Below are 52,064 nucleotides of genomic sequence, written 5' to 3'. Positions count from 1 at the left end.
ACAAAATATCGAGATTATCTTCAGAATATCGCTGCTTGAAAAAGTTAACAACGCTCTTATCGTTGATAAAGAAAAGAGGGTGAATCGCGTATTACGACACACCCTCATTGGATTTTATTTATCAAAGGGGAAAAATAATCTGGTCCTGAATTGTGATGCATATAATAATTACGATAATTTTTCGGAAGGAATTAAAGGTGGTAATGTAGATGGATTTGGTGGACATCCTGCGAGTATATCAGATACGGGTAATGTTTTTCGAGGATGTCGGGCTTGGTGGAATAGTGATGATGGATTTGACTTGATTAATGCTAGTGCTCCAATAACAATAGATCGTTGTTGGTCGTTCTATAATGGATATCAACCACAAACTAAGAAGCCTGCAGGAGACGGAACAGGCTTTAAAGCAGGTGGATATGGAATGGGTGATCGTCCAAAAGCCCCAAAGATTATTCCAGAACATGTTGTCAGTAATTGTTTGGCTTGTGATAATAGAAATAAGGGATTTTATGCAAACCATCATTTGGGAGGAATATTGTGGTATAATAATACAGGTTATAAGAATCCTTCCAATTTTTGTATGTTGAATCGTAAAAATATTGCAGAAAAGGTTGATGTATTGGGTTATAATCATGTACTTTTGGGAAATGTATCTTTCATGCCTAAAAGGCTCGGGGCTGATATTGTTGATATAGATAAATCAAAGTGTATAGTAAGGGATAATTCCTTTTATTCTGATAATTGTATTCTGACGAAAGAGGATTTTGAAAGTTTAGATGAAAGTTTATTGATGAGTCCAAGGAAAGTTGATGGGAAGTTGCCTGAAATAACATTCTTGCGTCCGGTTAAGTCATCTTGGTTGTATTCTAGTAGACTGGGTTATACTCATACCGTCAATAGGATAAGATGAAAATTTTAGTATTTTGTGATTTGTTTAATGTAATAAAATGCGATTTTTAAGATGAAAAAGTTATTGTTTTTGATATTGATTTTATGTTTAGTTTCATTTGGGGCTTGCTTGAGTGAAGATGAAAGCAGATGGTCTGATTATTTAGGAGTTTATGTAACAGTGGTAGGTGATGATATACGAGGCTATCAATTCTATACAGATTTTGATGCTATTTTGGAACCTTCGACTGAGAGTCTAAAAAACTTAGAATGGGTAAAACAGGCACGTCGTGTTGTTATTGGTTTTGATTTGGAGGGTGAACAAACAGATTTGGAATCAGGTAAAACTTATCCTGTCATTTTGAAATCAGCTCAACAAATACCAACGTTTATTGTTTCCGTAGATACTTTAAGTGATGAATATCAAAGAAATGGATTGGACTCTATTGCATTGAAAAATGAATCCATTCGTTCGATTGATGATTCTAAAGGTGCATTTTATATGAAAAATGGTTATTTGAATCTAGTTGCTACTTTTGATTATTCGCCTACACAACCTACATATTTTCTGCTCTATTATGATGGAGAAAAGGACATAGACGTCGTTAATAAGCGTTTGTCGATGAATTTATATTTTAATAATAGTGTAGATCAGGCGTACCATACGATTTCTTCTTTTATAAGTCTTGAGGCTCCAGAATCGGTTTATTCAAAATATTTGAATGCTGGGATGAATATGAGTGACTCGATAGAGCTTTGTTTGAATGTTAATGCTGCAACAGGCCCTAAACAAATGAGTTGTAAGTTGGCATTAAAAGATCTGCTATTACCATAATGATATTTGTTTGCATTGGCGTTGAGTATTTCCCCTGTTAAGTTTTGAGAGGAATACATCTTTAATTGCTAGTTGAGGATAGGTATATTACCCGTTAGTGGAGTGGCTTGGACAAACATTTCTGCTGGCGGGTTTTATTGATTATACGAGAGAGAAAAATAGTTGAGAATAATATTATTCTGCCTATGAGAGCGTTTATTCTGTGGAGTTATTTAATATTTGTACATGTGTTTGTATTGTCAGCGCAGCAAACATCGCAGTTTGGAGATTTGGGTAATGGAATGTTTAGGAATCCGGTAATTCCTTCTGACTATAGTGATCCTGATATTATTAGGGTTGGTGAGGATTATTATGGCATTGCTTCCACTTTTTGTTTCTCTCCTGGAATGATTGTGATACATTCGAAGGATTTGGTACATTGGGAAATAATAAATCATGTTGTAGATGATATTTCTTTTTTGAATCCGGAATTGGATTGGACACAGATGAAAGGCTATTACAATGGTGTGTGGGCCGGTTCGTTACGTTATCATGACGGGATGTTTTATTGTCATTTCGCGACTCCGCGTGGAGGATGGTTTGTAGCTACTACTTCGGATATTCGTGGAAAGTGGGAGGTAAAAGCTATGAGAGATTGTAACGGGAGAGAATTGCGTGGTCGGGGGTGGGATGATCTCTGTCCATTATGGGATGGGGATGGACATGCATACATTATAGCTAGCAATTTTGGTAAATATTGGTTTCCGCATATTTATAAGATGAGTTCAGATGGTACTCAATTGTTGGACGGTATGATTGATGATAATTGTGATGTAACTAAGAATATCGAAATCATTGGAGGATACGTTGTGAAACCCTATCGTACGGCTGAGGCGAACAAGCTATATAAGTGGAATGGGATGTATTATATTTATTTTAGTGAGGTACGAGAAATTCATGGTAATAAAGTACGTGTGCCTGTTATGCGTCGTTCAAAGAGCATTTATGGTCCTTATGAAGAACTGTTGTTGATGCATTCTCAAGGCAAGCTGGTAGATAAAGAACCGAATCAGGGAGCAATTGTTGATACGGAAGACGGAAAATGGTTTTTTGTGACTCATCATGGTACTGGAGATTTTGATGGACGTGTATTGAGTGTAGTTCCTGTTTGCTGGAAGGAGGGGGGCCTCATATTGGGCAGGATATAGATCATGATGGGGTGGGAGAGATGGTTGGGGAACTGCCGAAGCCGATAAGCAGAGAGGCTGGTGAATTTATTCAGACTTCGGACGACTTTAATGGGGACCGTTTGGGGCATCAATGGGAGTTCAACCATCAACCCAGACAGGAAAAATGGTCGTTATCGGAGCGGAAGGGGTACTTGCGCTTGTATGCTTTTGCTCAATTGCGTGAAGGAGACTTCTTTTCTACGGGAAATATTGTGTCACAGCGTTATATTCGTTGGGGAAAAGGTGAGACAGTTGCTAAATTGAACATCAATAAGATGGATAACGGTCAGGAGGCTGGTCTTGTGCATTTTAATGGTGGTAAAGATTACGCATATCTGGCTGTCGTCAAAGTAAACGGTCGGTTATCTTTGGTTTATAGGAGTAAGAATAGCAAGGGGGCTGAGCAAGTGCTGCCGCTTACTTTTTTGCCTGGTGGACAGCGTTCATTGTGGCTGAAAACGGAGATCGATTTTTCGGGAAGGGCTGTCTTTTATTGGAGTCTTAATGGGTACAAGTACCACGCGTGTGACGCAGTCTTCCAGCTGAAATGGGGCAATTATAGAGGAAGTCGTATAGGACTGTTCACTTATAATAATCTCCAGGAAAATGGATATATAGATGTAGATTATATGACGTACTGTGAAAAGAATGACTGAGAAGGTGAAGTGCTGATAGTGGGAAAATATCGATAACCATGAATAAATATTGATTATGAATTTAAGAAAAAGCTTGTTTATTGTTTGTGTAGGGCTTATGATTTCTGGCCAGTTATTGGCCAAGGTGACTTTGCCCAATGTGTTGACTTCGAACATGGTGTTACAACAAAAAGAACGGGTAGCCATTTGGGGAAAGGCTTATCCAGGCGAACGGGTTACTGTGGAGTTCGCGGGGCAGAGTCGAAGTTGTATAGCTACATCGGATAGTACATGGCAAGTGTGGCTGAAGCCTATGAACGCTTCGTTCGAAAAAAGAGATTTGATTGTGCGTGGAGAGGAAAATGAAATTCGATTGGGCAACGTGCTGGTTGGTGAAGTGTGGCTTTGTGGCGGACAGTCCAACATGGAATATCCGATGGACCGGACGTTGAAACGTTATGCTGCGCCCGCCCGTGGCGAAGATTTGGCCGAAAAAGAATGGAAAAATCCGAATGCTGAAGGCTTGCGACTGTTTTGGGTAGAGAAGAAATATGGTTTACCGGATTGTCAGACTAAAGGATGGCTGGAGGCTGAAAGTGCAGCGATTGCTCCTTTCTCGGCAGCAGCTTATTTTTTCGGAAAGACGTTGCAAGAGGCTTTGCAAGTACCCGTCGGGATCATTGCTTCTTCTTGGGGAGGAAGTCGGATTGAGAACTGGATACCGGAAGACGTCTATAAGCAAGCACCTTTCTATGCCAAGGAACAGATGCAGCATCCGACAGTAAAGCGTAAGATTGCGTTATATTATGATACGATGATTCGCTCGTTGGCTCCTTACACGCTAAAAGGATTCACATGGTATCAGGGAGAATCGGATGCCATGGCTCATGATTCATTGTATGTGGAAAAGTTTGAAACGCTTTTGAATGTCTGGCGGACGATTTTCAAAGATAAGACACTGTCGATGTACTACGTGCAGATTGCTCCTTATTTGTATTCCAATCGCCAGTGGGACGATTATAAACATGATGCCTGCCTGAAAGCCTGGTTTGCTGACTTGCAGACGAACTGTATGAGCCTGGAACATACGGGACAGGTTATCGTGACGGATTTAGTGGATCATTTGAAGGACATTCATCCGTCTTATAAATGGGAAGTCGGTCGTCGTCTAGCGCTTTGGGCGTTGGCTAAGGATTATAATAAGAAGGTGGTTTGCTGTGGTCCCCAACTGAAACGCGCCTATTTGAAGAAAAAGCAGGTGATACTGACGTTCCGTACGGAAGGAAGCAGGCTGACAGCTGGGGTACGTGATAAGGACAATAATGCTTTCAAGGCTGTTAACGATAAGCTGACTTGGTTTGAAGTGGCAGGCAGCGATGGCGTATTCCGTCCTGTAGAGGCTGTTATTGAAGATGGAAAAGTGGTGCTGGACGTAGCAGATATTAAGAATCCTTCGAAAGTGAGATTCGGATGGAATGAACAGGCAATGCCTAATCTGTTTAACGAGGAGGGGCTTCCTGCAACGCCCTTTTGCGTGGAGCTGTAAGGCGGAGAAGTAAAAATACATGAATATGTACGAATGTCTATTCCGTGTTTTCGGATAATGTGACATTTTTGCAACAAAAACAGGATTGTATGGGAAATAAAGTTTTGAAAGGCTTGGCTATGGCCGCCGCGGTCATCTTTGCGGCGGGGGCGAGCGCACAAGCGCTCCACCCCGAACGTGTCTATCTGTCGGGCACGGGCATCGACGACACACGGACGTGGGATTTTTATTGCACGCATGGACAGAACAGCGGCAAGTGGAAAAAAATAGAAGTGCCTTGCAACTGGGAGTTGCAGGGATTTGGAAACTATACGTACGGACGCTGGTACACCGTGCCCGGCGAGAAACCGAGCGACGAGGTGGGCATGTACCGCCACCGGTTCGATGTCCCCAAGGCGTGGAGCGGACAGCGGGTGAAGATTTTCTTCGACGGCGTGATGACTGACGTGGAGGTGCGCGTCAACGGCGAGCTGGCCGGCGAGATGCACCAAGGCGGCTTTTACCGCTTCGACTACGACATCACCGACCTGCTGAAGTTCGGACGGAAGAACACGCTGGAAGTGAAGGTGGCCAAAGAGTCGGCCAACAAGTCCGTCAACGCCGCCGAGCGGAAGGCCGACTGGTGGCTCTACGGCGGCATCTATCGTCCCGTGTGGTTGGAAGTGCTGCCGCAGGTGCACGTCGGACACTTCACGCTGAATGCCGACGCCGAAGGGCGGCTGAACGTGGCGCTCGAGATGGAGGGTGACGCCAGCGGCTACGAACTGGTGGCCAGCCTGACTGCGCTGAAGGACGGCCGCGTGATGACCGACCTATCGGGACGGACGGAGGTATCCCACGTCATCGGGAACGGCGAACGCGAGCAGCTGTTCACCTCGCAATGGGGCAGCGTCCGCCTGTGGGACACGGAGAACCCCAACCTGTACGTGGCCAAGCTGCAACTGAAAGACCGCGAGGACCGGGTGGTGCAGACGCGTGAATTCCGCGTGGGCTTCCGCACCATCGAGTTCTTCCCGCAGGACGGACTGTACCTGAACGGCGTGAAGCTGGTGGTGAAGGGCATCAACCGCCACTCGTTCTCGGTGGATGGCGGGCGCGCCACGAGCGCGGCCATGAGCCGTCAGGACGCCATGCTCATCAAGGAGATGAACATGAATGCCGTCCGTTCGCACTATCCGCCCGACGAACATTTCCTCGACATGTGCGACTCGCTGGGCCTGGTCTATTTGGACGAGTTGGCCGGATGGCAGGATGCTTACGACTCGGAGGTAGGCTCCAAGCTGGTGCGCGAGATGATGCGCCGCGACGTCAACCATCCCTGTATCATCCTCTGGTGCAACGGCAACGAGGGTGGATGGAACTACGACACCGACCCGCTGTTCGCACGCTACGACAAGTTGCAGAAGCGCCACGTCATCCATCCCTGGGCCGACTTCGACGACCTGGACACGCACCACTATCCGGCCTACCTGACGGGTGTGGCCCGCTTCACGAACGGCTACAAGGTGTTCATGCCCACGGAGTTCATGCACGCCATGTACGACCAGGGCGGAGGCGCCGGCCTGCGCGACTTCTGGGACCGCTGGCTGACGAACCCCATGTTTGCCGGCGGATTTGTCTGGGTCTTCTGTGACGAGGCGCCGAAGCGATCGGACAAGGGCGGCATCCTCGACTCGGACAAATCGAACGCCCCCGACGGCGTGGTAGGCCCGCGCCGCGAGAAGGAGGGCAGCTACTATGCCATCCGCGCGCAGTGGTCGCCCATCCAGTTGAAGCCGCTGCTCATCACTTCGCATTTCGACGGCAGTTTCCTGCTGACCAATGAATATACCTACACCAACCTGAAGGACTGCCGCATGGACTGGCGTGTCCTGAAGTGCGACACGCCCTTGCAGAGGACTGTCGCCGCTGCTCCCGTGGCCCTGGCCGAAGGCGAGGTGACTCTGCCTGCCATCGCTCCGGGCGAGACGGGTACGGCGCGTTTCGACCTGCCAGCCAACTTTGCCGACGGCGATGTGCTCGAGCTGGAAGCCTTCGACAAGGAGGGCCGCAGCATCTGCACCTGGAGCTATCCCATCCGCCTGGCCGCACGGTACTTCGCGCACAAGATGGAGCGGACGCCGATGACCCTCCAGGCCCTACCGCGGGCCGAAGCCGTCAGGGAAGGCGGCAGCTACGTCCTGCGCAGCGCCGACGTCAGCGTGGCGTTCGATGCCTCGACTGGCCTGCTCAGCCGCGTGACGGCGGGTGGACGCGAGATTCCCTTCAAGGACGGTCCCGTGGCCGTGGGCATGAAGATGCGCTACGAGCCTGCGCTCAGCTACCTTCGCAACGGTGAAGACGGCGCCGTGTTCTGCGCCAAGTACAAGGGCGCGGCCGACTCCATCGTCTGGCGCCTGACCGACAACGGCCTGCTCTACATGGACGCCATCCTGCTGAACCGCGCTTCCGGCGGAGGCGGCTTCGACGACGCTTTCATGGACACCGAGGTCTACAACCTGGGCCTGACCTTCTCCTATCCCGAAGCGGCCTGCACGGGCATGCGCTGGATGGGCCGCGGCCCCTACCGCGTGTGGAAGAACCGCATTGCGGGCACCCGGTACGGCATCTGGCAGAAGGACTACAACAACACGATCACCGGCGAGAGCTACGAAAACCTGATTTATCCTGAGTTCAAGGGCTACCACGGCCACCTGTTCTGGGCCACGATGGAGAGCGACGAGGCACCGTTCACCGTCTACTCGCGCAACGACGGCATCTTCTACCGCGTCTTCACGCCCGAAGAGCCTGCCGGCCGCGTCAAGCAGACCATGCCGAGCTTCCCCGAGGGCGACCTTTCCTTCCTACTCGACATTCCCGCCATCGCTTCGTTCAAGCCCATCAAGCAGCAGGGACCGAACAGCCAGCCGGGCAACATCCGCATCAAGAAAGGCGACGAAGGTCTGCACATCGACCTGATGTTCGACTTCCGGCAGCCGAGATAGCGGCCTGCCGAGGCGGTCGATACCGTAAATTCCATCTGCGCAGCCCTGTCCACCACGGTGGATGGGGCTGTGACGTATGTTTTCATGCTGTCCACCACGGTGGAAGTGTCATTGCAGACTGCAATGCTACGTCCACCAACTTCGACGGCCTGCTGAGGACTGTTGGCGGCCCTCCGAAGCGCTTCGCCCGCGTGCCGCGCCCCGTAAATTGGCCATTTTCGTCCTTCCGTGAACGATATACTATGGGAAACGGATGAATTTCTATTCCCGCCGCCGGAAATTTGGGCTAATTTTGTCCTGTCACAATCAAACTAAAACATTCAAAACCATGAAAAGACTCTTCCTATCCGCCGCATTGTGCGCCCTGCTGGGCGGCACGGCTTCGGCCCAGTTCGGCAACTGCACCCCGTCCGAAAAGACAACCTACGTGGACGCGCAGACGGGCCGTACGATTACTGTATTGACGGACACCCTCCAGAACGACCGCTTCCTCTACCAGACCGATCCGATGTGGACGTCCGACGGGAAGTACCTCATATTCCGCTCTTCCACCCGCGCCGGCGACCCCGAGCAGCAGACCACGACGTCCGACGGCAAGACGCGCCGCTGGACGCCCACGCAGATGTTCTTCATCGAAGTGGCCACCGGCCGCATCATCCAGGCCACCGAGGGCACCGACCTGGGCGGCGTCTACTTGGCCCGCAAGTCCAACCGCATGTTCATCAGCCGCAGCCGCGACGGGCAGTGGACGCTCTCCGTCATGGACCTCGACCGCTTCTTCGCCGACGTCAATCGCGGCAAGGTAGGTCGTCCGACTGATTACGAGCGTACGATCGGTACCTTCCCAAAAGAAATGGGTCGTCCCGGCGGCTTCGCCGTGGACTGCAACGACGACTTCGCCTACATCACCGTCGAGCGCGACGGCACGCCCGAAGAACTGGAGCGCATGAAGCAGAACGCCTTCCGTCCCGAGGGCAACCAGCCCATCAAGATACAGCCCACGCTGTGTGGTATCCGTAAGATGAATCTCGAAACGGGCCGCGTGGAGAAGGTCATCGACACCGAGTTCAAGGTGGGCCACATCCAGGCCAGCCGCTTCACGCCCGGCGAAATCGTCTTCTGTAACGAAACTGGTGGCGATGCCCACCAGCGCATGTGGTTCTGCACCGCCGACGGCCGCGTGTTCAAGCCCCTGTACCGCGAGACGGCGCTCGACTGGGTGACGCACGAGACGTTCGCCTCCCGCGACTATGTTTATTTCAACATCCTGGGCTTCCAGCCCCGCCTCCGTAAGCAGGCCAGCGGCATCCTGCGCATCAACCTGCGCACGGACGACGTCGAGCTGCTGGGCCAGGTGGAAATGGAGAAAGACCGTCAGGCCATCGACGGCCAGCTCGTTGGCCGCGGCTTCTGGCACTGCAACGCTAGCCGCGACGATCGTTGGGTGGCAGGTGATACCTTCGGCGGCAACGTCTGGCTGATAGACGTCCGTACGGGCGAACGCCACTGGCTTGTGTCCGACACGAAGATGCGTCCCGACCACGCCCATCCCAGCTTCAGCCCCGACGGCACGAAGGTGCTCTTCCAGTCGGGCCACTTCACGAACGGCAAGCGCCTGAACCTGATGATGGTGGACGTGCCAGTTGACAATTTGGATAAATAATCGTATAAAACCTGATACACTATGTATAGATTGTTTGGAATCTTTCTGATTGGTTTGTTCGGATGCTTGCTCCCCGCCGTGGGACAAGACGTCCGCGGTAAGTATAATTTCAATGCCGAATGGCTGCTCCATGTGGGCGACGACCCTCAGGCCCGCGAAGTCCGGTTTGACGACCAGGGCTGGAAACAGGTCACCCTGCCCCGTCCCTTCAATGAAGACGAGGCTTTCCGGCTCAGCATCGAGCAGCTGACCGACACCGTCGTGTGGTATCGCAAGCACTTCCGCCTGCCTGTCGATTCGCGGGGGAAGAAGGTCTTTGTCGAGTTCGAAGGCGTGCGCCAGGGAGCCGACTTCTACGTCAACGGCCACTACCTCGGCCTGCACGAGAACGGTGCGATGGCGGTCGGTTTCGACCTGACCCCCTATATCCGCTACGGAGGCGACAACGTGATGGCCGTCCGCGTGGACAACAACTGGAATTACCGGGAGCGCGCCACTAATACGAAGTACCAGTGGAGTGACCGCAATTTCAATGCCAACTACGGCGGCATTCCGAAGAACGTCTGGCTGCACGTCACGGACAAGCTCTATCAGACGCTACCTCTCTATAGCAACCTGAAGACCACCGGTGTTTATATCTATGCCGAAGACATCCGCGTGAAGTCGCGCAAGGCAGTCATCCATGCCGAGTCTGAGGTGCGGAACGAGTATGGTCGGGCGAAGGAAGTGAGCTACCGTGCGGAGCTGATCGACTGCGACGGCCGCCTGCTGAAGACGTTCGAGAGTGCTTCCGTCGTCGTGAAGCCCGGCGAGCAGACCGTCCTGAAGGCGTCGTCCGAGGTAGACGGTCTCCACTTCTGGAGCTGGGGCTACGGCTATTTGTACGTGGTGAAGACCAGCCTCTGGGTGGATGGCGAGAAAGTGGACGAAGTCAGTACACGGACAGGTTTCCGCAAGACCCGCTTCGGTAAAGGAATGATCTGGTTGAATGATCGCGTCATTCAGGTGAAAGGTTTTGCCCAGCGCACCAGCAACGAATGGCCGGGCGTGGGCATGAGCGTTCCGGCTTGGTTGAGCGACTATAGTAACGGCTTGATGGTGGAAGGCAACGCCAATCTGGTGCGCTGGATGCACATCACGCCCTGGAAGCAGGACATCGAGTCGTGCGACCGCGTGGGCCTGATGCAGGCCATGCCTGCCGGCGATGCGGAGAAAGACCGCCAGGGCCGCCAGTGGGAACAACGTGTCGAGTTGATGCGCGATGCCATTATTTACAATCGTAACAATCCGAGCATCATTTTCTATGAATGCGGCAACGAGTCCATCAGTCGTGAGCACATGCTGGAGATGAAAGCCCTGCGTGATCAGTATGATCCTCACGGAGGGCGTGCCATCGGCTCGCGTGAGATGCTGGACATCCGCGAGGCAGAGTATGGCGGCGAGATGCTCTACATCAACAAGAGCAGCCATCATCCGATGTGGGCGATGGAATATTGCCGTGACGAAGGCTTGCGTAAGTATTGGGACGAATATTCCTATCCCTATCATAAGAACGGAGCCGGGAACGATTCGTTCCGTTCTGCCATGACTAATACGGTGCAGAAGAAGGTTGATGCCCGTGCCTACAACCACAATCAGGACTCGTTTACCATCGAAAATATCATCCGCTGGTTCGATTATTGGCGGGAGCGTCCGGGTACGGGCGATCGTGTCAGCTCCGGCGGTGTCAAGATTATTTTTTCGGATACCAATACGCACTATCGCGGTGTGGAGAACTATCGCCGTAGCGGCGTGACCGATCCGATGCGTATACCGAAAGATCCTTTCTTTGCTCATCAGGTGATGTGGGACGGCTGGGTGGACATCGAAAATCCGCGTATCCATATCGTCGGCCATTGGAATTACAACGATACGGTAGTAAAACCTGTATACGTCGTTTCGAATACGGAACAAGTGGAACTGTTCCTGAACGGGAAATCATTGGGACGTGGTGAGCAAAAGTATCGTTTCCTCTATACATTCGATCGTGTTGCGTTCGAACCGGGTAAGCTCGAAGCTGTGGGGTATGATGAGAATGGCAAAGAATGCTGCCGTGCCCAGCTGCAGACTGCTGGCCGACCGGAGCAAATCAAGCTGAGTGTCATTCAAAACCCGAAAGGTTGGAAGGCCGATGGTGCTGATATGGTGCTCTTGCAGGTGGAAGTGACCGATAAGGACGGTTTGCGTTGCCCCTTGGCCAACAATAAGATCCATTTCGAGCTGGAAGGTCCGGCCGAGTGGCGTGGCGGTATCGCACAAGGCCCCGATAACTATATCTTATCTAAAGACCTGCCGGTCGAATGTGGCATCAATCGTGCTTTGATTCGCTCGCTTGTGCAGGCCGGCACCGTCCGCATAAAGGCTGTGGCCGACGGATTGAAACCCGCCGAAATCCAACTGACAACCCTGCCGGTTGAGGTGGAACAGGGCCTGAGCCGCTACATCCCCGGCGATGAGCTGGAGGGAAGGCTGACGCGTGGGGAGACTCCGCTTACTCCTTCTTATGTCGTGACAAAGGTAGATGCGGGCATCCTCTCGGCTACGGCAGGAGCCAATGCAGACAAGGCTGGTAATAGTTTTGATGACAATGAGTTAAGCGAATGGTCGAACGACGGCCGTTTGCAGACGGCTTGGATCACTTATCGTCTGGAACGTGCGGCACGCATCGACGAAATCTGTATGAAGCTGACAGGTTGGCGCATGCGTAGTTATCCGTTGGAAATCTATGCTGGCAAGGAATTAATATGGAGTGGTGAGACAGAGAAAAGTTTGGGATACGTACACCTTAATGTGAAGCCTGTGTTGACCGATGAAATAACCATTCGTTTGAAAGGAGCCAGCAAGGAAGGAGACGAGTTTGGCCAGATCGTAGAAGTGGCAGCTCCTGCCGCTGGTGAATTGGATCTGTTCAAGGCGAAAAATGGTGACAAGACCAACCATGAATTGCGTATTGTGGAGATTGAATTTAAAGAAAATTTGCGACAGTAAATATGGCTTCTTTAAAGGTTCTCATTGCATGCGTCTGTAGTCTCTTAGGATGCTTCCTTCCCTTGTTTTTGTGTGCTCAACCATATCTGGGTGAACATCTGTCCAGAGGTTTGGTCGGAATACCTTCAGAGCAAGGAATGTATTTAAGTTGGAGGATGCTTTATGAAGACGAAAAAGACATCGCTTTCGATGTGTATCGGCAAAGTAATGGTGGAAATGAAATCAAGTTGAATCAGACACCGATCCAGAAAACAACCGATTTTCTGGATCGGGAAGTGGATTGGAGTGCAGACAATCGTTGGTCTTTGCGCCTGAATGGACGTGAAGTGGCATCTTGGTCCCATTCCAAAAATCAACCTCGGCAACCTTATTTATCTGTACCTATTGATCGGCCTGAAGCAAACGAAGTGGCTGGGACGTCTTATAGCTATATGGCTAACGATGCCAGTGTGGGCGATTTGGACGGTGATGGAGAATATGAAATCGTTTTGAAATGGAATCCGTCGAACGCCAAGAATCCTCCACAACGTGGATTTGCCGGTAACACATATCTTGACGCATATAAATTGAGTGGAAAAAGATTGTGGCGTATAGACCTTGGCCCTAATATTCGTTCAGGTGCTGCGACAACGAACTTCCTGGTATTCGATTTTGATGGAGATGGAAAAACGGAACTTTGTTGCAAGACGGCTGATGGCACGGTAGATGGAGAAGGACGTATCTTGGGCGATGCCGATGCAGACTGGCGTACGTGGGATAAACAATCTCCTACTTACGGAAAAATTGTGGATGGGCCTGAATATCTGACCATGTTCGATGGAATGACCGGTCGTGCGATCGATACTCAGGAATATATACCGACCCGTTATCCGTTGGATGGCTGGGGTGGTGTCGGAGGTAACTGTGGAAATGATAATACAGGTGGTCGTTCTGATCGCTTCTCAGCTTGTGTGGCGTTATTGGATGGTAAGACGCCTTCTCCAGTTATGATTAGAGGATGGTATGGACGGACAGTTGTCGTAGCATGGATCTTTGAAAAAGGAGTATTGCGTCCTCTTTGGACTTTTGATAGTGCTTTGCCTGGGCTTGAAGGTTATTCTGGTATGGCAAATCATGGAGTGAGTGTTGCCGATTTTGATCATGATGGATGTGATGAGATTTGTGTGGGAGCGATGACTGTTGACCATAACGGAAAAGGGCTTTATACTACAGGCTTACGACATGGAGATGCATTACATGTAGGGAAATTGATACCCTCCAGGAACGGATTACAGGTGTTTGGCATACATGAGAATGAAGGGAAGCATGCAATTGCACAGAAAACGCCTGCGGTAGCTATGTTTGATGGTGCTACAGGTGAGATTATCTGGCAAGATGGTTTTGGAAGGGATGCAGGTAGAGGAGTTGCAGCAGATATAGATCCTAGATATGAAGGAGCGGAATGCTGGTGTAATGTCGGCGGATTGCGTAGAGGTGATACGGGAGAAATAATAACTCCCAAGAAACCTTCATCCTGTAATTTTACAGTTTATTGGGATGCTGATCCACAAGTGGAATTGCTGGATCATATCTCAATTAGTAAATGGAACTGGGAAACGGAAACTACAGATCTGTTATTGAAGGCTGAGGGGGTTGTTTCGAATAATGGAACCAAAGGTAATCCCTGCTTGTCAGGAGATATTTTAGGAGATTGGAGGGAAGAAGTGATTTGGGCTTCGGAGGGTCAAAATGAATTGAGAATTTATGTAACGACTATACCGGCTGTTGATAGACGTATAACATTGATGAATGATCGTCAATATCGTTTGAGTATTGCTTGGCAGAATGTAGCTTACAATCAGCCACCTCATACAAGCTATTGATTCAGATAGTGTGGACAAAAAGACATGGATATGGATAAATTTCTATTTAGGGATTTGAGTCGTGTCGCTATCTTTGTGAACAAATAAATAATGTCAAATAATGAATAAGAATAACGCTTTTATAGGTTTGTGTTTAGGTCTTTCAATGGCTTTTCAGGTTCATGCTCAAAAGCCCGTGGCTGCTCCAATGAAGGACGTAAACCAAGTGATAGATAATACACTTGATAGTTTGAACAAAGCGCGTACAGCGCGTCCTGTTCCTGGCTCCAGTCGTAAAGGAAATAATCCCGTGTTGTTTTTGGTTGGGAACAGCACGATGCGTACAGGCACCCTGGGTAACGGCAATAACGGACAATGGGGATGGGGATATTTTGCTCATGAGTATTTTGATGAGAACCGTATAACGGTGGAAAATCATGCTTTGGGTGGCACCAGTAGTCGTACGTTCTACAACCGCCTTTGGCCGGAAGTTTTGGAAGGTGTTCGCAAGGGAGATTGGGTGATTATTGAGTTGGGACATAATGATAATGGTCCGTACGATAGTGGTCGTGCCCGTGCTTCTATTCCAGGAATCGGTAAAGATTCATTGGTCGTGACTATTAAAGAAATAGGGGTAAAAGAAACGGTATATACGTATGGAGAATATATGCGTCGATTTATTCGTGATGTGAAAAAACGTGGAGCTCATCCTATATTGATGTCACTTACCCCTCGTAATGCTTGGGAAGATGCTGACAGTACTATTGTGACTCGTGTCAATGAGACTTTTGGCTTGTGGGCAAAACAAGTTGCTAAAAAGGAACATGTTCCTTTTATTGATCTCAATGAAATTACGGCACGCAAATTTGAGACATTCGGAAAAGAAAAGGTGAAATGTATGTTCTATCTGGATAGAATTCACACCAGTGAGTTTGGTGCTCGTGTGAATGCCGCTTCTGCTGCCGAAGGTATCCGTAATTATAAAAAATTGGCCTTGGCTAAGTATCTGAAACCTATAGAAAAGGATACAGTTACAGGTGCTACGCGTAAGAAAGGATGTCCAGTGCTCTTTACCATTGGTGATAGTACGGTACGTAATGAAGACAAAGGTGACGGCATGTGGGGTTGGGGAAGTGTGATAGCAGAGTTTATGGACACAACTCGTATATCAGTGGAAAACCATGCCATGGCTGGACGTAGTGCCCGGACATATTTGGATGAAGGACGTTGGGATAAAGTGTACAATGCACTTCAGCCGGGTGATTTTGTATTGATACAGTTCGGACACAATGATGCAGGTGATATTAATATTGGCAAAGCGCGAGCAGAATTGCCAGGAGCAGGCGATGAAAGCAAGGTGTTTCTAATGGAAGCGACTGGCAAGTATAAGGTCATTTATACTTTTGGTTGGTATTTGCGTAAGTTTATTATGGATGTTAAGGAGAAGGGGGCTTATCCTATAGTGTTGAGTCACACGCCTCGAAACAAATGGGATAATGGCCAGATCGAACGTAATACCAATTCATTTGGCGCATGGACTCGTCAGGCTGCTGAGAAAGCCGGTGCTTGGTTTATTGACTTAAATAAAATTACGGCAGATAAGTTGCAAGATATGGGTTTCAATGAAGGATTGCGTGTTGTTGGGGAGTATTTTAAACGTGATCATACCCATACTTCTTTGAAGGGGGCCCGATTGAATGCTCAAAGTATTGTAGACGGGGTGAAACAAACAGATTGTCCGTTGAAGAATTATATAAAATAATTGTATAACTCCTTTAGTCATAATTCGCATGAGAAACATTTGGATATTCTTTTTATTATTAACAGTTGCGTTAGAAGTAAAAGCGCAAAATGTTTCAGGACTGAATAAAAAAGAATTTTCGAAATATTGGAAGATAGAATCTGAATCGCCTGATTATAGCGTGGCGTTCCGTGGTGATACAGCTGAGATTGTTGCACCTAAGGGGCTCACCTTATGGCGTAAAGAAAAGATGAGTGGAAAGGTTGCCATCGAATATGATGCCTGTGTTGTTGTTGAGAATGAAGGGGATCGCTTGAGCGATTTAAACTGTTTTTGGATGGCATCAGATCCAAAATATCCAAATGACTTGTGGAAGCGTGCGAAATGGCGTAGTGGAATCTTTTTGAATTGTTACTCTTTACAACTTTATTATTTAGGATATGGTGGAAACCACAACTCGACAACCCGATTCCGTCGTTATGATGGGAATGAAGCTGGTGTGGCAGATGCCAAAGCTCGTCCTGCAATTCTAAAGGAGTATAAAGATAAGGAGCATTTGTTGGAAGCCAACCATTGGTATCATATCAAGATAACAAACGAGAACAATAGGGTTAGTTATTATATAGATGGGAAGCGCCTGGTGGATTTTAGGGATGCAAATCCGTTGACAGAAGGCTGGTTTGGATTCCGAACCACCTTGTCGCGTACTCGTATTACCAACTTCCGATACACATGTGAACCTTTACAAGGGAGTGAGGTTGCATTGCATTGGATTGGTGGTGAACCGGCTCAAACTAAAACGGTAAGTTTTGGCGTGCCTTTTGATGAAGGATATGTGCAGTCTGGTACTAGTTGGCAATTGTTGTCGGGTAAAGGAAATAAGGAAATTGAGATTGATACGTGGCCGTTGGCATATTGGCCAGATGGTTCAGTAAAATGGTTGGGAGTTGCGGGTGTTGTGCCAGCTTCAGCAGGTAAGCTTACCCTTTCCAAAATGGAAGGTAAAAGAAAAGGGAAAAAATCTGTTGAACAAAATCGAATACAGGTTAATGAAACCACTCAAGATATTCGAATAGAGACAGGTGTGCTTTCAGCCTATATTCCTCGAAAAGGGGAATGCTTGATCGATAGTTTGGTCTATAGAGGAATAAAAGTTGGTTCTTCAGGCCGTTTGGTTTGTATTACACAGAGTAAACCCGTATTGGAAACAACATCTCAAATTGCTTTTGTCAACTATGTCAGTGAGGTGAAGTCGGTTTCCGTTGAGCGTGCAGGGAATGTACGTGCGGTAGTCAAGCTTGAAGGAATGCATAGGAGCAAGGATGGACGCGAATGGTTGCCATTTGTGGTTCGTCTTTATTTTTATGCTGGAAGTGAACAAGTCAAGATGGTACATAGTATAGTGTTCGATGGGGATGAGAAGAAAGATTTCATTCGTGCTTTGGGAGTACGTTTTACAGTTCCTATGCGCGAAGCTCTTTACAACAGGCATGTTGCTTTTTCTTGTGCTGATGGAGGCGTTTGGAGTGAACCGATTCAACCTTTGGTAGGACGTAGGGTGTTGTCGCTTTCGAAGGATAAAAATAAGAATGTCCCTCTTTTGCAACAACAACAGATGGAAGGTAAACGCATACCTGAATATGATAAGTTTGATTCCTATAACCAAAATTTGATAGATAATTGGGCCTCATGGGATGGATATCGTCTTTCTCAATTGACAGCAGATGCTTTTTCCATTCGTAAAAGGGCCAATAGCGATAATCCATGGATTGGAACTTTTTCTGGGACACGTAGTAACGGTTATGCTTTTTTAGGGGATGTAAGTGGAGGTTTGGGACTTTGTTTGCATGATTTCTGGCAATCCTATCCTTCTTCCATTGAAGTTGCAGGCGCAAAAACAGAAGAGGCAACCATTACGGCATGGCTTTGGAGTCCCGATAGTGAACCGATGGATTTGCGACATTATGATAATATCGCTCATGACTTGAATGCTAGTTATGAGGATGTTCAGGAGGGATTGAGTACCCCTTATGGTATTGCTAGAACTACGACGCTTACTTTACTTCCTCAAGGTGGATACACAGGAAAAGCAGATTTTGCACGTGCTGCTGAACAGTTTTCAAGTCCAGGGGTATTGATGCCTGTTCCTGAATATTTGCATGCTCGCAGGGCTTTTGGCGTATGGAGTTTGCCTGATAGAACTACAGATTTTCGTGCAAAAATAGAAGATCGGTTAGCCTCTTATGTAGAATTCTATAAGAAAGCTATAGAACAAAATAAATGGTATGGATTTTGGAATTATGGAGATGTGATGCATGCTTACGACCCTGTTCGTCATACTTGGCGATATGATATTGGAGGTTTTGCCTGGGATAATACAGAGCTTGCTTCTAATATGTGGTTGTGGTATAATTTCTTGCGTACAGGGCGAGCTGATCTTTGGCAAATGGCGGAAGCAATGACTCGTCATACTGCTGAGGTAGATGTTTATCATATTGGACCGAATGCGGGGCTGGGTAGTCGCCATAATGTAAGTCATTGGGGATGTGGCGCGAAGGAAGCACGTATTAGTCAGGCTGTATGGAACCGCTTTTATTATTATCTCACTACAGACGAACGTTGTGGTGATCTGATGGCAGAGGTAAAGGATGCAGAACAGAAATTATACACTCTCGATCCGATGCGTTTGGCACAACCGCGTGAACAGTATCCTTGTACAGCATCAGCACGTTTGCGTATAGGGCCCGATTGGTTGGCTTACGCTGGTAATTGGATGACAGAATGGGAACGTACGGGTAATGAAGCTTATCGCGATAAGATTATAGCTGGAATGAAGAGTATAGCCGCATTACCAAGCCGAGCTTTTACCGGTCCCTTGGCTTTAGGATTTGATCCAGCTACAGGGATTATAACTAGTGAATGCGATCCTAAACTACAAACGACCAACCACTTGATGACAATTATGGGCGGTTTTGAGGTGATGAATGAAATGTTACAAATGATTGATTTACCTGAATGGACAGAAACTTGGTTGGATTTGGCTGCTAATTATAAACAGAAGTCATGGGAGCTTCGTCATAATCGTTTTCGGATTTCTCGTCTTCATGCATACGCTGCTTATTATTTGCGCGATATACAGAAAGCAAAAGAAGCTTGGGATGATTTATGTGCCGATGTTCCTTCTGTAGAGAAAGATGGACTTAATGTAGAAACTATCTTGCCTCCTTATGTTCCTTCCAGGTTGGATGAATGCAAATATATTAGTACAAATGATGCTGCGACATGGAGTTTGGATGCAATATATATGCAGGAAGTAATACCTTGGAGTGAATGAAAATTCGAATCTCTTTGTCTGTATAATGCTTGGATAAAATGTTGAAGGATTTGAAATTATTCATGGCCTTTGTCTTGACGATACTTGTTGGCAATTTGTCTGCCAATCAGGATTTTGTTGTCAACTCTCAAAAGATATTGAAAATATCTTGTCTGGAAACAGAAGCCCCAGTTGTACATACTGCTTTGCAAATATTGACACATGACTGGCAAGACGTTTTTGGTGTGAAGCCTCAAATGTGTCTTTTTGATGGTGATCTTATAGTGGGAACATGGGAAAGTTCTTTAATCCGACAGACTGGTATTGATGTTAGTATGCTTCGAGGGAAGCATGAGGCTTTCTTGCTGACAGTTTCCCCGAAAGGTCGTTTAATCATTGCTGGTAGCGATAAGCGTGGTACTGCTTATGGTATTATGGAATTGTCACGACTAATAGGTGTTTCGCCGTGGGAATGGTGGGCGGATGTAATCCCTGAACCAAGAAAAGAGTTTGCCTTGCCTGCATCTTATAAGGATTTACAAGAACCCTCGGTTGAATTTCGTGGTATTTTCATCAATGATGAAGATTGGGGGCTTACTCCTTGGAGTGGGTTGACTTATGAACCAACTCCTGTAAAAGGACAAATAGGACCTAAAACACATGCACGCATCTTTGAATTGCTGCTCCGTCTACGTGCCAATACATTTTGGCCTGCCATGCATGAATGTTCTGTACCTTTTTATTTTACAAAAGGTAATAAAGAAATTGCAGATAAATATGGCATTTACATTGGAACTTCCCATTGCGAACCGATGATGCGGAATACGAATGGCGAATGGAAACGAGATGGAATAGGTGAATATGACTATGTGAATAATAGCGAGCATGTACGGGCTTTTTGGGAGGAACGTGTCAAAGAGGTGGCTGGCTATGACAATCTCTATACATTGGGTATGAGGGGTGTGCATGACGGAGCCATGAAGGGTGCAAAGACTGTTAATGAACAGAAGCAAGTACTTGAACGGGTATTAAAGGACCAGCGTAGCTTGCTAGCTAGTTATGTCGATAAAACCGTGGCTAATATTCCTCAGGTTTTTATACCATATAAAGAAGTTCTAGACGTATATAATGCAGGGTTAGAGGTTCCAGATGATGTGACCTTGATGTGGTGTGATGATAATTATGGTTATATTCGTCATTTTCCGACAGTAGCGGAAAAGGCTCGGAAGGGTGGTAACGGGATTTATTATCATATTTCTTATTGGGGACGCCCTCATGACTATCTTTGGCTTTGCACGGTTCAGCCAGGCTTGATTTATCAGCAAATGACTCAAGCTTATGAGCGAGGCATTCGTAAAATGTGGGTGTTAAATGTTGGGGATATCAAGCCGGGTGAATATCAGATAGAGTTGTTTTTAGATATGGCTTGGGATATTGGTGAAGTGAAGAAACAGGGCGTTACTAAGCATTTGCATCGTTTTTTAGAAAGAGAGTTTGGGCAATCTGTTGCTACGCAAACGCTTCCAGTCTTGCTTGAACATTATCGATTAGCCTATATACGTAAGCCAGAGTTTATGGGAGCGACTCGTACTGAGGAAAAGGATCCTAAATATAAGGTTATAACCGATTTGCCTTGGAGTGAAACTTATATTCGAGAACGAATATTAGCTTATCAGCAGCTTTCAGATCGGGTAGAAAAAATCTCATCTGAAGTCGCAGAAAGTCGGAAAGATGCGTTCTTTCAATTGATAAAATATCCTGTGCAGGCAGCTTCTCAGATGAATTTTAAGTTGTTGGGAGCCCAGCTGGCCAGACATGGAAAAGGAGATTGGAGTAGGAGTGATATGGCTTATGATAGCATCGTATCTTTGACCCAATTATATAATACAGGTAAGTGGAATCATATAATGGATTGCTCTCCTCGCCGTTTACCTGTTTTTGATCGTGTACAGCCTTCTTCGTCTATAGAGAATATGTTGGAAGAGTCTGAAATCCTTTTCCAATGGAATGGTACTGACTGTATTGAAAATCATCCAGTGATATGTGAAGGAATCGGTTACGAAGGAAAAGCCGTTTCTTTGGACCAAGGACAACAACTGTCTTTTGATTTTGAATATCAATCAGCCGATTCTTTAGTTTTCGAAGTATGTTTGCTCCCAAATCATCCGGTAGAGGGTGAGAAGCTTCGTTTTGAACTTTCTTTGGATGGAGGTGAAGGGATTGTTTGTAGTTATCAGACAAAAGGGCGGAGTGAAGAATGGAAGATGAATGTTTTGCGTAATCAGGCTATTCGTCGTGTTGTACTGAAGCCGCAAGCAACGGTGAATCATCGGTTGAAGTTCAAAGCTTTGGATGAAGGTGTTGTATTGGATCAGATAAAGGTATTTACAAACTGATAGCAAACAGATAAATATAAAATAAATGGGACAAATTAAGAATTTATTGAGTGCAGTAGTTGCTTTTAGTCTGGTAACTTCTTTGTATGCACAACCTCATTATGATTATTCCAAACTGCAACATGAAGATTTGGGAAGAGGTGTTGTAGCTATTCGTGAAAGCGAGAATGCAGTCTGCCTTTCTTGGCGTTATCTTTCATCTGATCCGATCCAGACAACTTTTAATGTCTATAGGAATGGCAAGAAAATTGCAGAAGTTCCAAGTAACGTAGGAACTTTTTATAAGGATCTCTATGCAGGGAATGAAAAGATAGTTTATACTGTAAAGGCTGTAGTCGACGGGAAAGAACAACAGAATAAATGTGAATCTTATACTTTGCCAGCTGATGCTCCTATGGGATATTTGCAGATTCCGTTAGATAAGCCAGCTGATGGAGTAACACCTGCAGGCGATACATTTACGTATAGTGCAAATGATGCTTCTATAGGTGATGTTGATGGAGACGGACAGTATGAAATCATTTTGAAATGGGATCCTTCCAATGCACATGATAATTCTCATGATGGTTATACAGGAAATGTACTTGTAGATTGTTATCGTTTGACTGGTGAGAAATTGTGGCGCATTGATTTGGGGCGTAATATCCGTGCGGGTGCTCACTATACTCAATTCATGGTGTTTGACTTCGATAATGATGGTAAAGCCGAAATCGTGATGAAAACGGCAGATGGAACGGTCGATGGTAAAGGACAGGTGATCGGTAAAGCTGATGCTGATTATCGGGAAGCTGGAATTGCTAATGATAAAGGACGTACCCGTAGCCTTCAGGGGCGAATTATGAAGGGTAGTGAATATTTGACGGTTTTTAGTGGGTTGACAGGAGAAGCGTTGAAAACTATTGATTATGTGCCTGCTCGTGGCAATATTCAGGATTGGGGAGATAATTATGCAAACCGTTGTGACCGTTTTTTAGCTTGTGTGGCATATCTGGATGGAATTCATCCAAGTGTGGTAATGTGCCGTGGATATTATACGAGGACAGTTTTAGCTGCTTTTGACTGGGATGGAAAAGAGCTGACTCAACGCTGGGTATTTGATAGTAATAATCCTGGTGGAGAGGGATATGCCGGCCAAGGGAATCATAACTTGCGTGTAGGCGACGTGGATGGTGATGGATGTGATGAGATTGTATACGGATCTTGTGCAATAGACAATGACGGAAAGGGACTTTATACGACAGGTATGGGACATGGCGATGCTATGCATATGACATGTTTTTCTCCTGATATGCAAGGACTTCAAGTATGGGATTGTCATGAAAATAAAAAAGATGGTTCAAGTTTTCGTGATGCAGCTACAGGAAAAGTACTGTTTCAAGTAAAAAGCACAAAAGATGTTGGTCGTTGTATGGCTGCAGATATTGATCCGCGTAATCTGGGGTTGGAGATGTGGTCTTTAGATTCGCATGGGCTGCGTAATGTGCAAGGAGAAGCATTAGGAACGACTCCAAAATCAATGCCTGTTAATATGGCTGTATGGTGGGATGGTGACTTGCTTCGTGAACTGTTGGATAAAAATGCAGTGTTAAAATATGATTGGAAAGAGGGTATATGTAAACCTTTAATTAATTTCGAAGGGGCAGCATTTAATAACGGTACCAAATCCAATCCTTGTTTACAAGGTGATTTGATTGGTGATTGGCGTGAAGAGGTGTTGGTACGTGAGGTGGATAGCAAAGCATTGCGTTTGTATGTGACAACCATCCCTACGCAATATCGTTTCCATTCCTTTTTGGAAGATCCTATTTATCGTATCAGCATTGCAACACAAAATGTTGCCTATAATCAGCCTACACAACCTGGTTTCTATTTTGGTGCAGATTTGAAGAAAGGCGTGTTTAGAGGATATAAATTTAAGTAAAAAGATTATTATATTATCTATTGTTAATACCATTAAGACATGAATCTGAAAACATTAAGTATGATGGGTGCCTTGTTGTTCATGGCAGGGTTAGGAACCCATGCACAGAAAAAAAATGTAGTGAACGACTCGAATACCCCATTACATCTGTTGCAACCGGAGTATAAAGTGCCTTATGGCGAGTTGTCTGTGAAAGACATAAAGTCTGATATGGATCGTATCTTGCATTATTTGGAGGCTAACACCCCAGCACGTGTAGTGGACAAAAAGTCTGGAAAGGTAATAACCGACTATAACAAACTGAATGTAAACTCTCAATTAGAACGAGGTGCCTTCCGTTTGGCTAGCTACGAATGGGGAGTAACTTATTCGGCAATGCTTACTGCAGCCGAAACTACCGGCGATCAGGCTTATTCTGATTACGTAAAAGACCGTTTTACGTTTCTAGCCGAAGTGGCGCCTCATTTCCGTCGTGTACTTGAGAAGGAAGGCGATGTCGATCCTCAAATGAAACAGATTTTAACTCCTCATGCTTTGGATGATGCCGGAGCTGTGTGTGCGGCTATGATCAAAGCTATGCAGAAAGATCCTTCGTTGAAGTTGAATGGATTGATAGAAAACTATATGGATTTTATCTTAAATAAAGAATATCGGTTAGCTGATGGAACGTTTGCACGAACTCGCCCTCAACATAACACGTTATGGCTTGATGACATGTTTATGGGTATTCCACCAGTAGCTTATTATTCCTATGTGGCTGCTGAGAAAAAGGAAAATTATATGGCTGAAGCTTTGCGTCAGATTTTTCAATTTGCAGAGCGCATGTGGGTGCCTGAAAAAAAACTCTTCCGTCATGGATGGGTGGAAGGTATGCAGGATCATCCTGCTTTCCATTGGGGACGTGCTAACGGTTGGGCGTTGCTGACAATGTGTGAAGTGCTTGATGTGTTGCCCGAGGATTATCCTCAGCGTGACAAGTTGCTGGAACTTTTCCGTGCCCATGTTCGTGGATTGGCAGCATGTCAGAGTGGGGAAGGTTTTTGGCATCAGTTGCTCGACCGCAATGACTCTTACCTTGAGACGTCGGCTACGGCCATTTACGTATATTGCTTTGCACATGCCATCAACAAGGGATGGATTGATGCAATGGCCTATGGCCCTGTAGCCCAGCTCGGTTGGCATGCCGTATCTACTCAAATCAATGAAGAGGGACAGGTTGACGGAACTTGTGTCGGTACGGGTATGGCTTTTGATCCAGCATTCTATTATTACCGTCCAGTAAATGTGTATGCAGCTCATGGTTATGGCCCTGTAATATGGGCTGGTGCCGAAATGATTAAAATGCTTGGTGAACAACATCCAAAGATGAACGACAGTGCCGTGCAATATTATCGGACAGAACAAAAAACAAATGAGCCTATTTTTCATGTAACCGATGGAGGAAAATAATGGTAATTCTATATTGAAAAGGAGGATTTTTATGAAACGTGAAGCTTTTAAGATGTTCTTGAAACCGGGTTTCGAGAAAGAGTATGAGAAAAGACATGCGGCAATTTGGCCTGAGTTGAAAAAAATGCTTTCTGACGGTGGTGTTTATGATTATTCTATCTATTGGGATAAAGATACGAATATCCTGTTTGCTTGCCAGAAAACAAAGGGGGAAGAATCGTCTCAGGATATGGGCGCCAATCCGATTGTCCAGAAATGGTGGGACTATATGGCTGATATTATGGAAGTCAACCCTGATAATTCTCCTGTCACGATTCCTTTGCCTGAAGTGTTCCACATGGATTGATCCTGTGACACATTGTAAAAATAGTACATCAGTTTTTTTCTGATGTACTATTTTTTTGTACATTTGTTCGCTATGGAACATATGATTTGGGTATGAGAAAACTATTTTTACTGCTTGTATCTGTATTATTCAGCCTGTATGTCGCGGCTGATGTTGAAATACGTTCGGAACATCTGACAACGAGTAATGGAATTTCTAATAATTCTGTTCGTTGTATGTATCAAGACAGCAAAGGATTTATTTGGATGGGAACTCTGAACGGATTGAGCCGATATGACGGCAATTCTTTTGTGACTTACCGGCCGAGCCAGAAAGGAGGAATTGCGCTGGGAGATCATCGTATCCGTGATTTGGTAGAAGATAAGAATGGTTTTTTGTGGATAGCAACTTCGGCAGAGGTATATAGCTGCTATGACTTGCAAAGGGAATGTTTTGTAGACTTTACAGGGTGTGGTGAATATCGGGAACTCTATAGCGACAAAATTATAGACCGTAATGGGAATGTTTGGCTTTGGTTGAATGGAAATGGATGTCGGAAAGTAACTTATGCGGACGGGCAATTTTCCTCAATCGTCTTCAAGACAGAAAAGAATAATTTGCCTTCCAACAGGGTGACGTACGTATATGAGGATTTACAAGGAGGTGTCTGGATTGGTACAGATAACGGGGTGGTTCAAGTTATTGGAGATCGCACTGTTTTGGTTGTTCCTTCACATCGGGCTTCTAAGATTATTTCTGATGGAGGAAATTTGTTTTTTTTGTCAGCGGATGGCCGTTTTGTCGTAAAGAAAAGGGAGGAGGAATGCAAGTATGTAGCTCGTCTGCAAGAAAGCGGAATTCGTATCGATGAGGACCTGCGCATTCAGGACGATTGGGTGATATTTACCAACAAGGGGTGTTATGTGTTCAACTTAAAAACGTTTGAACTCAGAAAGAGTACGCTGCTGGATGTACAGAATGGACAGGTACAGAAAGATAATCGTGGAAATTATTGGGTGTTCAATCATACAGGAAAGGTTTGGTATCTTGATACAAAGACTCGTGCAGTCAAGTCTTTTCAGCTTATTCCTTCCGATAGGGTTAATTATATAGACGAAGAACGTTATCATGTAGTCTGGGATTCACGAGATCTGATTTGGATATCTACGTACGGAAACGGATTGTTTGTTTATGATCCTACTCATGATGTATTGCAGCATTTTACTGCTGATATGAGCGGATTCAGTCATGTCGCGTCTAATTATCTTCTTTATCTTATAGAGGATCGTACTGGAGGGATCTGGGTAAGTACTGAATATGCGGGTGTTTCTCATTTGTTGGTGCTGAATGAGGGAGCTGACAGGGTCTTTCCGGAAAAAGGGGCATGGGACGGTCGTGCTAATACAGTAAAGATGATTAATCGTATGGCAGGCGGAAGCATTTGGTTGGGCACACGCCAGGGTGGGTTGTATGTGTACGACCAATCATCGCGAACATTGGAAAAGCGTGGCTTTTATGATTCGAACGTTTATGCTGTGGCCGAAGGGCCCGATGGTAGTCTTTGGCTGGGGACGCGTGGAAATGGTCTTTCTGTAGATGGAAAATGGTATAGAAACACTTCGGAAGATGCATTTTCGCTAGGCAGTAACAGTATTTTTGCTATGTTGCGTGACAAGAAGGATCGTATGTGGGTTGGTACCTTTGGTGGCGGATTGAATTTGGCTGTTCCTGACGAGGCCGGAGATGGATATCATTTCCGTCGTTTCTTTACCGATACGTATTCGCAAAGACAGATACGCGTTATTTGTGAAGAACCCAATGGCTATTTATGGGTCGGTTCGAGTGCGGGAATCTTTATTTTTCATCCAGACTCTCTTCTACAAGATCCTCAGAATTATGTAGCCTATAATATAGACAACGGTGCTTTGCGAAGTAACGAAATCAAGTGTATGTTGCGCGACAGTAAAGGGCGTATGTGGTTGGGCACATCGGGTAAGGGTTTTAGTATGTGCCGTCCTGAGGGAAATTATAAAGACTTGGACTTCGTCCATTTCGACGTGAGCGATGGGCTGGTAAACAGCATGGTACAGTCGATTGTAGAGGACCGGAACGGAAAGTTGTGGATTGCTACAGAATTGGGGCTTTCTTGCTTTGATCCTGATAGCTATACATTCGAGAATTTCTTCTTTTCATCTTATATCTTGGGAAATGCTTACAGCGAAAACAGTTGTGCGGTGGCTGATGATGGGACATTACTGTTTGGATCGAACTACGGACTAGTGGTTGTAGACCCTGCGGTTGTGGTGGGCAATACGCAGGCGTCACCGATGGTGTCGTTCACTAACCTGCACGTTAATGGTATAGCCGTGCGTCCGGGTGACGTGGATTCGCCACTGGAGCACGCGATGATCTATACCGACAAAATTGAACTGAAACATTACCAGAATTCGTTCGTGATAGATTTCTCTACATTCGAATATTCGATGGTCAACGACATCAAATATACTTACCGTTTGGATAACTACGATCGGGAGTGGAGTGCTTTGTCTTCCTTGAATTTTGCTGCCTACAAGAATCTAGATCCGGGGCATTATACCTTGCGTGTGAAGGCGTGTAACGGTCAGGGAGTTTGGGCGGAGAAAGAAGCAGTTTTGCAGGTTGTTATTGTTCCGCCGTTTTGGCGTACGGGATGGGCGTTCATTCTTTACGTACTCGTGTCTGCCGTGGCACTCTATGTCGCTTTCAGGTTGGTGCGTAATTTTAATGTTCTGCGCAACCGCATTCAGGTGGAGAAGCAACTGACGGAATACAAATTGGTTTTTTTTACTAATATTTCCCATGAATTCCGTACGCCGCTGACGCTGATACAAGGTGCTTTGGAGAAGGTGCAGCGCATGGAGAAGATCCCCAAGGAGATGAATTACTCGCTTAAAGTAATGGAGAAAAGCACCCAGCGTATGCTGCGTCTGATTAACCAGTTGCTCGAGTTCCGCAAGATGCAGAACAACAAGCTGGCTCTCTCGCTGGAGGAGACCGATGTCGTCGCCTTTCTCTACGAGATATTCCTAAGCTTTAGCGATGCCGCAGAATCGAAGAACATGGATTTCCAGTTCGTGCCTTCACGTACGTCCTACACGATGTTTATCGATAAGGGACATTTGGATAAGGTGACCTACAACCTCCTGTCCAATGCTTTCAAGTACACTCCCAGTGGTGGCAAGGTGACTTTCACTGTCGATGTGGACGAGGAGCGAAAGAAGCTTGTCATTACAGTTCGCGATACAGGAGTCGGTATACCACCTGAAAAACGTAACGAACTGTTCAAGCGCTTCATGCAGAGTAGTTTCTCCGGCAGCAGTGTTGGCGTGGGGTTACACTTGAGCCATGAGTTGGTTTGCGTACACAAGGGTACCATTGAGTTCAGTGAGAATGAGGGCGGTGGTTCCGTCTTTACTGTCACGCTGCCTACCGACCCTTCTGTTTACGAGGAGAAGGACTTTCTCATCCCTCACAACGTCCTGCTCGAAGAGGAACGGAAGCACCAAGAGCAGGTGGCCGCTACTCGCATGGAGGCCGACATTGAGCTGCCCGAGGTGGAGCCTATCAACAAGAAACGGGTGCTTATCATCGAGGATGATAACGACGTACGCGAGTTTCTCAAAGAAGAGGTTGGGCGCTATTTTGAAGTCATGGCTGAGGCTGATGGTGTGGCTGGACTGGCACGTGCTCGCGAATACGATGCCGACCTGATTATTTGTGATGTCTTAATGCCCGGTATGACGGGTTTCGAAGTGACTCGCAAGTTGAAGAACGATTTCAACACGAGCCATATTCCCATCATCCTGCTCACTGCTATGAACTCCGCCGAGAGTCACCTGGCTGGTGTTGAGAGCGGAGCAGACGCCTACATCACCAAGCCATTTAGTCCTAAGTTGCTTTTGGCTCGTGCTTTCAAGCTGATAGAACAGCGCGAGAAGCTTAAGGAAAAATTTTCTAACGCTCCTAACATGCTCCGGCCCACTATTTGCTCCTCCGACAAGGACAAGGCTTTTGCCGACCAGTTACAAGCCGTCGTTGAGCAGCAGTTGGAGAATGCCCAATTTACCGTCGATGAGTTCGCTTCCATCATGGGGCTGGGACGTACGGTTTTCTACCGCAAGGTACGTGGTGTAACCGGTTATTCGCCGAACGAGTACATCCGCATCGTGCGCATGAAGAAGGCTGCCGAGTTGCTGTTGGAGAGTAACTATACCGTGTCCGAGGTATCCTACAAGGTGGGCATCAACGATCCGTTCTACTTCAGCAAGTGTTTTAAACACCATTTCGGCGCCTCGCCCTCGGCCTACCGTGAAGGTACGGCGGCAAAGCCCGGGGAGACGCCTGCCGGCGGGGGAGACGAGGCTTGAGTATTGCTCGTTGTCCAGTGTATCTGTCTCGCCGCAGACGAAAAAGTTCGGCCGCTGTCCAATGCCGAGTCTTTTGCATGTCTGTCAGGAGCACCGGTTTGGTTTCGGCTGCCCGTATATTCTGATTTTGATCCGTTTGTTTAATAACAAGTGCATAAACAAAGTGTCGGAGACCCTGGCGAGTTTCGGAGGGAAACAAAAACGTGCATTCCAAAGGAGTCGGAATGCACGTTTGGGCAGTGTGTGCTAATGTTAGGTTAGCTTTCCTTTGCCTTGAAGGCGAGTGCGTACATGCGCATCTGTTTCACCATGGCTAGCAAGCCGTTGCTGCGGGTGGGCGAGAGGTGCTCCTGCAGGCCGATGCGGGGGATGAAGTAGAGGTCGGCGGCAAGAATCTCGTCGGGCGTGTGCCCGGAGAGCACCTTGATGAGCAGGGCGATGATGCCCTTCACGATAAGGGCGTCGCTCTCGGCTTGGAAGATGACTTTGCCGTCCTCTTCGTCGGCTTGCAGCCATACGCGGCTTTGGCAGCCTTCTATCAGGTTTTGGTCGGTCTTGTAGCGTTCGTCAAGAGCCGGCTGTTCGTTGCCTAGGTCGATGAGCAGCTGGTAGCGGTCCATCCAGTCGTCGAAGTCACTGAATTCGGCGATGACTTCGTCTTGCATTTCGTTGATTGTCATATCTATTGTCTTTTTTGAAATTATTTTTCGTTGTAGATTACCTCCAGTACCGTCTGCCCTACGGCCATCAGCGTGTTCTTGTCTATCACGTCCATGGTGTCGTCCGTGGTGTGCCAGAAGTCGCCGAAGCCCGTGTCGCACTTCGGGTCGTAGTTGATGATGTCCACGCAGGGTATCTTGCGCAGGTTGTAGACATAGAGGTGGTCATCCGTCACTTCTGTTCCATCTTCCTTGGGGAAGAAAGCTTCGAATCCCAGGCGGTGGGCGGCGTCCCAGATTTTTTTCACCTGCTTACCCGCCGTGCGCTTGGAGAAAAGCTCCTGGTAGAAAGTAGCGTTTTTGCCGCCCACCATGTCGAGCAGGATGCCGAAGCGAGCGTTGTAGTTGTCCACATGGGGCACGCGCCCCCAGTATTGCGAGCCTAGGCACCAGGTGTCGGGCTTGTATGGCCCCTTGTGGAAGGTTGGTGTGCCATAGTCTTCGGCGTCGAAGAAGATGATGTCGATGCCGATGGCAGGTGCTTGCCGTTGTAGCTGGCGTGCCACTTCGAGCAGCACACCTACGCCGCTGGCACCGTCGTTCACGCCCAGGATAGGCGTCTTGTGCTTCGACTTGTCCTTGTCCTCGTCGGCATAGGGGCGGCTGTCCCAGTGGGCGAAGAGCAGCACGCGTCGGCGGCTGTCGGGGTTGTAGGCGCCGATGATGTTACGCGCTTTCAGAATGGTGTTGTCATAGGCCACGAGGTCGGCATACTGGTTGTAGACTTTGGCACCGAGCTGTTCCAGTTTGGCAGCAAGGTAGTCGCCGCAAGCTCTGTGAGCAGCCGTGTTGGGTACACGGGGACCGAAGTTGGCCTGTATCTGGACATAGGCGTAGGCGCTGTCGGCGTTAAATGCGGGTACGTTGACAGATTCCGTTTTGTCTTTGTTTTCCTCTGTGCCGGAGGCGTTGCTCTTGTTGCCGCAGGCGATGGCAGCCACCACCATCAGCAGGAGCAGGGAAGCAAAGGTGCATTGTTTTCTTTTCATAATTGGGGAATTATTTTTTTCTAGTTAGGAAAATAGATTTCTCTAGTTAGGGAATAATCTAGCTATAGTTGGAAGGTGAGCCGCACTCCCTTTTTGTCGACATCCAGCTGGACAGGTGCGCCGCAGACGAGTGGCAGGTTCATCGTGACATGGCCCACGGGGAAGTTGAAGCAGACGGGGTAGTCGTATTCCTTCACTAGGTCGGCCAGTGCTCCATAGAGTTCCTTGCCCAGCTGTTTTTTCTCTTCGTATTCGGTAAACTGGCCGATGACGAGGCCCGACAGACGTTCGAGCACACCGCCCAGCTTCAGGTTGTACATCATGCGCTCAATGGCATGCGGGCGTTCGCCCACATCTTCTATAAAGAGCACGGTGCCGTCGGTGGGGATATCGTAGGGCGTGCCACGTAGGCCGTTGAAGACGGCAAAGTTTCCTCCTCGCAGGATGCCTTCGGCCGTACCGCGGCGGTTTAGCTTGTGAGCGTCACAGGTATAACTGAAACTTCCTTCGGGTGTGGCGGCGGCTCCAGTCAGTATGTCGCGCAGGGCTTGCGTACAGAAATCATCTTCGGGTTCTACGGTGAGATGGCGTGCCATGGGCGCATGCAGCGAAGCGAAGCCTTCCTTCTGCCACAGGTTATGCAGGGCGGTGATGTCGCTGAAGCCGATGAGCCACTTGGGTGACTCCCTGAAGCGGCTGAAGTCTAGCTTGCCTACCAGATGCACCGCACCATATCCGCCGCGACTGCACAGAATGGCTCGTGTGTTCGGATCGTCCATCGCTTCCTGCAAGTCTTCCAGCCGCTGGCTGACAGTACCTGCATAGACTCCGTTGGAACTGCCTGCGTGGCGTGACAGCACGGGTTGCAGGCCCCATGAGGCCAGCCGCTTGACGGCTCCCTTCAGGAACGACTTGTCTATCTTGCCGGAGGGTGAGAGGATGACAACCTTGTCGCCTTCATACAGGTAAGGGGGAATAATCAGCTTGTCCATATACATTCATCATAATTTATGTTGCTGCAAAAATACAGAAAGGCGAGCGGAGAACAAAATATTGAAACTTGTTTCGGATATTTTTTATCCCGAGCTGCTTCTTGTTTTTGTTTACCATAGATTAGGCAGATTGCCACAGAGCGTTTTTATTCACAGTCTGCCTCTACCGAGAGGAAAATTTGTGTCCATCTGCGTATCTGTGGTCGGTCCTGATGTGAATTCTGTCGTGGGAAGGGATGGGAGTTGTCAAAATGTTATTAAACAACTGCAAAAATAGGCGGATGGATGCTGTATTTTTCGACATTTTTTCGGATATTTGCTAAAAATCTAACGTCATGAAACCTATACGCAACTTTAATCAACTGACGGAACACCTGAAGACGCTGAACCGCAGGAAACGCATTGCTGTGGTCTGTGCCAACGACCCCAATACCGAGTATGCCATTGCAAGGGCCCTGGAAGAGGGCATTGCCGAGTTTCTGATGATTGGTGACTCGGCCATTCTTGAGAAATATCCCTCGTTGAAGCAATACCCCGACTACGTTCGTACCATTCACATCGAGGATCCCGACGAGGCGGCTCGCGAGGCGGTGCGCATTGTGCGCGAGGGTGGAGCCGACATCCTGATGAAGGGCATCATCAACACCGACAATCTGCTCCGCGCCATCCTCGACAAGGAGCACGGCCTACTGCCCAGGGGCAAGGTGCTGACGCATCTGGCCGTGATGCAGATACCCACGTATGACAAGCTGCTGTTCTTCTCCGATGCTGCCGTTATTCCGAGGCCCACGCTTCAGCAACGCATCGAGATGATCTGGTACGCCATTCGCACCTGCCGTCACTTTGGCATCGAGCAGCCCCGCATTGCCCTGATACATTGTACGGAGAAGGTCAGCGCCAAGTTCCCCCACTCGCTGGATTATGTGAACATCGTCGAGCTGGCCGAGGCGGGTGAGTTCGGCAACGTCATCATTGATGGACCGTTGGACGTGAAGACCTCGTGCGAGAAGACCAGTGGCGACATCAAGGGCATTGTGTCGCCCATCAATGGCGAGGCCGACGTGCTCATCTTCCCCAACATCGAGTCGGGAAACGCCTTCTACAAGGCCGTTTCTCTCTTTTCGCATGCCGATATGGCGGGGTTGTTACAAGGTCCCGTCTGCCCTGTGGTGCTGCCTTCGCGTAGTGACAGCGGTCTGTCCAAGTATTACAGCATCGCTATGGCCTGTCTTACCAGCAATGGACAAGACACCATTGAATGACAGGAAATGAGCAGTTTGATCGTTTACCATTAAGTATTAACTATTCCCATGAAGATATTAGTTATCAACCCCGGCTCCACCTCGACCAAGATGGCCGTTTTCGAGGACGAAAAGCCTGTATTTGTCAAGACGCTGCGACATTCTGTCGACGAGCTGGTACACTATCCGCGTGTCATTGACCAGTTTGAGTTCCGTAAGAACCTGGTGCTCGCCGAGTTGGAACATGAGGGCATCCCCTTTGCCTTCGACGCCATCATCGGTCGGGGCGGCTTGCTGAAACCCATCCCCGGCGGTGTCTACGAGGTGAACGATGCTATGATCAACGACTGCATGCATGCCATGCGTACCCATGCCTGCAATCTGGGTTGCCTGATAGCCTCCGAGCTAGCTCACGCCCTGCCCGCCTGCCGGGCATTTATTGCTGACCCTGGCGTGGTGGACGAACTGGACGAGGTGGCCCGCGTTACGGGTTCGCCTCTCATGCCCCGTATCACCATCTGGCATGCACTGAACCAGCGCGCCATTGCCCGTCGTTATGCTGCCGAGCGGACGGCGGAACAGCCCGACAGGCCCGTGCGTTACGAAGACCTGAACCTGATTGTCTGCCACCTGGGTGGCGGCATCTCTGTGGCGGCCCATCGCAAGGGACGCTGTGTAGACGTGAACAACGCCCTTGACGGTGAAGGCCCCTTCTCACCCGAACGGGCTGGCACCCTGCCTGCGGGCGACCTCATTGATCTCTGTTTTTCTGGCAAGCTCTCGCAGAGCGAGCTGAAGAAACGCATCTCGGGGCGTGCGGGCCTGGCAGCCCACTTGGGTACGACCGATGTGCAGGCCGTGGTGAAGCGTATCGAGGAGGGCGACGAGCATGCCCGGCTGGTGCTGGACGCCATGATTTATCAGATAGCCAAGAGTGTGGGCGCGGCGGCAGTCGTGCTCTACGGAAAGGTAGATGCCATTCTGCTGACGGGCGGTATCGCCCATTCGGACTACATCACCTCGCGTCTCAAGGAGCGTGTGTCCTTCCTAGCGCCCGTCCGCGTCTATCCCGGCGAAGACGAGCTGGAAGCTCTGGCTCTGAATGCGCTGGGCGCGTTGCGGGGTGAGCTGGAGGTGCAGGTATATCAGTAATGAGGGAATAAATGCTTTTGTTGTTAATGCTCTTTTGTCGGGAAAAAGCATTTATCTCCTTATTAGAATCGGACTTCCCAGCGGCTTGGAATCAGGAGAAACTACGCTCTTGGTTCTTGCTATCGGAGGAATTTGGTCGTCTTCCATAAATTTTTGAATGTTGTACTGGATATCTGACAGTTCCATGATTCGTTTGGTGATACACCAACGGCTTTGTGCGTTGAAATAGGGAATGTTGTTGTTCATGCAGCTGTTCTCTTCCGGTCGCCATACGCCGTATTGATATTCGAATCCGCCTTCATAAGCGCCGACCATTTCGTATTTGTCTGTGCCAATGAAGTCTTTCCATAAGATAGCTGAGGTATCGTTTGTGAAGTCCAGATTCATCTGATAACCGAGTTTTTGCCATTCTTTAATTTCCATGATTCTTGTGGATGGAATGGTTTGTTGGTAGTATACATATTCATCGCATAGAAAACCGAAACCATGTCCGCATGCTTCATGGTGTATCAAGCCTTCAAAATCGTTTGGGGCCTTTTCTGTGCTCATGGGGCATAAGGCAATGGAATTACCGTCACTATATAGATACGTAGTTCCCGCATATTTTGTGCTGTTCAATACAACAATGGCCAATAGCGGTTTGTTTTCGGGAAGTTCCTTGGTTAAGTAAGCGTATTCAAAGACCAAATCGTCATTGCAGGTGATTTCAGTGCCGTTTCCAAACGTCGTATCAAACTTGTTTTTAATTTTGCTCCAACTGTTCTTGTTATTTACACCGGCTTCTTCAGACTCGGCCACAACCATATACACGTTGAAATAGTTACGGTGTGATAGAAACGGTTCTATTGAAAAGAAATGTTCAGCAGCCTGTTTTATTGCCGACTCATATTTGCCTCCTGCCGTCAGATCGCTTTGTACGAAACCGTCTCCCATAATGATCAGGTTTACGTTGCCACAGGTGGCTTTTTGTAATTGTATAACCTCGGTGTCATAATGATATATACCGTCTGTCCCGGCCTGAGTAATATGTAAGGTGTCTGTCAGTTCATATTGCGTATTATAGATAATGATTTGCGCGTAGCGTTCTTCGGGTTGGCGGTTCTCTGAAACATCGAGGCGTAAGTAACGATCTCCTGTTATTCCCTGATTATTGAGAATGGTCGTGATTTCTGTTCCTTCAAGGGTGTCGTCGTTAATGTTGTTGCTGCGATGAGCACTTATCCAGTTCCCTGCTTCTTCAGGTAATATTTTTGTTTGATAAGAGATGTTGCTGTCGATTGTGATTGAAAGTGTTGTGTCGGTAGCTGCAAGTTCCTTCCATTTTTCTTTCGTGAAAGAGAGTCTTTCTTGCGGATCTTGCAAGATGACCAATTGTGTTGTGATGGCTTGCGTACTGATGGAAATGGATGCGGAGCGTTGTCCTCCTGTTTTGTTTTGCGATACTTCCACGGATATCGGGGTGTCTCCATTTCCCATGTTGGGATGAAGGTTAATCCATGATGGAATATCGGAAGATACCGACCAGATATCTTCTGTATCTATCCATATCTCTTTGGTGGTATCATTCCATCTGAAAGAGAGCACTTCGTTGGATATCGACAGATAATTGCTTGTGTCGTTGTCGCATTGGCACAACATGATGATAGATAACAGGGAGTAGAAATAATAGCGCATATTGAATATGTTATTGTAGGAAGAGTATTAGTTTCTTGCAAAAATAAGAAAATGTATATAAATAAGGTGTCTCTAAAAATAAAAAAAATATACGTCTAAAGAATATTGACTTTTGCGAATAAAGAGCTTGTTGACAAACAAGAATGGCAGATTCTCTCATTTTTGATATTTTTTTTGTTGTCCTCTTTTGGAAATGTAAATGGTATTTTAACAGTTATAAGGTACTATTTGTTGTTAATGTATTGTTAGTTGTTGTTAAATGTACGAAGGTAAAAATCTGCTGTGATTCAGTGAGAAATAAGTGTGTGTTTTGTAATGTAAAATAAAATTATACTGTTTTATATTTGTGTGAATGAATGTAACTATTTTTTTAGTCTATATGAGTAGTTGTCTGCCTTGTATTTTATATATTTGCAAGGGTTGAGTATTCAAAATAGGTAAGATTGTCTATGATACATATTGGAAAACTTATTAGAGAGAAAATGATTGAACGTAAGTGTACAGTCGTATCGATGGCTAGACAACTGTCGTGCGGACGTGCTAATGTTTATAAGATATTTGAGAAATATTCCATTGATACAGAGTTGTTGATGAAGATTTCGGTTGTATTAGACTATGATTTCTTTAGTCTCTATTCGGAAGAGTTAAATAGTAAGTGTAAGGATGTAAGTTGATAGAAATTGTTTATTTATTCAATAATTTCGCATTGTTCCGTGTTTTTATGGCTGTGAATTGCTTAAATCATATTTGAATGTGTTCAATTTGAATACATGTATATAAATTGGAGACAAGCAGCGCTGTTTGTCTCAGAATGAATGTTTATATTTGTTGCCACAAATAAATTAATCAAAAAAAGAATAGAATATGAAAACAATGAAGTATTTATCAATGATGCTGATGATGTTGGCATTAAGTGTGTGTATGGTAAGTTGTGGAGATGATGATCCTAGTGAAGTAAGTGGAAATGCTTCGATTACAGGAAGATGGGAATCGTCGGAAATGAGAATTAATTATAAAGAGGCTGTTTTGCGAGTTGAATTTAGTAGCAATAATAAAGGTTCGTTGAGCGCTATTTATACAGATGGTACAGATCCTGATACTTATAATTTTGAATATGTATTAAAAAAGGAAGTAAACGGAGATACCTATTTAACAATTGTGTGGACAGGAAATTTTGTGCTCATATATGATGAGAATGTAGAGTATAAAATAACGATTACTCCTTCTAGACTAGTGTGGGGTGGATATACGTATATACGTAAATAATATGAGTTCAATATAAATAGAATATAGAAGTAAAGTTAGGGATATTCAGTAAATGTCCCCCCAATAGGCGCTATAAAAGATTTTGTGTAAATGGAAATACGGGATTCAAGTTTGAGTCTCGTATTTTTTATTTTATACACAGCCAATCGAGTTCGGAAGCTGATGGTGCTGTGGCAATGTGGACATTTTCTTTTCATTTTATCAAAATTGGGATTAGACATTTGTTTTTTATTCCGCCACCAGCATCAGCCCCACGCCGCGGACGGTCTTGATTTCGATGTCGGCGTCAGCCTCGAAGAGCTTGCGCAGCTTGGAAACGAAGACGTCGAGGCTGCGCGAGGCGAAGTAGTCGTCCTCTGTGTTCCAGCAGCGGCTCAGGATGGCTTCGCGGCGCACGGTTTCATTTTTGTTTTGGGCCAGGATGTGCAAGATGTTGGCTTCAGTGGCGGTCAGTGCCTGGCTTTTGCCGGTGCGGTCGTTGCGCAAGGTGTTGCGTTCGGTGTCCAGCCTGTAGGGACCGAACTGACAGAAGCCTGTTTCTGTACGCATGTGTACACCTTGTGTCATCTTCAGTACGGCGTGTATGTGCGCGTCCAGCTCTTCGGCGATGAAGGGCTTCTTTACGTAGTTGTTTACGCCCAGCTGGTAGCCGAATCGTACGTCCCTGGGCGAGGTGAGGGCCGAGGCAAACAGGATGGGGGTATTGGCATCGGTTTCGCGGATGCGGCGTACCATCTCGAAGCCGTCCATTACGGGCATGTCGATGTCGCTGATGATGATGTCGGGTTTGAATGAAGCCCATGTTTTCAGTCCTTCTTCGCCGTTGACGGCCGTCTGCACGTCGTAGCCGCCGATGATGTCTTCCAGTCCGCACTGCACCACATAACGCAGGTTGGGGTCGTCTTCTACCAGGAGTAACTTGATCATGATATCTGTGTATTTTGAAGCAAAGATACGGATTTTTTCAGATTTCAGAGCTCGGATTTCAAGGGTTCTTGCGGAGTAGTAGAACCTTCAAAAACAAAAAAAGTGTACCGCCACGGCGGTACACCTTATTATTATATAGAAAAGATTGGTTGTCCGTTAGTTGTTGGATTTTTTTTCTCTTCTGGGTCTTTCGGGCTTTTCGCTGTAACCTTCAGGTTTGGGGATCAGTACCTTGTGAGACAGTTTGAACTTGCCTGTCTTCGGATCGATGTCCAGCAGCTTCACTTCGATGTCGTCGCCTTCTTTTAGTCCGGCTTCTTCTACCGTTTCGAGGCGTTTCCAGTCGATTTCGGAGATGTGGAGCAAACCGTCTTTGCCTGGCAGGAATTCAACGAATGCACCGTAAGGCATGATGGAACGGATCTTTCCTTTGTAGACTTCTCCTATCTCGGGAACGGCTACAATAGCCTTGATCATCCGGATGGCGTCATCGATGCTCTGCTTGTTGGTGCCGGCGATTTCGATCTTGCCTACGTTATCTTCTTCTTCGATGGTGATGGTAGCACCTGTCTCTTCCTGCATACCCTGAATGATCTTTCCGCCCGGGCCGATGACAGCACCGATGAATTCTTTCGGAATGGTCATGGTTTCGATGCGCGGAGCGTGTGGTTTCAGTTCGGGGCGCGGTTCGGCGATACATTCTGTCAGTTTACCCAGGATGTATTCGCGACCTTCTTTGGCTTGCAGCAGAGCTTTCTCCAGAATGTCGTATGACAGACCGTCCACCTTGATATCCATTTGGGTAGCGGTGATACCGTTCTTTGTACCTGTTACTTTGAAGTCCATGTCACCCAGGTGGTCTTCGTCACCAAGGATGTCGGAGAGGACTGCATATTTTTCTTCGCCCGGATTTTTGATAAGGCCCATGGCGATACCCGATACAGGGTTCTTGATCTTCACACCGGCATCCATCAAGGCCAGCGTGCCGGCACATACGGTAGCCATGGAAGAAGAACCGTTGGATTCGAGGATATCAGAAACAACGCGTACTACGTAAGGATAGTCTTCAGGAATTTGTCCCTTTAATGCACGCCAAGCCAAATGGCCGTGACCAATTTCACGACGGCCTACACCGCGCTGTGCCTTGGCTTCGCCTGTAGAAAATGGGGGGAAGTTGTAATGTAGCAGGAAGCGCTCTTTGCCGTGGGTCAGTACGTCGTCGACGATTTTTTCATCAAGCTTCGTACCCAGTGTGGCTGTAGACAGTGACTGTGTCTCGCCGCGGGTAAAGATGGCCGAACCATGAGGGCCAGGCAGCGGGCTTACTTCACACCAGATGGGGCGGATCTCTGTTGTCTTACGGCCGTCCAGACGCTTGCCTTCATCGAGGATGCAACGGCGCATAGCCTCTTTTTCTACGTCGTGATAGTAGCGGTCGATGAGCGGAGCTTTTTCTTCCAATTCCTCTTCTGTGAATTGAGCCTTGAATTCTTCGCAGATGGCGTCGAAGGCATCCTGACGTTCGTGCTTGTTACGGTTACCACTGGCGGCAATAGCATAAGCCTTGTCGTAGCAGGCTTCGTGTACGGCCTTGCGCAGGTCTTCGTCGTTCACTTCGTGGCAGTATTCGCGCTTTACGGTGGAACCTACCTCTTCGGCCAGTTCCATCTGTGCCTTACACTGTGGCTTGATGGCCTCGTGGGCAGCTTTCAGGGCGGCTAGCAGGTCTTGCTCAGATACTTCCTTCATTTCGCCTTCCACCATCATGATGTTCTCGTAGGTAGCGCCGACCATGAGGTCCATGTCGGCCTGCTCGAGCTGTTCGAAAGTGGGGTTGATGACGAATTCTCCGTTGATGCGCGCTACGCGTACCTCAGAGATAGGACCATTGAATGGAATGTCCGATACGGCCAGTGCGGCAGAAGCGGCCAGTCCGGCCAGTGCGTCGGGCATGTCTACGCCGTCGGCCGAGAAAAGTATAATGTTTACATATACTTCTGCGTGGAAATTGTCGGGGAAAAGGGGGCGGAGAGCACGGTCAACCAGGCGGCAAGTCAGAATTTCGTAGTCCGAAGCGCGTCCTTCACGTTTGGTGAAGCCGCCGGGGAAACGTCCGAATGCGGAGAATTTTTCTTTGTACTCTACCTGAAGCGGCATAAAATCTGTTCCGGGAACTGCGTCTTTTGCGGCACAAACAGTAGCCAGCAGCATGGTGTTGCCCATGCGGAGCATTACAGAACCGTCTGCCTGTTTTGCCAGCTTTCCCGTTTCGAGCGTGATGGTTCTGCCATCAGGAAGCTCGATCGTCTTAACAATTGGGTTAATCATAAAAAAACTTTTATATCTATTTTCTTTCAAAATTCGTGCAAAGATAGTGATTTTATTCTCTTAATCAGGTGGAAATGAGTTTAAAAGTTTCGATTTCGGCCTTTTTTTTATGTTTTGTGGTGGAAGAAGCTGGAAAAATGCTTTGACTAAGCGTGAAAAGGAGTATATTTGCACGTTGATTTTGAAAATAAACACACTGACAATATGAAGAAAATAGTAGTGATGGCATTTGCCATGGCAGCTTTGAGCGCTTGCGATTCAGAACCGAAGTTTAAGGTGGAAGGTGAAGTGACGGGTGCTGAAGGGAAGATGCTTTATCTGGAAGCATCTGCATTGGAAGGGATTGTTCCTCTTGATTCTGTCAAACTGAACGCTGGAGGTGCCTATACCTTCAAGGAAGCTCGGCCGGAATCTCCTGAATTCTACCGTTTGAGGGTAGAAGACAAGATTATCAATTTCTCGGTAGATTCTACCGAAACCGTTCGAATTAATGCCGGATATGATAATTTTGCGACGGATTATACGGTTGAAGGTTCGCCCAGCAGCGAGAAAATCAAGGAGTTGTCGTTGAAACAACTTCAGTTGCAGAATAAGGTGGATGAATTATATCGGGCTATGCAGGCTCATAGTATTGGTGTAGATGTGTTCCAGGATAGTCTGACTGCGATGATGAAGCGGTATAAAGATGAGGTGAAGATCCGCTATATTTTCGCGGCTCCCAATACGGCGGCTGCCTATTTTGCTCTGTTCCAGAAGGTGAACAATTATCTGATATTCGATCCTTTGAATAGTCGTGATGACATCAAATGCTTTGCGGCCGTAGCTACGAGCCTGAACAATTATTATCCTCATGCCAACCGTTCAAAGAATCTGTATAACATCGTCATCAAAGGCATGAAGAATACACGTACTCCCCAGCAACAGACGTTGGAGCTGCCCGAACAGGTACAGGTGTCGGAAACGGGTGTGATTGACATTAACTTGCGCGACTTGAAAGGAAATGCCCATAAGCTGACAGACCTCAAGGGAAAGGTCGTTATTGTGGACTTTACCGTATATCAGAGTGCAGTTTCGGCCAGTCATAACTATATGTTGCGTGACTTGTATGACAAGTATGCTTCTCGTGGGCTGGAGATTTATCAGGTGTCTTTGGATGCCGATGAACATTATTGGAAGACTACAGCCGACAACCTGCCGTGGATTTGCGTGCGCGATGCCAACGGTGTCTACTCGTCAGTAGCAGCTGCTTACAATGTGCAGAACCTGCCGACCTTGTTCTTGGTAAATCGTAATAATGAGCTGAGTGCTCGTGGCGAGACTATTAAGGATTTGGATGCTGCTGTGCAGAAGTTGTTGTAATTTGTTATAATGGAGGACGAACTCCATTAAATATGTTACAAAACAGCGATTGGCACTTGACGCATATTGTTTAAAGTGCTATCTTTGCGAACAAATATTGGAAGAGGGTTCCAGCATGGTTGACATGTTGGAATTCTTTTTTGTTTATAATATATCAATTAAGAATAATAAGGAGGAAAAAATTATGGCTTATATGTCAGAAGAAGGCTACAACAAGTTGTTGGCCGAATTGAAACAGCTGGAAGCAGTGGAACGTCCCAAGGTGGTGGCTGCCATTGCTGAAGCACGCGACAAGGGAGACTTGTCCGAAAATGCAGAGTATGATGCAGCTAAGGAAGCACAAGGATTGCTCGAGATGAAAATCAGTAAGCTGAAAGCGGTGATTGCCGATGCTAAGATCATCGACGAGTCTAAGCTGAAGACCGACTCTGTACAGATCCTGAACAAGGTGGAGTTGAAGAACGTGAAGAACGGCATGAAGATGACCTATACCATCGTGTCGGAGAGCGAAGCCAATCTGAAGGAAGGCAAGATTTCAGTCAATACCCCCATTGCACAAGGTTTGCTTGGCAAGAAGGTGGGTGAGAAAGCACAGATCAAAGTGCCACAAGGCATGATTGAGCTGGAAATATTGAACATATCATTTTAAACAGTAAGGCAGGTCATGTGTTGTGGCTTGCCTTGTTTTTTTAATATATTATCGTTATGGCAACCATATTCAGTAGAATTGTAGCAGGCGAAATTCCCTGTTATAAAGTTGCGGAGGACGAGCAATTCTTCGCATTTTTGGACATCAATCCGTTGGTAAAAGGACATACGTTGGTCATTCCGAAACGTGAGGTAGACTATATCTTTGATTTGAAAGATGAAGAACTGGCCGCTATGCATGTTTTTGCCAAGAAGGTAGCACTGGCTATCGGAAAGGCTTTTCCTTGTAAGAAGGTTGGAATGGCTGTCTTGGGTTTGGAAGTGCCTCATGCTCATATTCATCTGATTCCGATGCAGAGCGAGAAAGATATGCTTTTCTCCAATCCCAAGTTGCAGCTTTCTGCTGAAGAGTTTGCAGAAGTGGCCGAAGCGATTCGCAACGCGTTCTGACAATCCCCTCCTCCTCATAGATAAAATAAAGGGACGGCCTATCAGGCCGTCCCTTTATTTTATTGAATGTTACTTAAAGTTTTATAGGCTTTCCAACAGGCGCTTTAGTACGACGGTCGCTGAAATTTCGCGGTTGGCCGCTTCAGGAATAACGATGCTTTGCGGGCTTTCGATGACGTCGTCCGTCACAATCATGTTGCGGCGTACAGGCAGGCAATGCATGAAATAAGCGTTGTTGGTAACGGCCATCTGGCGGTCGCTTACTGTCCATGCACGGTCTTTGCTCAGAATTTGTCCATAATTGTCGCCAGAGTAGGCTGCCCAGTTCTTGGCATAGACAAAATCAGCGCCTTCGAAGGCTTTCATTTGATCATATTCTACACGAGCGTTGCCTACGAACTTCGGATCCAGTTCATAGCCTTCAGGGTGGGTGATGACAAACTCATAATCAGTTGCATTCATCCATTCAGCAAAAGAATTTGGAACAGCTTGTGGCAGGGGACGTGGATGGGGAGCCCAGCTCATTACGACTTTGGGTCGTTCCTTCTTTTTATATTCTTCAATAGTGATGAGGTCGGCAAAGCTCTGTAAGGGGTGTCGGGTTGCTGCTTCCATCGAGAATACTGGACGGCCTGAGTATTGGATGAACTGATTCAATATTACTTCGTTGTAGTCGTAGTCTCTGTTTTCGAAACGTGCAAAGGAACGGACACCGATGATGTCACAATAACAGCCCATTACAGGGATAGCCTCCAGCAGGTGTTCTGGTTTATCACCATCCATGATGACGCCACGTTCAGTTTCCAGCTTCCATGCGCCTTGATTAATATCGAGTACGATAACATTCATTCCCAAATTCAGGGCCGCTTTTTGTGTGCTTAAACGGGTACGTAAACTGGAGTTGAAGAAAATCATCATCAACGTCTTGTTGCGTCCTAATTCTACGTATTTAAACCGATCTTTTTTGATCTCGAACGCTTCGGCAAGTGCAGTTTTCAGATTACCGATATCCTGCACGCAGGTAAAATTCTTCATAACGACTTACTTTTTTAAATATATAATTGATAGCAAAGATAGTGAAATGTATCGGGTTTTGAATGAAGATGTCTGTTTTTTAGTATCTTTGTCGAATGTTATCGGGTCGTTAAAAAAAGAAGGAAGCCTTGTTTATGCATAGTCATAGTAGCCATATGGATGAACGTTTGCTTAAACGTCTTTTTGAAGCATATTCCAATGATTTGCTTTACTATGCTCAGTATCTTGTTCGCTCTAGAGAAGAAGCGGAAGAGATTGTAAGCGATGTTTTCTTTGAAGTATGGCAGCATCGTGACAGGTTCTCTGAGGTGAAAAACGAGAAGGCATGGTTGTTGAAGGTAACTCATAACAAGGTAGTGTCCTGGTTGCGGAAAAATGGAAATGGTCAGGTGCTTGTGCCATGGGATGAAGTAGGCGACTATGGTACGCTTGTTGATTTGCAGACTCCTGATTCACGGATCATTAGTCGGGAGGAAATATCTCGTATTAACCAGGTCGTAAATCAGCTTCCTCCCCGTTGCCGGCAAGTCTTTGTGTTGGCCAAAATCGAAAAGCTTCCATATAAAGAGATTGCCGAAGTATTGGGTATCTCTGTGAAAACGATCAATATTCATGTAGCTAAAGCGCTTGAATTTATTTCCTCTGCCTTGAAGTGAGATGGCGTCAATGAGGGTAGTTGCGTTTCTCAAGTTGATGTTTAGCACGCCAATGTAGGTGTTTAGCGTGCTGAAGTAGATGTTTATGTTGAAGAAAAGCACCCTTTTGTCCTGCTTAAAACAGTGCTTTCTTTTGTCTAAAGCATTGTTTTTTCTCTGCTTGCGCGATTGCATTGTTCAACTTGAATAGGTGGCGTGAAGGAAGAAACTTTTTTTGTTTTTATCGTTCACTCTTTCACAAGCTGTTATCTTGCTGATTTTTAGTAAGAAACGGTGAAAGATCTTCTTTCACCGTGAAAGAAGATCGGCTTGTTTGAAATAAAAAACAAACTTTTTTTAAAAAAAAGACGAAGCCTATAGGAGATTTTTTCGGAAACAGCGTCTTGTTTTATATAATTCGATGATGAAAGACGACAAAAAAGAACATAATAATAAGTATGAAAAGTTAGCGTCCTTTCTGGAAGACCCACAGGACCTGACCAATATGAATGAGGCTTCTTCCGACGATGAGGTCCGTAAGCTCTTGTTCATGTGGAATGAATGCCAGCCGGCTGCAACTGATTCGTCAGAGGTTTGGGAAAAGACGCTGCAACGGATCAGGCAGGCTCAAGCACAGGAAGCCGAAAGTCGTAGAAGACATCTCTCGCTTGCTTGGAGATGGGTGGCGGCCGCTTCGGTTGTCCTCTGTGTCGGCTTGGGTTCGCTTTGGTTCTCGAAAACGGAAGTTACGATGGACGAACGAAGCCGTATGGAGCAGATGCTGCTGGCTCAGGTCGATACGGGCGAAGTGAAGGAAGTGACCCTTGTGGTTTCCGACCGTAAGAAAGTGGAGCTGGCCAATAATGCCAAAGTGGCTTATAATGCCTCCGGTCAGGTCAGTGTCAATTCGGTGAAGCTGAAGGAACCGTCCGTACAGAAAGAAGAAGCCTCGGCACAAACCTCTTCTGAGGAAGCTATGGAATATAACCAGCTGATTGTGCCCAAGGGACGTCGCTCTATGATTGTATTGGCTGACAACAGCAAGATGTGGATTAACTCCGGCAGTAAGGTGATCTATCCACGTGCTTTCAAGGGTGACAGACGTGAGATTTTTGTGGAAGGGGAAGTTTATCTGAAAGTGAGTCGTGACGAATCGAAACCTTTCATTGTAAATACTTCAGCTTTCGATGTGGAAGTGTTGGGTACTTCTTTTAATGTGTCAGCCTATAAAGGCGATGCGCATGCTTCTGTGGTGTTGGTTGAGGGTGCGGTTGATGTGAAAGATGCGGCGGATAAGCATGTTCTGATGCAACCGAATGAGCGGGTACAGTTGGATGAGGCTGGTGAGTTGAAAAAGGAAACAGTAAATGCTCTCGATTATATCCATTGGGTAGATGGAGTTTGGATCTTGAATGGTAAACCTTTGAAAGAAGTGCTTGCTTATTTGAGTGAATATTATGGACAGAAGATTGTTTGTGATCCATCTATTGCTGATGAGGCATTTTATGGTAAATTATTTTTGAATGAAGAATTGAAGAAAGTGTTAGAATCAATTTGGCAAACCTTGCCTGAGGACTTAGGTGCCTCGAGAGAGGCTATCTATGTACAGGTGAATTGATTACCAGGTTGTGAATAATAATGTTGATCTTAAAATATATGTCTATGAAATAGAAAGAATTTGTGTTGTAAAAAAAGAGGGTCGGACAATACTCCCAATATTGCCCGACCGGAAATGATTTTAATTATTCCATTTTTAGTAACCAAAATCAGTACGAAAGTATGAAAAAGAAAACGACTTTTGGTCGGATGAAGAGAGTTTTTACATCTCTTTATCTATTAATTAGTGTTTTTTTATTGACGGAGGGTGCTTTGGTCCCTCTACATGCCGCTGATACTCGCGGAAGTAACAAACAAGCTGTAGCAACAACTCAGACGCTGAAAGAGTTGTTTAGTTACATTGAGAAGAACAGCAATCTTGTCATTCTTTATTCCAAGGGACTTTTATCCGAATTGGATAAAAAAGTTTCCATTAATATGAATGGAAAGAAAGCCGAGGAAATCTTGAAGGAATTGGCAGATGCAGCCAATCTGGAGATTAAAATTAGTGATCGTCAGGTGACGGTGATGAAGAAAGCTCCGATTGTGCAACAAGGCAACAACATCAAGGTGACCGGACAGGTTTTCGATGACATGGGTGAAACAGTTCCTGGCGCTAACGTGACCGTTAAAGGTAACACTTCTATCGGAACGGTAACCGACCTGGATGGTAATTTTACCTTGGAAGTTCCTAAAGGTACAACCTTGGTGGTTTCTTTTATCGGATATGCCAATTATGAGTATGTCGTACAGAACTCCGACAAGGTGACCATTAAACTGTCGGCCGATTCAGAAGCACTGGATGAAGTAGTTGTAGTAGGTTACGGTATACAGCGTAAGAGCTCTATTACAGGTTCTATTTCTTCCATCAAGGCAGAAAAACTCAAAGACGTCACTACTCCGAGTGTAGCCAATATGCTGCAGGGTAAAGTGGCCGGTGCTGTTGTCGCTCCTACTTCCGGTCGTCCGGGTGAAGGTGTAAGCATCCGTGTACGTGGTATCGGTTCTATCCGTGGTAATGTGGAGCCTTTGTGGGTAATCGACGGTGTGGTTGGTGCCTCTTCTGCCGACCTGAACCCGAATGATATCGAAACCATTTCTATCCTGAAGGACGGTTCTGCTACGGCTTTGTACGGTTCTCGTGGTGCCAATGGTGTTATCCAGGTAACTACCAAGCGTGCTACGACTGGTACCTCTCAGATTGATTTGTCTGCCAAGTTTGGTGTGTCGCAGTTGCAGAAAGGTAACTTGGAAATGATGTCGGGTGCCGAGTATTATGATTATGTATATACAGCTTATAAGAATGCTGGCACATTGGATTCGCAAGGTTGGCTGCAACCCTATTTGCGCGATCGTAACTTCGACTGGTGGGACCTGGCTACTCAGAATGCTTTGACGCAAAACTATAACATCGGCTATCGTTATGGCAATGACAAAATCAAGTCGTATGTGTCCGGTGACTACTATACGGAAGAAGGTACCATCAAGGGATTTGATTACGACCGCTTCACGTTCCGTTCGAATACGGATTATATTGTGAACGACCGCTTGACCTTGAAGGCCAAAGTGGCTGCAAGTTATAAGGAAACATTCAGCCAGGAATATTCATTGGCGCACACCAGCTATACTCCGTGGGATACTCCGTGGGATTCGCAAGGTAATCTGAAGGATGGTAGTCAGGGTGTACCGACTGCAGATGCTGCTCCTACCGCCAACCCGGATGACTACTGGTATTCCGATGGTGGTTCAAACTTCTTGTATGATCGTCATCTGAATTGGGGAAAAAGCCGCAGTAATGGAATCGACTTGGGTGTCGGTTTTGATTTCAAGATCATTGACGGATTGACTTTTGAATCGAATAATCGTATCGGTTTCAATAATAGTTATTCCAGCTCTTATGTAGATCCCAATAGCCGTTCTGGTGCAGGTACGGATGGATCTTATTATGATGGTGAGTCCAATACACGTTCCATCTATACCAGCCAGTTGCTGCGTTTCTTGAAGACTTTTGGTGAAAAGCATGAAATCAATGCTTATTTGGGTTATGACTACGATGAATACCGCTATTGGGATTTGGCTGCCACAGCTTATAAGATTTTCTCGGGTGCCGAGATTATCAATGCGGGTGCTGAGGATCCTACAGCCAGTGGTACCAAATCGGAATCGAAAAATGCCGCTATCTATCTGAATGTCAACTATTCGTTCGACAGCAAGTATCTCATTCAAGGTATGATTCGTCGTGACGGTTCTTCAAAGTTCGGTAGCGACAAACGTTGGGCTACCTTCTGGTCGGTGGGTGCCGGTTGGAATATGCACAAGGAAGAATTTATCAGCCAGTTTGAGTGGATCAATGAATTGAAGCCCCGTGTTTCTTACGGTATCAGCGGTAACCAACCGGGTGGCGCTTACGAATGGGCTACCATCTTCGGTTACACTTCTCAGTATGCCAATGAAATCGCATTCTTGTCCAACTATCAGGGAAATCCTGATTTGTCTTGGGAGGAAACGGCCAACTTCGACGCCGGTATTGATATCCGCCTGTTCGACCGTGTAAACATTACATTCGACTATTACTTGAAGAAGGTGAAGAACCTGATTTATCTGCGTCACTTGTCCGCCGTAACAGGCTTTAACCGCCAGACGGCCAACAACGGTAAGATGGAAAACTCGGGTGTGGAACTGACCATTACGCCTGAAATCCTCCGTACCAAGGATTGGTACTGGGACATCAGCTTCAATATGGGATATAACCGTAACGAAGTGACCTATTTGCCAGATGGAAATGACCTTACGATGCAGGCGGTAGCTATGGGCTATCCTTATATGAACTGGTATATGAAGGAATGGGCCGGTGTAGACACTATGACTGGTACTCCGTTGTGGTTCAAGGTGGATCCAGAAACAGGTGAAAAGACAGTGACGGGCAATTACAATGAGGCTACTAATGTATTACTGGATGCTTCTCCGACGCCGAAAGTGAACGGTGGTCTGAGTACGAACCTGAGTTGGAAAGGCTTGTCGCTGAATGCCAACTTTACGTTCAGTGCCGGTGCCAAGATATACAACGGTATGCGTGCCGGTGCGCTCGATCGTGACGCCGAACGTCCTTCACAGCCGGCTATGAAGCTGGCTGACGGTTGGAGCCGTTGGGAGAAACCGGGTGACATTGCTACGCATCCGCAGTTGATAGCCGGTGGTAATAACGGCGCTTCCAATACTTCTACCCGCTATCTGGAGAATGGTGACTATTTCAAGCTGAAATCGTTGACCCTCTCCTACAGCTTCCCCAAGAAATGGTTGGATCCGTTGAAGATTAAAGGTGCCAACTTGAGTGTAGGTGGAGAAAATCTGTTCACCATTACCAAGTTCTCCGGTCAGGATCCCGAAATTCTGCTTTCTTCTTCCTACAACGGAAGTGCCAGCGGTTTTGGCTATCCTACCGTAAGACGTTTCACCGTAGGATTGAATGTTAACTTCTAAGTAATGATAACCAATAAGATAGAAACTATGAAACTGAAATATACATTAGGTGCCCTGGCTGTTGTCTCTTCATTGGCAAGTTGCAGCTTGGACGTAAATATGTACGAAGGCGTGACGGGTGAAGACGTTACGGCTCGTAATATTGTGGAATTGTCGCAAGGCAGTTACAGCATGTTGAAATACGATGGCGGTTTGATTGATTATGGCTATTACTTTTGGGCTTACGGAGGCGATGACCTTTCTTGGGGTGGTACGTCTACCGATACCAAATTTGATATTTATGATTATAGTCGCAATATTACCAGTTCTGTTACTGAGTATGCTTGGGAGTTGGGTTACCGTACCATCGGTAACTGTAATAAGGTAATCGAAATGGGAGCCGAATTGGGTGAAAATCTGACAGCAGAAGAGAAGGTTATTGTGGGCGAGAACTATTATCTCCGTGCCTTGTGCTATTTCCTGTTGGTAAATGAGTTTGCACAACCTTATTCCAACAATCCGACTCAGAACCCGGGACTTCCTTTGAAGCTGAACAGTGATCCCGATGATTTGCCCCAAAGCCGTTCTACAGTGGCCGAGATTTACGATCAGGTGGTAAAAGACTTACAAGATGCCATCACTTATATGACATTGCCGGCTGGTCTGTCTCCCAAAAACAGTTGTTATGCCACGAAGGAGGCTGCCGAAGCTTTGCTGGCCAGGGTATATCTCTATATGGAAAATTGGGAAGGTGCCTGGGAAATGGCAAATAATGTCATTTCTTCTGGTCGTTTCGAATTGTTGCGTGGCGAAGAATATGCCATCTATTCTCAGCATGTTCCCGAAGAAAATTCGGAAACCATTTTTGCCGTACGCCGTACCAAATTGAAAGATGATGGAGGCTATGGTAAGATGGGAGGTTTGTATATTCATGTTGATAATAGTGGTTGGGAAGAAATGTACGCATCGTCTCCTTATCTGGAGTTGTTGGAACTTTATTTGGATGATAAGGGTTATCCGCAGGATTTGCGTAGCAATTTTATTACCAAGCGATATGTAGAAGATGGTACTAATACCGATATTTATCCGATTACAGGTAATCCTGTAAAGAATTATCAGGATTGGACGTTTGCCTATACCGCCAAACAAGGCAATACCGCCAATTACGAATATCGTCAGATTTCTGTTGAAAAACAGGCCGATGGAACGTATGCCATGAGTGCTGCAGATGCCGCGTCGTTCCGAAGTGCTACCATTCAGTCTGAACCTTATAACTTGGGTACCCGTTATTACGTGGTGGCATCGGATGGTACAAAATATATTGGTCGCATTGAACCGCGAGTATATGATGCTAGAACTCTTCGTCAAAAGGAATCTATTTTTTTAGTGTATGCTATTAATAAGTGTTCTTATCAG

General features: G+C 46.7%; 33 protein-coding genes (1 of these 33 only partly in view). 26 read left to right on the top strand and 7 right to left on the bottom strand.

Annotated elements, in window-relative coordinates:
* The 16 genes from HF894_RS06080 to HF894_RS06005 all read left to right on the top strand — a co-directional run.
* A partial coding sequence (locus HF894_RS06080) for a right-handed parallel beta-helix repeat-containing protein (protein ID WP_204971436.1) occupies positions 1 to 910 on the top strand: 910 nt, incomplete at its 5' end.
* Between the two features lie 51 nt (positions 911 to 961).
* Positions 962 to 1,723, top strand: a complete 762-nt coding sequence (locus HF894_RS06075) for a hypothetical protein (RefSeq protein ID WP_204971435.1) — start codon at positions 962 to 964, stop codon at positions 1,721 to 1,723.
* 185 nt (positions 1,724 to 1,908) lie between these two features.
* Positions 1,909 to 2,910: a glycoside hydrolase 43 family protein gene (locus HF894_RS06070; RefSeq protein ID WP_021848328.1), complete on the top strand. Its 1,002-nt coding sequence runs from the start codon at positions 1,909 to 1,911 to the stop codon at positions 2,908 to 2,910.
* 20 nt (positions 2,911 to 2,930) lie between these two features.
* Complete coding sequence (locus HF894_RS06065; protein WP_021848327.1) at positions 2,931 to 3,587, top strand: beta-xylosidase family glycoside hydrolase; 657 nt, start codon at positions 2,931 to 2,933, stop codon at positions 3,585 to 3,587.
* Between the two features lie 55 nt (positions 3,588 to 3,642).
* Complete coding sequence (locus HF894_RS06060; RefSeq protein WP_021848326.1) at positions 3,643 to 5,112, top strand: sialate O-acetylesterase; 1,470 nt, start codon at positions 3,643 to 3,645, stop codon at positions 5,110 to 5,112.
* 89 nt (positions 5,113 to 5,201) lie between these two features.
* A complete protein-coding gene (locus tag HF894_RS06055) occupies positions 5,202 to 8,096 on the top strand; it encodes an exo-beta-1,4-galactosidase (RefSeq protein ID WP_204971433.1) in 2,895 nt (964 codons plus the stop codon).
* A gap of 328 nt (positions 8,097 to 8,424) precedes the next feature.
* The gene (locus HF894_RS06050) at positions 8,425 to 9,759 is read left to right on the top strand and encodes a PD40 domain-containing protein (protein ID WP_204971432.1); all 1,335 of its coding nucleotides are present in this window, start codon (positions 8,425 to 8,427) and stop codon (positions 9,757 to 9,759) included.
* 21 nt (positions 9,760 to 9,780) lie between these two features.
* On the top strand, positions 9,781 to 12,786 hold the full coding sequence (locus tag HF894_RS06045) for a glycoside hydrolase family 2 protein (RefSeq protein ID WP_204971431.1): 3,006 nt from the start codon (positions 9,781 to 9,783) through the stop codon (positions 12,784 to 12,786).
* Positions 12,787 to 12,788: 2 nt separating this feature from the next.
* Positions 12,789 to 14,648 carry a rhamnogalacturonan lyase gene (locus HF894_RS06040; RefSeq protein ID WP_204971430.1) on the top strand — a complete coding sequence of 620 codons (1,860 nt, stop codon included), beginning with the start codon at positions 12,789 to 12,791 and terminating at the stop codon, positions 14,646 to 14,648.
* 100 nt (positions 14,649 to 14,748) lie between these two features.
* On the top strand, positions 14,749 to 16,389 hold the full coding sequence (locus HF894_RS06035) for a rhamnogalacturonan acetylesterase (RefSeq protein ID WP_204971429.1): 1,641 nt from the start codon (positions 14,749 to 14,751) through the stop codon (positions 16,387 to 16,389).
* Positions 16,390 to 16,417: 28 nt separating this feature from the next.
* Positions 16,418 to 19,702 carry an exo-rhamnogalacturonan lyase family protein gene (locus HF894_RS06030; RefSeq protein WP_204971428.1) on the top strand — a complete coding sequence of 1,095 codons (3,285 nt, stop codon included), beginning with the start codon at positions 16,418 to 16,420 and terminating at the stop codon, positions 19,700 to 19,702.
* 38 nt (positions 19,703 to 19,740) lie between these two features.
* On the top strand, positions 19,741 to 22,077 hold the full coding sequence (locus HF894_RS06025; protein WP_204971427.1) for a glycosyl hydrolase 115 family protein: 2,337 nt from the start codon (positions 19,741 to 19,743) through the stop codon (positions 22,075 to 22,077).
* A gap of 25 nt (positions 22,078 to 22,102) precedes the next feature.
* A complete protein-coding gene (locus HF894_RS06020) occupies positions 22,103 to 23,998 on the top strand; it encodes a rhamnogalacturonan lyase (RefSeq protein WP_204971426.1) in 1,896 nt (631 codons plus the stop codon).
* A gap of 39 nt (positions 23,999 to 24,037) precedes the next feature.
* Positions 24,038 to 25,447, top strand: coding sequence for a glycoside hydrolase family 88/105 protein (locus HF894_RS06015; protein WP_204971425.1), 1,410 nt, complete (start codon positions 24,038 to 24,040; stop codon positions 25,445 to 25,447).
* Between the two features lie 31 nt (positions 25,448 to 25,478).
* Positions 25,479 to 25,793, top strand: a complete 315-nt coding sequence (gene rhaM / locus HF894_RS06010; protein WP_005853508.1) for an L-rhamnose mutarotase — start codon at positions 25,479 to 25,481, stop codon at positions 25,791 to 25,793.
* Between the two features lie 92 nt (positions 25,794 to 25,885).
* Entirely contained in the window at positions 25,886 to 30,178 is a 4,293-nt protein-coding gene (locus tag HF894_RS06005) for a two-component regulator propeller domain-containing protein (RefSeq protein ID WP_204971424.1), read from the top strand.
* 257 nt (positions 30,179 to 30,435) lie between these two features.
* On the opposite strand, the gene HF894_RS06000 is transcribed toward HF894_RS06005, so the two are convergent.
* From HF894_RS06000 to HF894_RS05990, 3 genes are all read right to left on the bottom strand, one after another.
* Positions 30,436 to 30,858, bottom strand: coding sequence for a SufE family protein (locus HF894_RS06000; RefSeq protein WP_021848313.1), 423 nt, complete (start codon positions 30,856 to 30,858; stop codon positions 30,436 to 30,438).
* 20 nt (positions 30,859 to 30,878) lie between these two features.
* Positions 30,879 to 31,886, bottom strand: a complete 1,008-nt coding sequence (locus HF894_RS05995) for a M20 family metallopeptidase (RefSeq protein WP_021848312.1) — start codon at positions 31,884 to 31,886, stop codon at positions 30,879 to 30,881.
* Between the two features lie 62 nt (positions 31,887 to 31,948).
* Complete coding sequence (locus tag HF894_RS05990) at positions 31,949 to 32,878, bottom strand: S66 peptidase family protein (protein ID WP_204971423.1); 930 nt, start codon at positions 32,876 to 32,878, stop codon at positions 31,949 to 31,951.
* A gap of 335 nt (positions 32,879 to 33,213) precedes the next feature.
* Between HF894_RS05990 and HF894_RS05985 the strand changes: the two genes are divergently transcribed.
* Together HF894_RS05985 and buk are read left to right on the top strand one after the other, a co-directional pair.
* Positions 33,214 to 34,140 carry a phosphate acyltransferase gene (locus tag HF894_RS05985; protein WP_204971422.1) on the top strand — a complete coding sequence of 309 codons (927 nt, stop codon included), beginning with the start codon at positions 33,214 to 33,216 and terminating at the stop codon, positions 34,138 to 34,140.
* Positions 34,141 to 34,188: 48 nt separating this feature from the next.
* On the top strand, positions 34,189 to 35,271 hold the full coding sequence (gene buk / locus HF894_RS05980; RefSeq protein WP_204969297.1) for a butyrate kinase: 1,083 nt from the start codon (positions 34,189 to 34,191) through the stop codon (positions 35,269 to 35,271).
* 51 nt (positions 35,272 to 35,322) lie between these two features.
* Here buk and HF894_RS05975 read toward each other — a convergent pair whose 3' ends face one another.
* Entirely contained in the window at positions 35,323 to 36,945 is a 1,623-nt protein-coding gene (locus HF894_RS05975; RefSeq protein ID WP_204971421.1) for a M64 family metallopeptidase, read from the bottom strand.
* Positions 36,946 to 37,809: 864 nt separating this feature from the next.
* On the opposite strand from HF894_RS05975, the gene HF894_RS05965 reads away from it, so the two are divergent.
* The gene (locus tag HF894_RS05965) at positions 37,810 to 38,211 is read left to right on the top strand and encodes a hypothetical protein (protein ID WP_021848306.1); all 402 of its coding nucleotides are present in this window, start codon (positions 37,810 to 37,812) and stop codon (positions 38,209 to 38,211) included.
* A 228-nt stretch (positions 38,212 to 38,439) separates the two neighbouring features.
* On the opposite strand, the gene HF894_RS05960 is transcribed toward HF894_RS05965, so the two are convergent.
* Entirely contained in the window at positions 38,440 to 39,138 is a 699-nt protein-coding gene (locus HF894_RS05960; protein WP_204971419.1) for a response regulator transcription factor, read from the bottom strand.
* Positions 39,139 to 39,294: 156 nt separating this feature from the next.
* Positions 39,295 to 41,466 (bottom strand): polyribonucleotide nucleotidyltransferase, encoded by a 2,172-nt coding sequence (gene pnp, locus HF894_RS05955; protein WP_021848304.1) that lies wholly within the window; start codon positions 41,464 to 41,466, stop codon positions 39,295 to 39,297.
* A 204-nt stretch (positions 41,467 to 41,670) separates the two neighbouring features.
* Between pnp and HF894_RS05950 the strand changes: the two genes are divergently transcribed.
* From HF894_RS05950 to HF894_RS05940, 3 genes are all read left to right on the top strand, one after another.
* Positions 41,671 to 42,825 (top strand): thioredoxin-like domain-containing protein, encoded by a 1,155-nt coding sequence (locus tag HF894_RS05950; RefSeq protein ID WP_075318441.1) that lies wholly within the window; start codon positions 41,671 to 41,673, stop codon positions 42,823 to 42,825.
* Between the two features lie 184 nt (positions 42,826 to 43,009).
* A complete protein-coding gene (gene greA, locus HF894_RS05945; protein WP_075319250.1) occupies positions 43,010 to 43,474 on the top strand; it encodes a transcription elongation factor GreA in 465 nt (154 codons plus the stop codon).
* A gap of 56 nt (positions 43,475 to 43,530) precedes the next feature.
* Positions 43,531 to 43,923, top strand: coding sequence for an HIT family protein (locus tag HF894_RS05940; RefSeq protein WP_075318442.1), 393 nt, complete (start codon positions 43,531 to 43,533; stop codon positions 43,921 to 43,923).
* Between the two features lie 81 nt (positions 43,924 to 44,004).
* Here HF894_RS05940 and HF894_RS05935 read toward each other — a convergent pair whose 3' ends face one another.
* Positions 44,005 to 44,958 (bottom strand): Rossmann-fold NAD(P)-binding domain-containing protein, encoded by a 954-nt coding sequence (locus HF894_RS05935; protein ID WP_021848300.1) that lies wholly within the window; start codon positions 44,956 to 44,958, stop codon positions 44,005 to 44,007.
* 155 nt (positions 44,959 to 45,113) lie between these two features.
* On the opposite strand from HF894_RS05935, the gene HF894_RS05930 reads away from it, so the two are divergent.
* The 4 genes from HF894_RS05930 to HF894_RS05915 all read left to right on the top strand — a co-directional run.
* Positions 45,114 to 45,614: an RNA polymerase sigma-70 factor gene (locus HF894_RS05930; protein WP_246593146.1), complete on the top strand. Its 501-nt coding sequence runs from the start codon at positions 45,114 to 45,116 to the stop codon at positions 45,612 to 45,614.
* 400 nt (positions 45,615 to 46,014) lie between these two features.
* Complete coding sequence (locus tag HF894_RS05925; RefSeq protein ID WP_246593145.1) at positions 46,015 to 47,211, top strand: FecR domain-containing protein; 1,197 nt, start codon at positions 46,015 to 46,017, stop codon at positions 47,209 to 47,211.
* 416 nt (positions 47,212 to 47,627) lie between these two features.
* Entirely contained in the window at positions 47,628 to 50,669 is a 3,042-nt protein-coding gene (locus HF894_RS05920; protein ID WP_246593144.1) for a SusC/RagA family TonB-linked outer membrane protein, read from the top strand.
* A 27-nt stretch (positions 50,670 to 50,696) separates the two neighbouring features.
* Positions 50,697 to 52,064, top strand: partial view of a RagB/SusD family nutrient uptake outer membrane protein gene (locus tag HF894_RS05915; protein ID WP_021848296.1) — the 5' portion only. The gene runs 429 nt beyond the window's last position; 1,368 of the gene's 1,797 nt are visible here — the first part of the coding sequence; the start codon lies at positions 50,697 to 50,699; the stop codon falls past the right edge of the window.

It is taken from the genome of Caecibacteroides pullorum, from assembly GCF_019239235.1.
Lineage (GTDB): Bacteria > Bacteroidota > Bacteroidia > Bacteroidales > Bacteroidaceae > Bacteroides > Bacteroides pullorum.
The sequence above is the reverse complement of the archived record's forward strand: the minus strand, read 5'-3'. Positions and strand labels throughout refer to the sequence as shown.

Coding starts and splice junctions, on each gene's coding strand:
- HF894_RS06075 (WP_204971435.1), top strand. CDS start 962: ATGAAAAAGTTATTGTTTTTGATATTGATTTTATGTTTAGTTTCATTT.
- HF894_RS06070 (WP_021848328.1), top strand. CDS start 1,909: ATGAGAGCGTTTATTCTGTGGAGTTATTTAATATTTGTACATGTGTTT.
- HF894_RS06065 (WP_021848327.1), top strand. CDS start 2,931: ATGGTTGGGGAACTGCCGAAGCCGATAAGCAGAGAGGCTGGTGAATTT.
- HF894_RS06060 (WP_021848326.1), top strand. CDS start 3,643: ATGAATTTAAGAAAAAGCTTGTTTATTGTTTGTGTAGGGCTTATGATT.
- HF894_RS06055 (WP_204971433.1), top strand. CDS start 5,202: ATGGGAAATAAAGTTTTGAAAGGCTTGGCTATGGCCGCCGCGGTCATC.
- HF894_RS06050 (WP_204971432.1), top strand. CDS start 8,425: ATGAAAAGACTCTTCCTATCCGCCGCATTGTGCGCCCTGCTGGGCGGC.
- HF894_RS06045 (WP_204971431.1), top strand. CDS start 9,781: ATGTATAGATTGTTTGGAATCTTTCTGATTGGTTTGTTCGGATGCTTG.
- HF894_RS06040 (WP_204971430.1), top strand. CDS start 12,789: ATGGCTTCTTTAAAGGTTCTCATTGCATGCGTCTGTAGTCTCTTAGGA.
- HF894_RS06035 (WP_204971429.1), top strand. CDS start 14,749: ATGAATAAGAATAACGCTTTTATAGGTTTGTGTTTAGGTCTTTCAATG.
- HF894_RS06030 (WP_204971428.1), top strand. CDS start 16,418: ATGAGAAACATTTGGATATTCTTTTTATTATTAACAGTTGCGTTAGAA.
- HF894_RS06025 (WP_204971427.1), top strand. CDS start 19,741: ATGTTGAAGGATTTGAAATTATTCATGGCCTTTGTCTTGACGATACTT.
- HF894_RS06020 (WP_204971426.1), top strand. CDS start 22,103: ATGGGACAAATTAAGAATTTATTGAGTGCAGTAGTTGCTTTTAGTCTG.
- HF894_RS06015 (WP_204971425.1), top strand. CDS start 24,038: ATGAATCTGAAAACATTAAGTATGATGGGTGCCTTGTTGTTCATGGCA.
- rhaM (WP_005853508.1), top strand. CDS start 25,479: ATGAAACGTGAAGCTTTTAAGATGTTCTTGAAACCGGGTTTCGAGAAA.
- HF894_RS06005 (WP_204971424.1), top strand. CDS start 25,886: ATGAGAAAACTATTTTTACTGCTTGTATCTGTATTATTCAGCCTGTAT.
- HF894_RS06000 (WP_021848313.1), bottom strand. CDS start 30,858: ATGACAATCAACGAAATGCAAGACGAAGTCATCGCCGAATTCAGTGAC.
- HF894_RS05995 (WP_021848312.1), bottom strand. CDS start 31,886: ATGAAAAGAAAACAATGCACCTTTGCTTCCCTGCTCCTGCTGATGGTG.
- HF894_RS05990 (WP_204971423.1), bottom strand. CDS start 32,878: ATGGACAAGCTGATTATTCCCCCTTACCTGTATGAAGGCGACAAGGTT.
- HF894_RS05985 (WP_204971422.1), top strand. CDS start 33,214: ATGAAACCTATACGCAACTTTAATCAACTGACGGAACACCTGAAGACG.
- buk (WP_204969297.1), top strand. CDS start 34,189: ATGAAGATATTAGTTATCAACCCCGGCTCCACCTCGACCAAGATGGCC.
- HF894_RS05975 (WP_204971421.1), bottom strand. CDS start 36,945: ATGCGCTATTATTTCTACTCCCTGTTATCTATCATCATGTTGTGCCAA.
- HF894_RS05965 (WP_021848306.1), top strand. CDS start 37,810: ATGAAAACAATGAAGTATTTATCAATGATGCTGATGATGTTGGCATTA.
- HF894_RS05960 (WP_204971419.1), bottom strand. CDS start 39,138: ATGATCAAGTTACTCCTGGTAGAAGACGACCCCAACCTGCGTTATGTG.
- pnp (WP_021848304.1), bottom strand. CDS start 41,466: ATGATTAACCCAATTGTTAAGACGATCGAGCTTCCTGATGGCAGAACC.
- HF894_RS05950 (WP_075318441.1), top strand. CDS start 41,671: ATGAAGAAAATAGTAGTGATGGCATTTGCCATGGCAGCTTTGAGCGCT.
- greA (WP_075319250.1), top strand. CDS start 43,010: ATGGCTTATATGTCAGAAGAAGGCTACAACAAGTTGTTGGCCGAATTG.
- HF894_RS05940 (WP_075318442.1), top strand. CDS start 43,531: ATGGCAACCATATTCAGTAGAATTGTAGCAGGCGAAATTCCCTGTTAT.
- HF894_RS05935 (WP_021848300.1), bottom strand. CDS start 44,958: ATGAAGAATTTTACCTGCGTGCAGGATATCGGTAATCTGAAAACTGCA.
- HF894_RS05930 (WP_246593146.1), top strand. CDS start 45,114: ATGGATGAACGTTTGCTTAAACGTCTTTTTGAAGCATATTCCAATGAT.
- HF894_RS05925 (WP_246593145.1), top strand. CDS start 46,015: ATGATGAAAGACGACAAAAAAGAACATAATAATAAGTATGAAAAGTTA.
- HF894_RS05920 (WP_246593144.1), top strand. CDS start 47,628: ATGAATGGAAAGAAAGCCGAGGAAATCTTGAAGGAATTGGCAGATGCA.